We start from the raw sequence: 55408 nt of genomic DNA, 5'->3' as shown, positions 1-55408 counted from the left end.
CAATCACCCCACCCATTTGCACCCCTTCAGGCGTAACACTCGCAGTCAGTAATTCAGGGTGACAAGGGCAACACCCGCACCAATTAACGCTAACCCTTTTTTTGTTGATGGTTGATTCAAGTCTATTTTCATTTGGGTTACTCCTACTCTAGCCATTAATACGCTTCCAGGTATTCGCGCTGATTAAAACGGTGAAAATGCCCACCGCGACTCGTTGCATCATTTCTTTTTGATTCATACCAGGGCGACTCTTTGTTTCGCATCCGGTAGCGAGTAATAGCGCCCGACTTCCATAATCGACATAGCGTGAACCAAGCGAGCGAGCAATTCGTTATCGGCTAGGTTGAGCGCGGCGTTTGGTGAGATATTCAATTGCCTTGCCACGAACTGCGAGTAATTCGCGGTGTCGTTTTGATTGCTTGGCGCCCAACGTCCCCGATGATCTCGTTGGTGCAGTTTAGCTCATAGAGTATTTGGCCTATGATAGGCCAAATACTTAATCGTTCTAATTTTGTTTCGACTCATAGTCGACTCATAGTTAACTCACACACCGTTGGCAAACTGGCAGTGCAACCATTAGTTAGAAGAGGCCGCGGCTTTTCTTCGTTCTTCAGACTGAGTTCTATCTTGTTTGCTCCGGTGTTTTACAACCAATCTCGTTGTGTTTACTTTCACCGAATCTTCTAAGGCAATAGCAAGATCCTAATACAGTTCATCTGGGTTACCTGGTTCCTTACCGAAACGAATGTATCGTGAATTGATTGCAGGGCGAGGCATCACCGTGCTTGAAAAGAAAGAAATATAAGGAACCGGTTTTGGGCCGCCGGTGAGGTGATCGTGTCAGGATAAAGAATCTAAAAAAAACCAGTTACCAAGGCGGTAACTGGTCAATAAATTGATGTGAACAAAGTTATTCACTAACAACGTCAGTTGGCTAGGTGACCCTCGGCTTAAAAAGGGTCATCTGCGAATTTACATGACAACAAGAAAATTAACCACACTACTTTTGTGGTATTTACTTTTCTTTTTCAGACACTTGATATCAATAATCTACAGCCTATCTTGCATCCGGTAGGGCGTGATATCACCAACATCACACACGGTGAGCGATCAAGTCACTATCAGAAAATGGATTATTGATATTATTCGAGCAATCCATTACCTAAGATTCGAGATTTCCCCTCATAAAGAAAGTTCAACTCTTATGCGGATACGGTATTCATGGCAGCCTCATTAATTTTATTTCTTAGCCAAACAATAGATGGATCACGATTTCTCGATGTTGACCAATGTACACCGACCTCAATTTCTTGTTCAAGGAAACTATTACTTAGTACTTTTAACTTATATAAGTCTGCGTTTTCAACGGCCATTTTTCGAGTAAACACAACCAAATTATCACCATATTTGATTGACGATAATAGCCCCCAATAACTTGCGACCTGTCTTTTAACTTGCCTTTTTTTTAACAATTCTACTGTCGCATTAGAAAAACTCTCAAAAGACTTATCATTGTCAGAGAGGCTTGAAAGCGTAATGTGATGATGATTTAAGAATTCACTTTCAAGTATCCGACTTCCAGAAAAATCAGGATGATTACTCCTGCAGACCACCACTAATTCATCCTTATAGATCACCTGTGATTTGATGAAAGGTTCCGTTTTTATCGACCCTTCGATTGAGACATCAATAATCCCCTGCCTCAACATATCTCTTGTCTTTTTAGCGCTATGATCATCTACGTAAATAGTGATATTTGGCGCCTCTTTTTCAACCAACCTAAAAAGCTCTGGTATTAAAGAGTGTTCAAATAGACTCATGGTTGATATTTTGAACACTCGCTTGCTTGAAGCGGGATCAAATCGAGTTTTTGTTGCTGATAGCATGTCTAGCTTTAATATTACATCTGCAATATCTGGGTATATTTCTAAAGCAAATGGGGTTGGCCTAACACCTGATTTTTCCCTAATAAAAAGAGGATCATTATAAATATCCCGTAACTTAGAAATACTCTGACTGACTGACGGCTGGCTAATACCTAATCTCTTCGCTACTTTCGTATACTTTCGCTCCTCTACCACAGCCGCAAAAATAGCTAATAAGTGATATTCATTAAATTTCATGGTTCTCATTAGGATATAAAAATTTTTATATCTAATAGTACCAGATTTTATTCTCAAAAAAGTACACTTCATGAGTTTAATATCTTAATTACAATAATTTAAATAAAGCACAATAATTTTAAATACGAAGGACGTCCGAGTAATGAAAAAAATCAGCTTGCTAGCAGCAGCGATTACAGTGGTTTTAACGGGTTGTGGAAGCGATGATTCAAGCCCTTCTAGTACCCCAATAAGCACATCGTTCACTATCACCGCAATTGATGGGTACCTGTATAGAGCTAATGTCTATACCGGTGATAACTGTGACCAATTTATTGACCAGACTAACCAAGAAGGTCAACTGACACTAACTAATGAAACCATTAACAAAAAAGTTTGTATTAAAGCCGTAGCCGGTGAAACTATTGATATGACTCGTGGTGTCGTTGTTGATGACTTTGCACTTGCGGCACCTGAAAATTCTGGTCAATCCATTATTGTTAGTCCGATGACGAATCTGGTTGTTGAGCAAATCAATTTAGCAAGCGCAAGCAATATTGAAGTAACACAAGAAGAAGCGGAACAAGCTGTAATTGATTCTTTCAATACCCACGAAGATGTTATTTATACACATGAAGATATCTTTGGTGATTATATTGATGCCGCTGACGGTGAAGGTAAAGAGGCCGAAAAGGCGAAAACCATTAATATTGTAGGTGAAGCTTTAGTTGATAATAATGATGTGCTTGAGGTAAATGATCAACTACAAGTCATTTATGATATTTCAGAAGAAACATCGCATATTATTGCAGATGAAGAACAAGAGTTAGACAATAGTTACGCTCCTGTTATTGAAACCGGTGAGAATGGTTATGTTGGCATCATTCCAAATAATCGCCCAGTAACAAAAGAAGTTAGCAAACCAAAGACTATCGATTTAGGGACTTCACTTAACTATGCGCTAGATACGTTATTTATTGATAATGATGGTGATGATTTAAGTTACACCGTCGATGCCTCAGAAGCCGCTGGCGCCGCTATTACTACACACACGTCGATGCTGACTATTACCCCCACTTTAGCAGGAACTTATGATGTATTAGCGTATGCATCTGATGAAGTATCTCGCTCTTACCCGTTAGTGCTAAAAGTCACAGCCGTTACACCAAATACCGCACCGATTTTGAATGAACAAAATACCTTGCAAGCGGATCTTGATGCTCTAGCGCTGACAGCAACAGTAAGCACCGATGAACGATTGTCGATTAGTGGCTTATTTACAGATGCTGATAACGATCCTCTGATTTATGCTGTCACCGACGTGACAGAGAGTGGCTTGAGTATCAACGTAAACAACGCCAATACTGAACTGCATGTTATTGGCACCCCAAGCCAAGAAGGAGCATTCACATTTGATATAACCGCTTATGATGGTGTTCACTCAGCAGTGAGCCAGACCTTTACTCTCAATGTTACCAAAGCGCCAAATACTCCCCCTATATTAGAGCCAACTCAGCACCAACGTGTGGCTGATGATCTAACCGCGCTTGAATTGCGAGTCGGTACTGCTGTTAATGGGTATATTAACATTGAGCAACTGTTTAGCGATGATGATGAATTAACACTCGCTGTACAAGACAAGATCGCTGGCGTCGAAACCAATATCGATGGTGCTATTCTCACCCTATTAGGTACACCGACAGAGCAAGGCAATCAAGGTTATCCTGCTTTAGACATCACTGCTGATGATGGCGTAAATACTCCTGTATCTGCCTATTTTGACATATTTGTTGCTGAAGAGGACAACGTTGATCCGGTAGACCCTGTTACACCAGCCCCTACCCCACTCTTTGAAGAGAAACACTTTATTGGTGGCTATTGGCGCATGGGTGAGATTGGCGAAGATATCGGCCAGGATCACGATTTTAACGGTGACCTAGAAATGGGTTGGGCCTCATTGCTGAAAGAACAAGAACAGCACTATTTTTGTTGGGACAAGAGTCTTGATATCCAAACCCCAGAGCAACTTGAAGAGTTAGAAACACCAGAAAACAAAAAGCTAATAATCAGCCCAAACAGTGAGGATTGCAGGCCTGTCGATATCCAACCTGATGGCACATTATTGGGCGAAGGTAAGATTTACACCCCAGTCTACACCTCAGAAAAAGATGGTGACTATCAGATTGTGTTTGAAATTGAAGGCGACTTGTACTGGTTAGATTCCACCCAAGATTTACCATTTACGGCAATGTTACCTGTCCCACCAATGGATAAAACGGTTTATCAGAGTATTGATTGGGCCGAAGGTTCTGGTGTTGAGGTACTCCTACGTAGTGCAGACTTTACCGTTAACGAACAGAATATTTATGCCTCAGAGGTAACAAAGTCTGGAACATTTTTCGGACGTGAACTCGATGTCAATGACCCGTTAATTTGGATCGGCACCTGGGAGATTTCCAAACCAGGAGAGGATCAAGAGCTATTGAGCTATGACGCACATCACGCTGCTAGCTACGAACAGCGCTATATGCGCCAATTTAATGGTGGAGAGTTGAGCATTCTTGTTGCACAGCATGGTGACGAAGTTGGTGAAAAAGTAGATATCGTATTAGAGTCGAACGACCTAGCTTTATTGCGACGTATCAATGCAGTATGGGACCCACAACCGGCGCAACCAACCCCTCTTGATCCAAGCCTACTCGAAGGGAAGACGTTCTATTTTACTGAAAATGGCGCCTCTACAGGTGATGGCGAGTCCTTAAAACATCATGTTGTATGGTGTGATGCCGTCAAGTTTGAAGACGGTAATTATTATTTTAGTCAACGTAATCCGTCGAACAGAACGGCCTGCCCAACAGACGCGGATCTCCTTGACGAAGGCTCGTACTCCATTGATGAGGAAAATTCACGCTTAGTTGTTAAGAATGGTATTAACTCCGCAACTCATACCGTCATTGGGGATGCGAGTGACATCTCACAAGGTGCGCTTTCTGTCATATCTAACGGTGAACGCTACACCTACTTCACAGATAAAAGCTCTGTTGAAGACCGTTTGAATGCCAAATCCAGCACCAATGGTGAGACAAGTAATAGCTTTGGCTTCTACTTACCTACGGAGCAAATGAATCACTCTCAACTGGGTAAAGTCAGCATCAGTTTGACGTCGTTTAATGCAAATATAACGTTTGAGAAAGAAATCGATGGTGATGAGATGAGTTGTGAAATGATTCATGACTACTTTGACGGTTTTTGGTTAAGCTCTGGCGATAGCGCTAATTATGAGTGGGAATGTAGTCGCGATATTCAAGGCATTGTTTCAGTTAACATCCCAAGCAGGTTTGCATTGGATACCAATACTGTATACAGCGTAATTGGCACTTCAGAAAATAACTATCAAGAATCCATAAAATACAGCATTCACTGGGATGAAATATTAGCGGATTAATTCCGTCTACTAGCCGTGATGCTTTGATAAATATAGAGCCCTGCAGTGCAGGGCTTTTGGGTCATACCTTCGCTCTATTTTCAACTAAGTGATAGCCAAGCGCACCAAGATACTCAATCTACTGGCCATGCTGCCCCTTTTTGACGACACATTAAGTTTGAGTGTTCTAATATGTATACACATTAAGAGTATTTGAGTATCTCATTCGGAATACCATAACGATAATGATCCCATGATAGTGTCGCTGCCAACTTAGTGATGGGACATTGCTACGCATCCGCTTTAGCAAGTAGAACTGACCATTACGCAGAACTCTAGAAGCATAACGATCGTTTGCCTTGGGAAAGAATAAGAAAAGATAAGCCAGTTACCATTAATCATAACTGGCTTATACAAGATGTGAACAATGAGTATTCACTAACAACGTCAGTTGGCTAGATAACCTTCAACTTAATAAAGGTCGTGTAAAATATACATGAAATCGATATTTTGAAAACGCTTACACTTCATAAATGTAACAAAATGTGCACTCCATTTATAAAACTGCACAATTACAGCTCAAATTAGAGCTTTTATTCCAACCCTCTTAAAAAACCTCAATACATCAGCAGACAATATGAAGAGGAATGCCTCGTTTATGTACGTATATGAACGATGATGGTCAAACACCCATAACCGTTAAAATCTCACCTATTAACCCAGCTCGAATCATGCTGCTAGACAACAACTGGTTAAACCCTTTAAAGGAAGGGTTACTATAGTCCTTTTACTGCCCCCCCATCATGCATCACGATTTCCTGCTACTCATCGACTCAAGCTATCGTAAGAACAACAAGCCATAAGTAATTGAATAATAATAAATAAAACCCAAACCACATCATAAAAAACACAACTTTTCGTTTTGAAAATCCTGTACAGATAGCATTTGGCCTATGATGTTCTTTTTACTACTAGAGCTGTACATCGATGATTTTTCAAAAGGTAACAACACCGCTTTTTTCGTGTTTTTTTAGGTGCCCACTGCTAGGGGCATTGAACGAAATAGTATAAGATGTACGGATATCGCTTAGGCAGGTGACCACGTGAATCAACCGTTAATCAAGCAAGTCGAAGATATTTGTGCCGCTCGTGGCGTTCGTTTAACCCCACAGAGACGTCAGGTATTTACACTCATATGCGACAATAAAAAAGCATCCAGTGCTTATGAGTTACTGGAACAGTTAAAAGCCAGCGAACCCCAAGCTAAGCCTCCGACTGTATACCGAGCTCTAGATTTTCTCTTGGAACAGGGGTTTATTCATCGCGTAGAATCCACAAATAGCTTTGTCTCGTGCTGTTCATTTGGTGAACACAAGCACTTTTCTCATCTCCTTATTTGTGACAAATGCGGTAATGTCGTTGAATTACAAGATGATAGTCTGATAGCCTTGTTGAATAGCAACGTTGATAAATATGGCTTTCAATATTCCAACCACGTTATAGAATCTCATGGTACCTGTCAGACGTGTTCGTCATTGGAAGATCACACATAAATAGAAGAAGTTATGCGCGCTGAATTTGTAAATCCGTTTTTAGCCTCACTCATCAATGTGCTAAAAACGATGGCATCAATGGAGATAAAACCATTGAAGCCTAGAATAAAAAAAGATGAAGTCGCACGTGGAGACGTGTCTGGGCTGATCGGCATGGTTGGCACTCAATCTCGAGGTTCAATGTCCATTACCTTTGAAGAAGGATTGGCGCTAGAGATTATGCAAAATATGCTCGGTGAGCGACCTCACGGCTTGAATGAAGAAGTGACGGATATGGTCGGCGAGATTACGAATATGGTCACAGGCGGAGCGAAACGTATCCTTGCTGAGAAAGGGTTTGATTTTGATATGGCGACGCCTGTTGTTGTCTCAGGCAAAGGGCACACCATCAGACACAAATGCGATGGCGCCATTATCATCATGCCGTTTACCTCTGATTGGGGTAATGCTTTTATCGAAATTTGTTTCGAATAAAGCCACGCTCTCACAATCGGCCTATCGTTACTCAAATGCCAGTTCCTTCGTGACTGGCATTTTTTATGGCCGTCACCTTCCTTGTCATTGATTTACTCGTGATATCGCCCTACCGCTAATCTCAGCAAAACGAATCAGCAAATCCGCAATAAGTGGACAGATATTATGTCAGATATAAAAAAACCGATGCCTACGAGAAGCATCGGTTTAATCCGGCAACAATTCAGTCGTGAAGATTAATCGCCAGCTACCTTCATTGATTCAATCAAGATTGAACCGGTTTGAATTTGCGAACGCGTCTCTACGTCACTGCCGACAGCAACAATGTTTTTAAACATGGTTTCTAAATTAGAAGCAATCGTGATCTCAGAGACAGGGAATTGGATTTCACCATTTTCCACCCAAAATCCTGCGGCTCCTCGCGAATAATCACCCGTTACGGTATTCACGCCCTGCCCCATGACTTCTGTTACAAGCAGTCCAGTACCGAGTGTTTTCAACATTGCATCAAAATCTTGGCCCGTATTTTTCACGTACCAGTTATGAATACCACCAGCATGCCCAGTCGGGGTCATGTTCATTTTACGCGCCGCATAACTGGTCAGTAGATAAGTCGCGAGTTGGCCATCTTTGATAATCTCAAGATCTTGAGTGAATAAACCTTCGCTATCAAATGGGCTCGATGCTAACCCACGTAATACGTGTGGCTTTTCTTCAACCTGAAACCATGTTGGTAAGATAGTCTCACCCAGCTTATCAAGAAGGAAAGACGATTTCCGGTATAGGTTACCCCCACTGATCGCCATCACTAGGTGCCCCATCAATCCTGTTGCCACATCATTGACGAACATGATTGGATATTGACCAGTTTTAATTTTTTGCGGATCGAGCCTTTGTACGGTTTTCAGTGCCGCTTCTTTGCCAACTCGCTCTGGCGACCAAAGATCATCAACATGGCGAGCTAACGTGTAACTATAATCACGCTCCATATCGCCATTTTTGCCTTCACCAATGACACTACAGCTAATACTGTGTCGACTCGAGGCGTAACCTGCAAGCAACCCATGGCTATTGCCGTATACCTTTACGCCGTAATGACTGTCATAGCTTGCACCATCACTTTGTTTGATTCGGTCGCTGTAAGATAACGCCGCTTTTTCTGCTGCAATAGCGCGTTGCGCAGCGGTGTCAGGGTTTGGCTCATCAGGGTGAAAAAGATCAAGGTCAGGGATGTTCGAGACCATCAGCTCTTTAGGTGCAGGACCTGCAAATGGGTCTTCAGACGTATATTGAGCAATGTCCAAAGCGGCAGCGACAGTCTGCGCAATGGCCTTTTCACTCAAATCGGAGGTTGAAGCGCTACCCTTGCGCTGACCACGATATACCGTGATGCCTAATGCGCCATCACTATTAAATTCGACGTTTTCCACTTCACACAGTCGTGTTGAAACGCTTAATCCAGTACTTTTTGTAATAGCGACTTCAGCGGCGTCTGCACTTACAGATGCCATGTCCAAAGCTTTAGCTACTGCGGCTTCTAGCTCCGCTTGTTGCTGTGCGACTTGCTCTCTTACGTCCATAATCCATCTAACTTTTATCATTTATCTTCGTCTAGAATAACAAGCTTTTCGCTTTCTCCCCAGATTTCTTGCTAAAATAGCCAATATTCGTAACGAGATAGTGATATAGGCAGAAAACATGGCTCGCAAAAATCAGAAAGCACCTTGGGAAGAGGAAGAAGAAATCATTTGGGTAAGTAGAACCGAAATGAAAAACGACATGGAAGCGTTGCAAAAATTAGGCGAAGAGCTTGTAGAGTTGAAGCCTTCCGCGTTGGCAAAATTCCCACTAAGCGATGACCTAAGAGATGCAATCAAAGACGCGCAGCGCTTTAAAAATGAAGCTCGACGTCGCCAGTTACAATACATTGGTAAGGTCATGCGTAATATCGACCCTGAGCCAATTCAAGCCGCGCTAGATAAGCTACGTAACAAGCACTCTCAACTGACCGCGGCTTTCCATAAACTGGAAGAGCTCAGAGACAAGATTGTCGAAGAAGGCGATACCGCGATTGCAGAAGCAATGGAGACGTATCCAAACCTTGACCGCCATCGTTTACGCCAATTGGCTCGCCAAGCCAAGAAAGAAAAGTCAGCATCTAAACCGGCTAAGGCTTACCGTGAAATTTTCCAAGCACTGAAAGCGGAAGAAGTCGCAAAAGAAGAAGACCAAGCACAAGACCAAGCCGAGTAATATGGATTTAGGCAGTGAGCGGGACAATCACTCACTGCCAGCTCTTCCTGTGACGTTCATCTTGAGCACCTAAAAAATGGATAGCGCACCATTAATGATGAGCAGCAAGCACAAACTCCGCTAGCTCCGCATTCTCATGCAGACTATCCAGTTCATTGATGTCTCCCGTCTCAAAAATCTTGCCATTGGACAGAAAAGCAAAACGATGAGCAATCGCCTTAGCGTCATTTAAATGATGGGTAACCATGATTACGGTAATCTCGTTTTCTTGAGCCAGTGTTTTGACGACCGAAAGCATCTCCTTTCTTAACAATGGATCCAACGCTGAGAACGGCTCGTCTAACAACCAAATAGGCCGAGACTGAACAAAGCACCTCGCCAACGCCACGCGTTGTTTTTGCCCCCCAGAAAGCTCACCAGGTAGTCTATGTAGGTAATCTTGTAGTCCCACCTTACTGGCAGCCTCGGTCACCTTCTGAACCACCTCTGGCGTCATTTTTAAAGAAGAGCGCACACCCAACGCAATGTTTTCTTGTACGGTTAGATGCTCAAAAAGGTTATGGTCCTGGAATAGCATCGCTAATGGGCGTTGATGGGGCTCTAATGGTAGCAATGACTTTCCGGCAGCAAGAATATCCCCTGATTCAGGTTCACAAAAACCAGAGACCATCGCCAATAACGTCGACTTCCCCGCCCCACTCGGGCCAATCAAAGCCACAATGTCGCCTTTATTGACACATAAGGAGAACTCAAACCAATCCTGATGATATCGATATTTCGTTTGATTCAGCTCCAACATCATACTCACAATGCGCTCCTTTGCTTATCTTTCACGACTAATCGCTCGGTCAATGAAAACATGCCGATACTGACAGTAAAAAGTACTAACGACACCACGGCCGCGGCTTGCATTTGATAGCTGCCCAATAATTGATAAAGGTATAACGGCAATGTTTTAAAGTCCTGACTACCAAACAATGCAATCACGGTTAAATCCCCCAGCGATAAAATAAAGCTCATTGAAAAAGCATGCATCAGTGGCGCTCTTAGCGCTCGCCACTCCATACTGAAAAACCGGGCAACACCAAGAATACCAAGACTTTGCCAGAGTAAATGGTACTGTGTGGCGAGTTGAAGCATAGGTTGATTCAAGGTTTTAATCACAAAAGGTAGCGCCATTAACGCATTCACCAAGACAACAATAACCACGGCTAAACTAAACACATCCGTGACCCCGCGAAGCATAAGAAACGTTGCCGTACTCAATACCAATGCTGGTGTGACTAAAATTACCGTCCCCACCAATTCAATCTTATCCGCCAAGCGTAATTGCTCTTTCAGCCTTAACATTCGCGTCGAGCTTAGTATCAACACACCCGCAACGAGCGCAATAGTCGCGGATACAAAGGCAACCTGAATTGACGAAAAAAATGACTGCCAAAACACCACGTCTGTCAATACATCGAATATTTTTTGATTGAGTCCTGCGATGATCACCATCAATAACGGCGGGGCGACAAGTAAAAGGCTTACCATGATCCAAAAGGTATCCCACACCCTTTTTCGCCAAGAATCCAAAGGCTGAATCAAAGAGGCAACACCAAATGTACTGCCCCCCTCAACAACTCGGCTAAAACGCCCAACGAACAGCACTAATAAAGAGCATATCGCCATTTGCCAAATAGCTAATACAGCGCCTACCTGTAGATCAAAGTCGAATTTAATTGCCTGATATATCGCGAGTTCAATCGTCGTTGCCTTAGGCCCCCCACCCAGCGCCATCACCGTGGCAAAACTGGTGAAGCAAAGCATGAATACCAGCCCGATAATATGGGGAAGGTGTTGTTTTATTCTCGGCCATTCCACCAACTTGAAGCATGTCCAGCTACTCATTCCTAGATGCTTAGCAAGGCGCCGCTGTTCTGTTGGTACACTTTCAATCGTCATTAATAATAAACGAGTTGAAAAAGGCAGATTAAAGAAAACATGCGCAATAAGAATGCCGTTCAAACCGTAGATTGAGAAAGGGAGCTTGGCATCAAACACACTCAAAAATTGTGCAAGAACGCCTTGATTGCCATACATGGCAATAATACCAAACACCCCCACCAATACCGGAAGGACCAACGTAGTACCAAAAACCTTAAGTAGTAATCCTCGACCTATAAATTGCCGACGTGATAGTGCATGTGCCACTGGCAAAGCAAAACCCACGCTTAATAACGTGGATAGCGAGGCTTGATAGAAGCTGAATTTGGCAACATGCAGGTAATAAGCATCGGTCATCAAGTCACTGAAATTGCCCAACGACGAATAGGATAATAATGCCCACAGCGATGCCAATACATAAGCGGCAATAATGAAGACAATCACGATACCGGTTTTAGGTGTACGTATCACAAATACCTCGAAAAAAGCGGCCTAATATGGGCCGCTTAATAATGATGAGTTGAGTCAATGGTGGCGCTACTTAATAAGCGCAGATTGCCATTCACGAATCCACGTTTTTCGATTTTCTGCCACTTCATCTGGGCTAAAAGCCAACGCTTTGGCCGGCAATGTTAGCGTATCAAAGCCAGCAGGTAACTCGCTATCGATAACTGGGTACATCCAGTTTCCTGTCGGTATCTGAGATTGGAAGTCTTCCGATACCACAAACTGCATAAAGGCATCCGCTAGTTCACTGTTTTTAGTACTTGCGACCTTAGCCGCCACCTCTACTTGTGTGTAGTGCCCTTCTGAGAAGTTAGCCGCCACAAACCGTTCATCTTTTTCAGCGATAACGTGATAGGCAGGAGATGTGGTATACGACAACACCAAGTCGGCCTCTCCTTCTAAAAACATGGAATAGGCTTCAGACCAACCCTTGGTTACTGTCACTGTTTTTTTCGCGAGCTGTTGCCATGCCTCACTTGCTTGATCACCATAAACTGATTTGATCCACAGCAGCAGACCTTGACCAGGCGTAGAGGTTCTTGGATCTTGATAAATCACGCTGAGATCGTCACGATCCTCAATCAGTGCTTTCAGGCTTGTTGGCGGGTTTTTCACTTTTTCTTTGTTGTAAACAAACGCAAAGTAGCCATAGTCAAATGGGACAAACGTCTTATCTGTCCAACCATTTGGGAGCGTCAGTGCGCTAGTATCAACTTGGTGTTCTGACAGCAAACCGGATGACTTGGCTTCGCTCATTAAATTGTTATCAAGCCCCAACACAACATCGGCTTTCGTCGATGCGCCTTCTAAACGTAATCGATTCAGTATCGAGACACCATCATCCAAGGCAACAAATTGCAAATCACAGCCACATTGTGCCTCGAACGCTTCCTCTATTGCTGGGCCCGGGCCCCAATCTGATGCAAAAGAATCATACGTGTACACGGTTAGTGTTGATGCATTCGCCAGCTGGGCGGCACCAAGAAGAGAAGCCGCCATCGCGACTTTGGAAATAGTAAAATTAAATAAGCGGGGGGAGTTCACTGATTCTGTCCTTAGTTATTATTCTGCGTTCCATAAGCACAACCTTAATATCGGTCGTTTCGTTGCCATTGCTCGTGATCTTGCCCAGCGATCAGCCAGCAACAGCTTGGTGACTGATCTCACCGCAGCTTGCGCTGGGCAACATTATCGACGCTGAATTGTAACTGTTACGTCACAAATTCACCAACGCTATTCTATTGCCTCTGATCATATCCCCAGCGAGGAACTAACGCTTGCGCAATCCCCATGTGATCTAAGACACGGGCGACAATAAAATCGACCAAGTCATCGATGCTTTTAGGCTGATGATAAAACCCAGGAGCGGCCGGCATGATCGTCACCCCCATTTGCGATAGCTTGTGCATGTTTTCTAAATGCAGGGTCGAAAACGGTGTTTCACGCACGACTAACAACAGTTGCCCACGCTCTTTGAGTACGACATCAGCCGCACGCTCAATGAGATTATCCGACATACCATGTGCAATCGCCGCTACGCTCCCCGCAGAACAAGGACAAATGATCATTTGCTTAGGCGCGGCAGACCCAGACGCTACAGGTGAAAACCAATCTTCCTTGCCACACACTATCAGTTTTTCAGGCTGACAATTGAGTTGAGCCACCAGTACCTTATGCGCCGCTTCAGGCCCGCTGGGTAACTTGATATCATGTTCGGTTGCCAATACGACACGAGCGGCCGAGGAGATAAGCAGATGAACCGTGTAACCTGCTCCCAATAGACACTCTAGTAGTCGCATGCCATAAGGTGCGCCTGACGCGCCAGTAAAGGCAAGGGTGATGGCTTTATCATGAGTGCCGTTAACACCTGTGATGCTGTTAGGGTTCATTACGCCAATGCCTCCAATAACTTAGGGTGAATGCCACCAAAACCGCCATTGCTCATAACCAATATTTGATCTCCAGCCTGAGCTTTCGATTGGATGGCTTGAACCAGCTCATCAACACTCTCTCTAACCTCACAAGGTTGAGCACATTGCGCAGCGATGTCAGCGACGGACCAATCGATATTATCGGGTTGGAGCAAGAAGATTTCATCCGCATCCTTAAGAGATTCGGCCAATTTATCTTTATGTACGCCCCGCTTCATTGTGGCAGAGCGAGGCTCTAACACGGCTAAAATTCGCTTATCACCGACCTTGTTTCTCAAACCATCAAGGGTCAGCGTTATTGCGGTTGGATGGTGAGCAAAATCATCATAAAGCGAGATTTGGTTCACTTCCCCCTTAAACTCAAGTCGACGCTTAGTGTTAATAAATTGACCTAAGGCTGCACAAGCAAGTTCAGGGGTCACACCAACGTGCCTCGCGCCCGCGATGGCCATCAGTGCATTGTCGACGTTATGGTCGCCCACTAAATCCCAGCGCACGGTACCCACTTTTTCGCCGTGCAAATATACGTCAAAATGAGAGCCATCTTTTTGTTGCTTAACAGCATGCCAATCCGCCGATTCACCGGTATGTTCCACCTCACTCCAGCAGCCACGCCCAAGGACATCTTGAATTCCGCTATCGGCAGAGGGCGCTAAGATACGGCCATTACCAGGAACCGTTCGAACTAAATGATGGAATTGACGTTTTATTGCCTCTAGATCATCGAAAATATCAGCATGATCAAACTCAAGGTTGTTCATAATGAGCGTACGTGGATGATAGTGAACAAACTTAGAACGCTTATCAAAGAATGCACTATCGTATTCATCAGCCTCGACAACAAAAAACATCGATTCCCCTAAGCGAGCCGATTGACCAAAGTTCCCCAATACCCCCCCTACTAAGAAGCCTGGTTGATAACCACAGTCTTCTAAAATCCAGCTCAACATGCTGGATGTCGTGGTTTTTCCATGCGTTCCCGAGACAGCAATAACCCAACGATCATGCAATAAAAACTCTTGCAACCACTGCGGGCCCGAGGTGTATTTTAGGTTTCTGTTCAATACATATTCAACGCAAGGATTACCTCGGCTCATGGCATTGCCAATCACTACTAAGTCGGGTGCAGGGTCTAGCTGGCTTGGATCAAAGCCCTCAATAATCTCAATTCCTTGAGATTGCAGGAGCGTGCTCATCGGTGGATAAACATTGGCATCACTGCCGGTAACTCTATGACCTAATTGTTGAGCTAAAACGGCAGCGCCACCCATGAAGGTGCCACAAATACCAAGAATATGAATATGCATGTCGAGTTCTCTTTTGTTCGTGTGCGTCTTTCTCGCTTTCGCTATATATACCCAAACCACGCTATAAAAGCGAGGAAGTTAACAGTTACGCGGCGTTTTGTGACATTCATCATACAAATAGAGCGTTTATAACGGTTACTTCATTACCATTAAAAAGTTCTGAGCCCTACAATATTTCATGCGTGTAGATGAATACCCCCAAATCATCCATCTGCACTCCTCCCCCAAGATAATAGTTAGTAGATTAAAGGAAAATCCATGTCTGAAATGCGCACCCTAGGCGAGTTTATTGTTGAGAAACAGCACGACTTCCCCCACGCCAGTGGTGATTTATCATCCCTAATTTCTTCAATTCGACTTGCCGCTAAGATTGTAAACCGAGAAATCAACAAAGCGGGTTTGGTCGACATTACCGGAGCCGTCGGTACGGAGAATGTTCAAGGTGAAGCTCAGCAAAAACTAGACCTTTATGCTAATGACAAGTTCAAAGCAGCACTTGAAGCTCGTGACCAAGTGTGTGGCGTAGCCAGTGAAGAAGAAGATGAAGCCGTAGCATTCAACAAAGAACTTAATAAGAATGCAAAATACGTTGTACTGATGGACCCACTTGATGGTTCTTCAAATATCGACGTTAACGTGTCGGTTGGTACCATCTTCTCGATTTATCGTCGTGTGTCTCCGATTGGTACACCGCCAACACAAGAAGATTTTTTACAACCAGGTAATAAACAGGTTGCTGCGGGTTATGTGGTTTATGGTTCATCAACCATGCTGGTTTACACCACAGGTAAGGGCGTTAATGGCTTTACTTACGATCCATCCATCGGCACGTTCTGTCTTTCTCATGAAAACATGATGATTCCTCAAGATGGTTCTATTTATTCAATAAATGAAGGGAACTACATTCGCTTCCCGATGGGTGTAAAGAAGTACATTAAATACTGCCAAGAAAATGAACCTTCAGAGAATCGCCCGTATACCTCTCGCTACATTGGTTCATTGGTGTCAGATTTTCACCGCAACCTTTTGAAAGGCGGCATCTATCTGTACCCAAGCACACAAAGCCACCCAAGCGGTAAGCTTCGTTTGCTTTATGAGTGCAACCCAATGGCGTTCATTATGGAGCAAGCTGGCGGCATCGCGTCCGATGGTAAGCAACGTATCATGGACATAAAACCAACAGAATTACACGAGCGCGTTCCGTTCTTTGTAGGCTCTAAGGTCATGGTAGAGAAAGTCGAATCTTTCCTAACTGAATACCCAGAATAATCATTTAATTCTGAGTAATATAAATTCGAAGTGCCTCTCAATGAGGCACTTTTTGTTTGTATTTTAAGCGTATATACTTTGTTTAACCCATTGGAACTACAACGCCTATCCTTAGTATCTATAGGGATTTAGAATAAAGAAGGAATGTCCAAATGAGCTTAAACCATGTACCTGCAGGTAAATCATTACCTGATGACATCTATGTTGTCATTGAGATCCCTGCCAACGCAGACCCTATCAAATATGAAGTCGACAAAGATTCTGGCGCCATATTCATCGACCGTTTTATGTCTGCACCCATGTTTTATCCATGCAACTACGGCTACGTTAATGACACGCTCTCACTCGATGGTGATCCCGTAGACGTGTTAGTGCCAACCCCATACCCACTCATCCCTGGTGCCGTGATTCGTTGTCGCCCTGTTGGTGTGTTGAAGATGACCGACGAGTCTGGCGAAGACGCAAAGATTTTCGCGGTTCCGCACAGCAAAATTTCAAAAGAGTATGAGCACATTCAAGACGTCGATGACATTCCCGTGTTACTTAAAGCTCAGATCACACAGTTTTTTGAACGATACAAAGAACTCGAAGTGGGGAAATGGGTGAAGGTTGAAGGTTGGGCTGATGCTCAGGCTGCCCGTGATGAAATCCTCACCTCTTACGAGCGAGCACAAAAGAAATAGATTGATCAAAAAAGCGCTCTGGACGAGCGCTTTTAATTGATGGTAAACCGATGTGAGCAGTTATCGCTTCAAGTAATTATTGTTTCAAGTAGCTATCGTTTCGAGTAGCGATCGTTTCGAGTAATTGTCGGTTAAGCTAATCACCGTTTTCAGGTAATCATCCAGAGTGTCGTCACGGGTTTCATCGCTTAGCTCTAGACTGCTTTCCTCGGTTATATTCTTCTGAAAAACGACGATTAACATCGTTGCAGATACCGTAATAAATCCTACCATTCAATCCCATAACAAAAGGATCTTGTTGGCAGTACTCATCTTTGCCCGCTTGATAACCCACTTGGTATGCCTTGTACTGCGCACTGGTCAAGGGCGGAGAGTCCTCTTTCAGCTCATTGTCACTTTTGATGACGTAACCTTTCAGCGCCCAAGCCTGACCAAAATCTTGCCATGCTTCGCTTTCAGTGGCTATTGGTGGCTGCAGTTGTACGCACCCTACCATCATAAATCCAATGACCATCACAATGTAATTTTTCATCGTTCACTCCGTGAAAGCGCCCATCGCTAATTATGTAAACATGCTTTAACTTTAGCACTGAATCTAAATAGCCACTCGTTCCACACCGAGCATTATTCCACTTCAAATTGATACAGGAATATCACAGAGCTATACAGGCCAGAAATCGCTTCAACATAAAAGTCTTCAATTATACGATAACGGACGGTGAACTCACCCAAAGAGTTAAAGATGCCCACGCCATATTTAACCTGTAAGCCAGGCAATACATAGCCACTCACCGTCACTTGAGAGTCATCCCCAGATCCGGCCGTATCCAACTGTAAATCTTTCACACCAAACGCTTGGCCAATTTCACCCACCACTTTTCCGCTTTTTGCTAAGCTTAAGCCAATCAAGGTCGTGGTTAGGGCATTGCCTCCTGTCTCACCATCAATATCTTGGCCACGAAGCAAATATGACAACGCATTAGCTTGTTGCATGACCGGATCGGAGAATATTTCTATTTTAGGTTCACTTGCGAGCCCCGTGACTTTAACACCAGCCGTGACATCATCCGCTGTCGTATCAGGGTTTCGAATGGCTTTAATATTTACGTAGGGCTGGTCCACTGGACCCGTCATCAATATCTTACCTTCGTCGATCAGTAAGTCTTGTCCAAATGAGCTGTAAGAACCGTTGACGATGTTCACCTCACCTTGAACAAATGGCCCTTTGTCTTTTTGGGACACATGCAGCTTGCCTTGTAAGCCACCTTTAAGACCAAAGGCAGAGACTGTAAAGTCATTGCCAATGGAGATGGCAACATCCGTTTCAATATTGAAAGGAACCTGCTCATTGTCTTCTTGTGGTGTCATATCAGCATTTAGCACCACCTGATCGCCCGATACAGCAACCGCACTTGGTGGAAGCTCTTCAACGGTTATTCGGCCCCATGGCAAAGCAATCGTCCCCGTCACCTTAGCGAGTTTGGGCGTGGCTTCAATAGTCATATCAGGCACGACTTTGACTTTGACCATTGGCGGTACGTCAACATTCAATTCATCTGCAAACACACGAATCTTACTGCGCCAATTATCAAGGTCTCGCCAGTTACCATCGCCGTTCACCAACAACTCACCGTCATTGGTTTGGATCTTGGCATCTAAAGTCCCATCATACCCATCGAGGTTAAGGACGACGTCACCCGATTCCACCTCTATTGGTGATATATCACCTTGAAGCGACAAATCAGCGATCTTGAAGTCACCGTATACTTGAGGGTGAAGGACATCACCTTTTATCTTAATTGAAGAACTCAAGTTGGCTTTAAGCTGGTTGAACTCACCGACTATCGGTTGTAAAAAGTCGAGATTAAAAGTGGTGAGGTCCAGTTCACCGTCAATTTGCTTATCTTCAGCTAAGACATCCGGTAGGGTGACCTTTCCAGATAGGTCACCATTATCCGTTACATCCAACAACCAAGACGCATTGAGTTCATCATTGGCTAAGTCGGCTTTTAATTGAATGCTTTCCCACCCTAATACAAGCGGCGACTCTAACTTTTGTGTCACTTGTCCTTTGGGTATATTTACATCCAATTTCAGCTCTGGGGAGACATCAGGAGCCCATTTTGCCCAAACTGTGGCATTCACGGTTCCTTCAAGATCCGTTTGCTTGGGTACATAAGCTTTGATTTGTTCGAAGTTGAAGTTTTTCAGTGTCACCAACGCCTCTCCAGAGGCTCCGGCTTGAATATCTTTTTCTAAACATATCCGCGAACTCGACTGAGCCCAACAGTGTGCACTCACATCAGCAACCTGCTTCTCAACATCCACTTTTACTTGGATAGGTTGTTGAAGATCGAGTGGTCCTTGCTCCGTTTCAAAGTGAGCGCTTGCCAACTCTCCACTCCATATTAGACTTGGCTTATCGACTAAGGCCCCAATAACTTTCAACTTGGCGGATAATAAGCTTGAAACCATATCCAAATTTAATTCATGTTCCGCCTGTGTACCTTGTAAGGCTAAATCCACCGAATCTATACGCTGATCCTGATATTGAATATCAGAAGCTTGAAGGCGAATATTGGCCTTAGCCTTCTCTATCGGTAGCGGTTGGGCATCACCAGAAAGTGACAGCTGCTCAATACTGGCCTCTTGCTCCCATTTCACCTTTTCGACTCGAAGATCAAGTGAGATATTAGGCTCTTTCATCTTGCCTTTTAGGCCGATATTCCCCATTAACAAGCCCTGTAACTCTGGTACAGTCTTAGCTATATCAGGAAAGTTAATCGCTACATCCATATTCCACGCGCTGTTGAGATTCCCTTTAGCACTGAGTTGGTTAGGGCCATGGGCAAGCGATAACCCCTTCGTATCGACTTTAAATTGTCCTTTTCCTGTAACATCTGAAGCATCAAGCTGGCCTTTAATCAATAAAGGATACTCTCGTAATATGCCGACTATATCTAATTTAGGAACTTGAACTTTCCAGCCACCAGCATCGGTCAATTCACCAGACGTCACTAATTGACCACTGATATCACCTTCGGCTTCAGGCCACTGTAAGCCGGGTTGAATGTGGGACAGCGCAACATCCGCTTTCCAGTTCACTGGCGCTTCCCAATTCGCCATCACGGCCCCCTCAACGCTGCCGCCCAATGTATCCAGCTTTAAGGTTTCAAGGCTAATTTGTGTCAGATCACCGCGACCTTGTACATCAACACTGACATCCGGTATTTGCTTTCCCGATGCCTGTGTTTGCAAATTAATCTCATAGCCATCCAGTGAGCCTTTTGCCAGTAGCTTATCTATTGCAACTTTATACTCGCTTTCCCCATTTAATGGCCACGAAGCCTTACCATCGGTTAAGATGAAATCAAAAGGTAATGTCGGTTCAAGGGGTTGCAAATCACCAGATAACTCCGCATCAATGATGCCAGAAAACTCACTATTTAAACGCAACTTTCCTACACTACCATCCGCAGTCAGCGCCAGCTTTTGTCCAGCCAAATCGGTTTCTTTTAGGTGAGCGTTTAGAATGAGGTCGAGTGGATAATCATTGTTTAAAGCAATATTGCCTGACAGCGATGCGTCGATCTGCGGCATATCTAATTCAAGGGTTTTGACACGCACATCATGCTTACCAGCAGAGCCCTGCAACCCCAAATGATTAACGATCACAGGCTCTTCTTGTTGAAGAGTAAAATCGTAAATATCAATACGTGTAATCTCGACTAACAAGGGTATGAGCACTTCTGGAAGCTGAATTGCTTGTTTCGTTTGTTCTTCTTGAGGCGCTTGCGCAGTTGTCGGTTCAGGCGCCTCCGGCGCGGCATCACTCGCAGGTAAAGACACCACTGGTGTTGTAAGCTGTGTTTTACCAATCGAAAGCTTTGAACCCGTCATGGCTAATGAGGTAGTAAAGGTATCCCAGCTAACGTTAGTGCCCAAAATATTAAGTTTAATATCACTTAAGTTCACCATACCAATGGCCAACGGAATGGGTGTCGAGATGGACGTTAACGGCTCACTAGGCTCCGGAGGAGTATCGCTAGGAGCAACCTCAGGCATCGAAAAGTCTAGACCTTGAACAGATAACTCGTTAACACAAACTCTGGGATCGCTAAGGCAATTTAGATCCACGGCAAGCGTTAATGAATCGGCCTTCAGGTCAATAAACAACGACTCATCCTTAAACGAAACGTTGTTCAGTGTAAACTTAGGAAACAACGCCCCTTCTGCCGACTCTACCTTTAATTCTGGTAGGGCTTGGTTCGCCCCCCATAAAATCGTGGTTAACCCTTTGTTTGTAAAAAGAGCAAACGCAATCAACGCCAAGATCAATACCAATAGCGCTGTCAGTGTCAATGACACCCACTTTGTTACGCGCCAAACTTTTAACATCATAACTCTGGCCCTAAACTAAAGTGAATTCGCCATTCTGCTTGCGGTTTGTCATCCAACCCTTTTGCAAAATCAAATTTAATTGGACCAACCGGAGAGACCCAACGGATTCCAACACCCGCCCCTCGCTTCCAAACAGGCGAATCGTCAAAGGCATCACCAATATCAAAGAATGTGGCCGCCCACCAATCGTTGTATATTCGATATTGATATTCTAATGAGCTGGTTGCTAAGTATTGGCCACCCGTTTTATTACCGGCAGAATCTACTGGAGAAATACTTTCATAATCGTAACCCCTAATGCTGTTGTCACCACCAGCGTAAAAACGCAATGATGGGGAAAGCTTAGAAGGGTCATCGGCGATATTGGCGCCCAAGTCAATCTTAAAGAGACCACGATGATTTTCACCAATGCTGCTGATCCAGGTAGAGGTGCCTCGCATTCTGAATACCGAGGTTTCGGAGAGTGCTCGTTTGTCGCCGACCTCAAACATTATGGTTTGCTTGTTACCACTCATCGGCAATACGCCTCCTCGAGAGACGACTCGTGAGTAGGACAAGCCCGGCAAAACAAACTGCCCAACATCACCTTCTAAATTTCGTTCGTAGTCTTCAACAAGGTAACGGATATAGGCAGTACGATGCCAACCTCGGTCAAGCACCCAATGGCGCTCAAATGCTAGGTTAGATTCCAAGGTTTTCTTATCACTACGATTGACATTTTTTAGGCCATATTGGATGACGTAATAATCCTTTAATACATCGTCTAACGGAATTTTATAAGCTGCTGTTACCTGTTGCTCAGGAATAGAAAGATCGAGGCTAGTATTGAAGCTATGCCCGCGTTGGTTAATCCACGGTTTCTTCCATTTGAACTTAACCTTAGCGCCAACATCGGTTGAATAGCCTAAACCGGTTTCAAATTGATTTTTTACTTGTGGCGCCAAGGATACCTTCATCGGTATTTCACGGCCGTTACCCACCTGAGTGAGATCAGGTTCAACGAAAACCGAAGAGAACCATTCTGTATTTGATAGGTTTTGGTTATGCTCTCCCACCTTCCCGACTTGGTAGAAATCTCCACTTTTATAAGGCTGTAAAGACTGCACTCTATCAATATCGATCTGACTTCCTGTAATCGTTGCCTGCCCAAATTGATAGCGAATCCCACTATCAAAATGCAAACGAATAAAAGCTTGATTGAGCTCAGGAACGACCTCGAGGCGACTCAACGAATAAGTACCATCAAAGTACCCTTTTCGCAAAGCGAGGTTACGAATACTAGATTTCAATGAGTCATATTGACTATGGTTAAGAACTTGACCTTCTTTGAGCGGTGTCACTCTGATAAGACGCAAAAAGTCGGCATCGTCTTTCGCTTCACCTGTCAAAACAATATCCATCAGTTTGACGCGCATAGGTTCGCCCGGCGTTACTGTCACCGTCAACTCATCTTGCTTGTCGTTCACTGAGAAATCACTTTTGGCGTGGTAATAGCCTAAAGCACTGAGAGCAACATCAATGTCTTTGGTCAGGCGTGACTGAAAACGCAGTGATGTTGAATATTCACTCGGTGAAATGGCAGACACATACGCATCCACATTATCTTGCAAGGGGCCGCTCAATCCATTGATGTTCAGGCTAATCTCATCCTTTGCCATCACTGACATGGACGCGAGCATAAACATTAGCGGTGGAAAAACTCTCTTTATCATGCTTTATTATCGAGACTGAAATTCGCTATTTTTGTTATTAGTTTGAATGATAACCTTGTTCAATTTGTAAGTCTTTATCTAACAACCCATACCGATCGAAAAGTATCATTTTCATACGACTGTTAGCGATGTTGTCTCACTATAGTAGTCCAAAAAAGGAAGAACTCATGCGAAAAACAGACATGATCACCAAACAACAAGCCCTTCCTGGTAGGGAAAGCGCCATCGCGACAATGGAACCACACTATATCTATCATAATGATTTACAGGCGCCTTTAACGAATGATGAAGACAGCATCATTGTTGGCTTAGGGTGTTTTTGGGGAGCAGAGCGAGTGTTTTGGCAACTACCCGGGGTCACCAATACCTCCGTTGGATACGCGGGAGGGTATACGCCTAATCCGACCTATGAGGAGGTTTGTTCCGGTATGACTGGACACACAGAGGTCGTCCGCATTGTTTTTGACACAACACAAATCCGTCTTTCGGAGCTTCTTAAAGTGTTCTGGGAAACTCATGATCCGACACAAGACATGCGTCAAGGTAATGATGTGGGGACTCAATATCGTTCCGCTATTTATTACCACAATGATGCACAGCGAGATATTGTCGAGACAAGCGTTCGTTTATTTCAGACAGCGCTGGGGGACTCAAGACCGATTCAAACAGAAATAGCCCTAGCGAGTGACTACTACTTTGCCGAGGTGTATCATCAGCAATACCTTGCTAAAAACCCAAATGGGTATTGTGGCATAGGCGGCACTGGCGTTTGTTTTCCACCAGAATAACGGCGCGTAAACCCAAAGGATGCCCAGTAAACAAAAACGCCTCAGAACAAGTCTGAGGCGTTTTAATGCTCGGGATGAGATCGCCTTATACTTACAAAGCTAAGGCAGCAATCTCTCCATTAATTTCTTTAAAAGCATCCAATTTGCGTCGGTCTTCCATGCCAGGCAACAATACCTTGCCATTATCAAACATGAACAACCCTAGCCCTGCAATAAAAAATTGCCCTTTGAATAACGTTTTGACAAATTTTGCTATCTGTTTGGGACGATAAACCGTAAATTTTCGCAGCATAACCTAACCTCAATATCCGTTTGAGTAAATCTAGTGTCAAACACCTTTAAAGTGTCTCGCAATATCTTTTGCGTCTGACTAGAAGTATACCTGAACTTTTGTATTAGACAAAACAAAAATTAACATCTTTGCAACAAGTTATAAATCACTGTTATGCTTGTAGTGATTTTATCAAGTGTAGGACATATCTTGGTCAGATCGAACTCTATAAGTTGTAGTTAACCTAAGGCTCGCCTATGGTTAGCCCGAAATCTAATAAAAATATGGAAATATAATAATGAAACTAAAGTCTCTCCTGTCATTAACACTTATCTTTATACCTACTCTTGCAATGGCGACGAATGTACAAGTGGGTGGCAATGCTCGCTCCGTTTCAGTCAAAGCGCACGGTGAACTTATTTTAGACAGTGATACCATTAATTATACAGAGTGGAAAAGCCAACAAATGCTCGGTAAAGTACGCGTCATCCAAGCCATTGCTGGGCGCAGTAGTTCTAAAAAAATGAATGCAGCGTTAATGACGGCCATTACCGACGCTAAATTCCCCGAAGACAGCTATCAAACCACCACTATTATCAATCAAGACGATGCGATTTGGGGAACCGGATCCTTCGTTAAGTCTTCAGCAGAAGACAGTAAAAAAGAATTCCCTTGGTCTTCAATGGTACTCGATGAGCATGGCCTCGTTGCCAATGCATGGCAATTACAAGAAGAAAGTTCTGCCATCATTCTGCAAGATAAGTCAGGTAAAGTCCTGTTTGTAAAAGAAGGCGTACTGAGCGATGACGAGATTAAATCCGTTCTCGGTTTAATAACACAAAGCTTATAGTCCCTGCGTCATTGGTAAAAGGGAGTATGTCTCCCTTTTATATTCACAAAAAATAAAAACAATCCTACCGTTTCATCTGGCAAATTCTATCGATTGTTATACTATAACACTCACTTTTTCATGGAAGAGCGTAATTCGTGCCACAAACTCCAGCCACAACATCGAGTACACATTTGTATTATGCACTCGCATTGAGCCTGCTCTTACTATCGATCAACTTTATTTCAATCGACCATCGCTATGATTTTCATGGCGATCATCAACATCATCACTGCGCGCTCTATGCAAAAGGCACACATTCCCTTCCTATTGTTGACCTCAAAGTATCGCCTATCGTCACCTACACAGTCTCAACGATAGTGTTGAATCATGGTATCGATAACACGTTGCCTCTTTCTGTTTCAGCCCGATCTCCACCTTCTACGCTGTAAACCATACGACCGACACCAATAAATATATTTACTAAGATTTTTAACAAGGACTCACCATGAAACTACGTATGACTTTACTGGCAACGATGATTGTCTCTTCTACGGCAATGGCAAATGACGAATTTCGCCAGCACGATGCTCATGTCCACGGGCAAGTAGCAATGAACATTGCTCAAGACGGTCAAGATTTATTGTTTGAAATTACTGCACCAGGTGCTGATGTCGTCGGATTTGAGCATACCGCGAATACTGAGGCTGAAAAAAAGAAGATCGCAAACGCAGAAATGCTCCTAGCAAAAGCTGATAATATCTTCACGCTACCTAGCGCACTCGGCTGTACTAGTGTTGATACTCACATTGAGCATGGGTTAAGCGCTCACGACGAACACAGTGACCATGATGATCACGGACATGACGACCATGGGCACGATAATCACGCCGATCATAGTGACCACGACCACGACCACGACCACGACCACGACCACGACCACGACCACGACCAGCATGATGGACACGGTGAATTCACTGTGCAATATCAATTTACTTGTTCGAACCTGACAGACCTCTCAGAAATAGAAACTCAATGGTTTACTCATTTCCCTTCAACTGAGAAGGTATCCGTCAACTTGTTTACAGATAAAGGCCAGTCGGCTCGCGAACTGAATTCAACATCGACCACAATCAAATTTTAAACGCATTCCGTTTGAGTCACCTCGCCCTGTATGTTTTATGCAGGGCGTCGTCAATGAGGTCTTTATGACGAAAGTAATTGAGCTAAGCAATGTCACCTTTTGCTGGCAAAAAAATCAGCCTCCAACACTTGAGATTCCAGAGCTCATCATTGAGCAAGGCGAACACCTGTTTTTAAAAGGACCAAGTGGTAGTGGAAAATCCACATTGTTGAGTCTTCTAACCGGTATTAATACGGCCACATCTGGCGATATAAAAACACTCGGACAATCACTGAGTCAATTATCGTCTCGTCACCGTGATCGTTTTCGTGCCGACCACATTGGCTACATATTTCAACAATTTAACTTAATTCCATATTTGTCGGTGATTGACAATGTGACCCTACCTTGCGAGTTCTCTCAACACCGTCGCAATAAAGTCTCTGGCTCTATTCAAAACGAAGCCAAGCATCTACTTGAACAATTGAGGCTATCAAAAGATTTGTGGGTTAAGCCAGTCACTGAACTGAGCATAGGACAGCAGCAAAGAGTCGCGGCGGCACGTGCTTTGATTGGTCAACCCGAGTTTTTAATTGCCGACGAACCCACGTCTGCCCTTGATCATGATAACCGAGAAGCATTCATCGAGTTACTCATGGAACAAGCCAATAAAGCGCACTCAACTCTAGTGTTTGTCAGTCACGATCCAAGTCTGGAATCACTGTTTAGTCGCAGTGAAAACCTCACCGATCTCAATCAAGCGAGGCAATCATGAGTATCACGATTAAACTGGCATGGAAAAGCCTACTCAATCGTAAAACCACCGCCATGCTAACGGTCTTGACCGTCGCTATCTCAGTGATTTTATTAATGGGTGTTGAGCGTATTCGAACGCAAGCAAAAAGCAGCTTTGCCAATACTATTTCTGGTACAGACCTCATAGTAGGTGGACGTTCGGGTCAAATAAATTTATTGCTATATTCTGTTTTTCGCATTGGCAATGCCACGAATAATATTGACTGGAAAAGCTATGAAGAATTTAGCCAACACAAGGCTGTGGACTGGACAATTCCAATCTCTCTGGGTGACTCTCATAAAGGTTTCAGGGTCATGGGTACCGACCACAGTTATTTTGAGCATTACCAGTATGGCCAAAAACAAGCATTAACCTTTGCCAAAGGCCACGAGTTCAATACGGTATTTGAAACTGTTTTGGGATCGGATGTCGCGAAGTCATTAGGCTACGACATAGGCAGTGATATCATCATCGCACACGGCATCAGCGATGTGAGTTTTAGTCGTCATGATAACCTTCCCTTTACGGTTGTTGGTATCTTAGCGCCAACAGGGACACCCGTCGATAAAACGGTCCATGTCTCACTGGGTGCCATTGAGGCGATTCATGTCGGATGGGAGTCTGGTGCCAACCTAGGCAATGCCCCGAGCAAAGCGCAGTTAGAAAAAATGGATTTTCAACCAAAACAAATCACCGCAATGTTGGTTGGTTTAAAGAGTAAAATTCAGACTTTTGCTTTGCAGCGACAAATCAATACTTATAAGCAAGAACCACTGAGTGCCATCATGCCGGGCATTGCTTTGCATGAATTATGGGGACTAATGAGTGTCGCCGAACAAGCTTTGCTCATCGTGTCGATCTTTGTAGTGATTGCTGGGTTGATGGGTATGCTGTCTAGCCTACTGACGAGTTTACAAGAACGTCGACGTGAGATGGCAATCTTACGAGCTATGGGAGCCAGACCAAGACATGTCTTTGCCTTATTGGTCAGCGAAGCCACTGTGTTAACAACCGTTGGTATCACATTGGGTGTTGCAGGAACTTATGCGTTATTGGCCATTGCAAGTCCGGTCATTGCGTCGCATTATGGCATCCATATTGCGTTAACAGGCATCACTAGCCATGAATGGTTATTACTTGGTTTTGTGCAGTTGGCTGGAATCATTATTGGTTTCTTCCCTGCTTTACGCGCCTACCAACAATCTTTAAGTGATGGTATGACCATCCGTGTATGATGAGACCTTTATGAACCTATTAGTTCGAACAATGTGTGTCTTCACTCTGGCATTTGGAGGGCTCCAGGCTCCTGCAATCGCACAAGAGGATGTGCAGACAGATAGTGAGATTTTAACGCTAGATTGGATTGATTTAATCCCAGAAGCAGAGCGTAATCAATTTGATGCGATCGGTATGCCGGTGACCAATCACTCTGGCGGGCAGATGGAGCAATCCATGATCGGCTCAGTCAGGCCTGAATTAAATGGCAGTACCGTAAAAATCCCTGGATTTGTGGTTCCGCTAGAAGGGGATGAAGATACGGTTACCGAGTTTCTACTGGTGCCATATTTTGGCGCATGTATTCACGTACCGCCACCGCCACCAAACCAAATCGTTTACGTGAAATTTAAAGAAGGTGCCCCTGTGCATCGACTTTGGGATGTCATCTACGTCGTGGGGACATTGAAAACAGAGACCGTCAATTCAGAGCTAGCCGAAACTGGCTACTTAATTGAAGGCCTCAGCATTGAAGATTACGATGACAACTAGAATCTACGCAACAATTGCGTAACGAAAACAACCGTCTGCTAGTGTATCTCATTTAGCCAATGTAGGTAGAGAGATACGCTAGCACGCCAATGTAAACACAGAGCAACAGGGCTGTTGAGATGTGTTTCTTGAATTTATACTCTCTTGAGTAATTCATAAACTCCCTCCTTACTCACCCTCTAAATTTAACAAATATTTATCATTTATCCTAGGTTTTTTTACAACCTACCCCCTCTAATTATTAAAGCGGAAAATAGCTCACATAAATAGCACTAGTCATTTTGAGCAAACCCCGTTAAATTTATGACTTCCCTTCACTCTTATTCAGACGGTTAAGTGCATAACTATGAGTAACCTACCGGCCGGCAGCTCATCTCCAACAGCTGAACCTACCGCTCATCACTATGAGCAAAAAAATCAAAAAAAGAGTTCGCCGATGCGCGACAGCGCCAGTCGAATCAAAGCCATTGCACAGACTCACATCCTTGATGCACTTATTACTGAAGAAGCGTCAGAAAAAAGTGTCTTCGAGCGTGCTATTTTGCGGGATAAGCAACGAAAAGAGCAACGACAGAAAAACCTAGAGCATATCGTAAAGCTAGCACTGCAAGCATGTAATAGTGAGGTGGCTAGTGAGCCAGATTTTGATTGGTTACTGCGGTTTTTTGATATGGCTCAGGATATCCATAATACCTCGATGCAAAAACTGTGGGCACAGGTACTGAAGCGAGAGGTAACCAATCCTGGCTCCACCTCTATGAAAGCCTTAAAAACCCTCAAAGATATGACGCCAAAAGAGGCGCAAACCTTGCAACGCGCTGCCTCACTTGCCTGCAGCTTTGGTGCTGACAGTAGCAGAAAATTACTACTCGGCATCAAGCATCATGCCGGGCTGTTTAGTTTTTCAAAAAGAGACAGTTTCGATGAACTGAGCTTGGGTGAATTTAATCTTCCCTACTCCAGCCTATTGTTGTTAATCGAGCTAGGTATTCTTCTCGGTACGGAACTCGAATCCGGCGAGATTGCGCAAGAGCCAGCCTTGAACCTCAATTACCAAGGTAGCGAGTTTCAACTGCAATCTAAGTTAAAAGGCATTAGGCTCACCTATTATCGTTTTACCCCGACAGGCAACGAACTATGCCAACTGCTGGGGCACCGCGGGAACATGCAATATCAAGAGAAGTTGGTGAACCTACTCAATAGAAAATTCACCGTTGCTGGCGAAGCCGCCACTTCTTTTCATCACAAGGTTTAACGGACAGCGCTGCCAATATGCTGCGATGAAAAGAGCATATTGACCCACATACGACATCGATTTAAATTAAGCGATGATATTCTTTGCTTTCAAGACGGCTAAACACTCAGTGACCAACGTTGCCACATCGTGATCACTCGCTTGAAGGTGAATGTCAGGTTGAAGGGGCTGCTCATACTCAGAATCAATTCCAGTAAAATTGGCAATCTCTCCCGCACGTGCTTTCTTGTACAATCCTTTTGGATCTCGGGATTCGCAAACCGCCAAACTTGCATCAACAAACACTTCGAGAAACTCACCTTGTGGAAGTAAAGATTTAACCAAAGCACGCTCTTCTCTATGCGGAGAAATAAAGGCCGATAGGACAATCAATCCTGCATCCGCCATCAGTTTTGCCAACTCACCAACACGACGAATATTTTCTCGTCGATCTTGTGCTGAAAAGCCAAGATCACGACATAAACCATGCCTAACGTTATCACCATCCAATAGATACGTATGATGACCCAAGCGAATCAGCTCAGTTTCTAATGCCCCCGCTACTGTCGATTTGCCAGCACCAGAAAGACCAGTAAACCAAAGGACGACAGGCTGCTGTTTTTTCAGCTCAGAGCGTTCCGATTTTGTTACGTAATGCTGATGCCAAATGACGTTCTCATCTTTTTCTAAAGTAGTATCTGACATATAAATCCTTAATTGTCACGAATCATAAAAACATTAAAATGGGAAAAAATACGGAATCAGTGCTAATACCAATACGGAATAGACGATTGAAATAGGAATACCGATCCGAAGGTAATCTTTAAGCTGATAATTGCCCACGCTGTACACCAACAAATTAGTTTGATATCCGTAAGGAGAAATGAAGCTAGCACTAGCGCCAAATAAAACAGCCATAATGAATGGCATGGGATCAACCCCATAGCCTACAGCCATGCTATAACCAATAGGAAATGCGAGAGCCGCCGCCGCATTATTGGTGATGAGCTCGGTTAGAATGAGAGTAACGAAGTAAGTCGCCACTAACGCACCAAATACCCCCCAACCATTGAACAACTCCATAAACATCTCGCCCATCCGTTCGGACAGCCCTGTCGATATCATCAGTTGAGCAATAGATAATGCAGAGCCGACAATGACCACGATATCGGTAGGAAAACGACGTCTTAGTTCTCCGAAATTAACAATCCCGAACGCTAAAATAGCAATAAGATAGAGTGCTAGGCCCTTAATAATAGGAAGGACGTTAGTAAGCGCTAACACTATCACCGCAATGAAGCCGAACAACACATAGCTCGATTTGGCAAAATCAAGCTTAGCGCTCGAATCTAAGTCGTTGACTAACACAAACTCTTTTCGGTGCTTGCGCCTTTCATCGTCGAATCGTTTACCTGGCGCCACGACGAGGGTATCGCCAGCTTGCAGTACAATATTACCCAATCCGCCTTCTAAGCGTTCGTGTCCACGACGAATTGCGACGACCACGGCATCAAATTTATCGCGAAAGTGACTCGATTTTAGGGTTTTATTGCAGAAAGTAGCCGAGGAACTCACCACAACCTCTAGCAGGTTTTGACCGTTTAGATGATGCTGCCCAAAGAAAGTCAGGCCATTGATTTCTTGTAAGGTATTGACGCTCTCTACATCACCGCAAAATAGTAGCCTGTCTTTTGCCTTAAGTACGAAGTCCGGATCAACAGAAGCCAGCGTTTCTCCATCGCGCACCACTTCAGCTAAGAATAGCTTTCTCAGTGCTCTCAAGTTATTTTCGGCAATACTGCCTCCGACTAAAGGCGACCCAGGCTCCACTCTAGCTTCCAAGAAATACGGTAAATCATCTTGGCTAATATCGTCATAGTTTGGCAGGAGATAGCTCAAGGGGATAAGCACAATCACCCCACCAATCAATACACTCAAACCAATCCAAGTCGGTGCAAAAAAGTCTAAACTGGGCAGCCCAACATCCTCAACAAAGCTATTAATAATTAGGTTTGTTGAGGTACCAATCAGCGTTAGTGTGCCTCCTAATATTGCAGCGTAGGACAAGGGGATCAGTAACTTTGAAGGGGCGTGGCGCTGATTCCGTTTTATCGCACCGATAAGAGAAACAACAACAGCCGTATTATTGGTAAATGATGAAAGAAGCGCCGTAGAAATACCAAGCTTCGCCACAACGGAACCCAGTTTCCCTGTCGCAATAGAGCGGCTAACCCAACTGATCAGGCGTGTCTTCTCCAAAGCAGCAGAAGACATGATGAGCAGCACCAATGTCAGTAATGACGAGTTGGTGAAATTGGTCGCAATGACGCTTAACTCCGTCATTCCTGTAATGAAGGAGATAAACGCCGCGCCAGCGAAAATAAGGCTGGGTTTAATTTTAGTGGCCACTAAGCAGCTAATGATTGACATCAATAGCGCTAAAACCACTCCTTGTTCCCACATAATCCTTATCCTCGCCAACTGACCATTTTGTCACGCACCATTCGGTGTGCTGTTGCTCGTGCTACGCCTTATAAGCTATGGCCACAAGCTTATATCTTGGCATCCCACTCAGGGAAGTGCTTCAATATTAGCGATTTAAGCTCGCTTTCAAACGCCCCCATGCGCTCCTTAGGAGAACGCTGCTGCTCAGCAAGTGCATCTCGAACTAAGCCTGCCCCTACTGTCACATTGGTGAGGCGATCGATGATGATAAAGCCACCTGTATCTTGCACGGCATCATAATTATCAATGGCTACCGATTCAGTTAGTGACCACTCACATAGCCCAATACCATTAATTGGTAGGGTTTCAGTATCGAAAGATGCCAGTGTATTGATATCGTATTGATGACGAACCGCTTCTAGCTGTCCTTGTGTTTTCTTACCGGCGATTTTAATGTCGTAGGTTTTGCCTGCCGTCAATGCGTCATCCGTCATCCAGACGACATCCGCTAGCAGACGATTCGATGATGTCACTTTTGCATCTTGTTTGACGATAAGGTCACCACGGCTGATATCGATTTCATCCGTCAAGGTTAACGTCACGGCTTGCCCTGCAAATGCTACGTCGAGATTGCCGTCGAATGTCACGATGCTTTCTATGGTCGACGTCTTTCCAGACGGCAGCGATTTTATCTCATCGCCTACACGGATCTCACCAGAGCCAACGGTGCCAGCAAACCCACGAAAATCGAGGTTAGGGCGATTCACATACTGCACGGGGAATCGAAATTCGCCGTAGCGTTTATCTTGGTCAATATCGACGGTTTCCAATAACTCCAACAACGGCTTGCCTTGATACCACGGCATGTTCTCACCCGCGTCGACCACGTTATCGCCATCAAGCGCTGATAACGGAATAATTTGAATATCAATGCCTTTACCGAGTTTCTCAGAAAACGCTAAATAATCATCACGAATGGACTCGAATCGCTCTTGAGAAAAGTCCACTAAATCCATTTTGTTCACGGCAACAACAAATTGCTTAAGCCCGAGTAAACTAGCAATAAAGGAATGACGACGAGTCTGATCCAACATGCCTTTACGCGCGTCAATCAAAATAACCGCAAGATCACACGTTGATGCTCCCGTAGCCATATTACGCGTATATTGTTCATGCCCTGGTGTATCAGCAATGATGAACTTTCGTTTCTGCGTAGAGAAATAACGGTACGCTACATCAATGGTGATGCCTTGTTCACGCTCAGCTTGCAAGCCATCAACCAATAAAGCGAGATCAGGTTTGTCGCCAGTGGTTCCCACTCGTTGGCTATCCGAGTGTACCGCGGCTAGTTGATCTTCATAAATTTGTTTCGAGTCATGGAGCAAGCGTCCAATTAAGGTACTTTTGCCATCATCCACTGAGCCACAGGTCAGGAATCGAAGTAAAGATTTGTGCTGATGCTGGTTGAGGTAACCCTCGATACCCAGTTCGGCAAGTTGTGTTTCAACTACGCTATTCATAATGTGTCCCTTCGATCCTTAGAAATATCCCTGACGTTTTTTAAGCTCCATCGATCCTGACTGATCATGATCGATCGCCCGACCTTGCCGTTCGCTTGAGGTCGCGACAAGCATCTCTTCGATGATCTCTGTCAGTGTGGATGCCGTTGATTCGACCGCTCCTGTCAGTGGGTAACAACCAAGCGTTCTAAAACGTACGCTCTTATTTTCCACTTTTTCATCAGGTTGGATCTCCATACGCTCATCATCAACCATGATCAGCATGCCATCTCGCTCAACGACAGGGCGCTCTGCCGCTAAATACAGTGGTACCATCTCGATATTTTCGAGGTAGATATATTGCCAAATATCCAGCTCCGTCCAATTCGATAGCGGGAATACTCGGATGCTTTCGCCTTTATTTATTTGACCGTTATAGGTATTCCACAATTCTGGACGTTGATTTTTAGGATCCCATGTATGGTTTTTATCCCTAAACGAATAGACTCGCTCTTTTGCTCTAGACTTTTCTTCATCGCGACGAGCTCCACCAAATGCCGCATCAAAGCCGTATTGATTGAGTGCTTGCTTCAAACCTTGGGTTTTCATGATGTCGGTATGTTTTGATGAACCATGCACAAAGGGATTGATCCCCATTTCCAGGCCTTCTGGATTTTTATGAACCAAAAGCTCAAACCCATACTTCTTGGCGGTACGATCTCGAAAATCAATCATTTCTTTGAATTTCCAGTCGGTATCCACGTGTAACAAAGGAAATGGGATTTTTCCTGGGTAAAAGGCTTTTCTAGCCAGGTGCAACATGACGGAAGAATCTTTACCGATTGAATACATCATGACCGGGTTATCAAATTCAGCAGCGACTTCACGAATAATGTGAATGCTCTCCGCTTCAAGTTGCTTAAGGTGAGTGAGTCTTTCTTGGTCCATTTGTTGTGCTTCCTTTTTTGCGAGTGGAGACTCATTGCATCTCCACAAGACTGAATTCCTATGCACTCTTTACACTAAGCGCGTGATTGATTTTGTTTCCGAAGCTAACGGTCTTATTAAGACCCATCGCCTCTCCGGTATTGTTTGTATCACCAAACCAAGCAAGCTCTCTTGCTAGTTCAACCACCTCGCCCACCACGATCAATGATGGCGCTTGTGCATTCTTTGCAAGATCGGAAAGATCCTTTAGCTGACCTATTAATACTTTTTGGTTTTGCTGAGTGCCACGTTCAATAATCGCCACTGGTACATCAAGACGTCGTCCATGACGCACCAATTGCTGCTGAATATACTCTGACTTCATTAGGCCCATATAAATGACTAAGGTTTGATTGGGCCTTGCGAGTGTCGACCAATCCATATCGTCGCTTCCAGGCTTGAGATGGCCAGTAACAAATAGCGCAGACTGGGCATAATCACGATGAGTCAGAGGAATACCTGCATAAGCTGTCGCGCCAGCTGCAGCTGTAATACCGGGAACCACTTGAAATTGAATACCGGCTTGAGCAAGAACCTGGAGTTCTTCTCCCCCTCTGCCAAACATAAAGGAGTCCCCGCCCTTAATTCGCACAACCTTATGACCACTTTGAGCAAAATCGAGCAGTAATTGATTGGTCTTATCTTGAGGAACGCTATGATGCCCTGCTCGCTTACCCACACATACCAGCACAGTGCTATCCGGTACCAAGGCCATGATTTCTTCGGAAACAAGGTAGTCGTACAAAACCACATCAGCTTGCTGTAAAAAATTCAGAGCTTTGAGAGTGAGTAACTCAGGATCGCCTGGGCCAGCACCAACCAAAGCCACTTCACCGGCTTTTAGTTTTGAAGAAGGCAATCTAGGTTTGACTGTACTCGCCACCAACTGAGGTGTAGGTTTTAAGTCTGTCGAGTGGTTATGAGCTTGGTCCATATTGGCAGTCCATCGCGTATCTGATGTTGGCATTATGACCAACTGGCTATATTACCTGAAATTCTAAAATTTCATTTTTTATTCCAAAAACCACTATAGGACGAATTTGCCGCTTTTTACCGAAGTAAAAGGACGCATTCACGCGTTCCCTTCTACTATTGATATTGGGGTGGCCTCGAGATGAGACATACGAATCAAAACTCACAATAACAACCAATTTAGATCACACTTTCTTTATGTATGAAAAATATCTTTCATAACAAATTGATACAATTGGCATGTTTTGAAACAGAATTCCATAGAAAGGATATGAAGATGAAAGTGGCAGTGAAACCTATTTCAATCGCAGTGCTTGGCGGCATGCTAGCAATAGCAGGCCCGGTAATGGCAGATGAAATTAAATTAAGAATAATCGAAACAACTGATATTCATACTAATGTCATGGATTATGACTACTACAAAGACAAGCCTTCACAAAAAATCGGCTTAGCCCGTGCTGCCACACTGGTCAAAGAAGCACGCAATGAAGTCAGCAACAGTGTGCTCGTGGACAATGGTGATCTGCTACAAGGTAGTCCTATGGGCGATTACATGGCAGATAAAGGCGTGAAGCCGGGCGATATACACCCCGTTTACAAAGCGATGAATCAACTCAGCTATGATGTAGGTAACATCGGTAATCACGAATTTAACTATGGTTTAGATTTCTTAGCGGCTTCATTGAAGGGCGCTAACTTCCCGTATGTCAATGCTAACGTTTTTGATCAAGCAACCGGTGAGCACTACTTTAAGCCTTACCTCATCAAGACACATACCTTCCAAGATACCGATGGCAATGCACAACAAGTAAAAGTTGGTTACATTGGTTTTGTTCCACCACAAATCATGGTTTGGGATAAAAAAAATCTAGAAGGCAAAGTCTTTGCTAAAGACATCAAGGCGACCGCTGAAGAACTAGTGCCTCAAATGAAAAAAGAGGGAGCCGATATCATTATCGCTATTCCTCACTCAGGCGTATCTAGCGACCCGTATAAAGCAGGCGCTGAAAACTCAACGTACTACCTTTCAGAAGTAAAAGGCATTGACGCGATCGCGTTTGGTCACTCCCATGCGGTATTCCCAGGTAAAGGGTTTGAAAATATCCAAGGCGTCGATAACGAAAAAGGCACCATCAATGGTGTTGCGGCAGTGATGCCGGGTCGTTGGGGTAGCCATGTGGGTGTGATGGATCTCATGCTGACTAAAGATGGGGACACATGGAAAGTCGCACAAACACAAACGCAAACCGAAGCTCGACCAATTTTTGATGCGGTCAGTAAGAAACCGTTGGTTGATGCCGATAAAGGCATCGTCGATGCGGTTAAAACCGATCATGATGCGACACGTGATTTTGTTAACCAGCCAATCGGCAAAGCAAATGATGTTATGTACAGCTTCCTAGCTCTGGTTCAGGACGATCCTACCGTACAAATCGTCAATCTTGCGCAAATAGATTATGTTGAAACCATGATTCAAGGCGATCCTGATCTTGATGGATTACCAGTATTATCTGCCGCTGCACCTTTTAAAGCCGGTGGAAGAAAAAATGACCCAGCGAACTTCACCGAAGTTGAATCTGGACAGCTCACCTTCCGAAATGCGGCGGACTTATACCTTTATCCGAATACGTTAGTTGCATTGAAAATGACAGGAAAAGAGGTCAAGGAATGGCTGGAATGCTCAGCGGGTCAATTTAATCAAATTGATGTTAGCAGTGATAAACCACAGTCTTTGATCGATTGGGATAATTTCCGTACCTATAACTTCGACGTTATGGACGGAGTTAACTACCAGATCGATGTAAGCCAAGCCGCTCGTTATGATGCTAACTGTCAGCCGCTTAATGAAAACAGCGAGCGTATTGTCGACTTAACCTATCAAGGTAAGCCTATAGACTTAACCCAAACGTTCCTTGTTGCGACTAACAATTATCGTGCTTACAGCAACAAATTCCCTGGAACTGGTAGCGAATTCATTGCATTTGATTCACCCGATGAGAACCGCACCGTTGTGGCGAGTTACATCACTAATGTCAGTAAAGACAAAGGTGAAGTCACCCCGAGCGCGGATAACAACTGGACGTTTGCTCCGCTTCAATCTGATGTAAAACTCGATGTTCGCTTTGAAACTTCGCCATCAGAAAAAGCCGCGAAATTCATCAACGATAAAGGTCAGTACCCAATGGAAAAAGTGGCAACAGATGATGTTGGCTTTGCCGTTTATCGTATTGATCTACAGAAATAACCACTAAGCTATCAGTATAAAGCCACGCGAATGCGTGGCTTTTTTTATACCCGCAGTTTACTCTAAATCAAACACACCACATAAGAGACAAAGCAATGCTTATCTGGAAAATAAAAAAATTTAACGAGCTAACCACACAAGAACTTTATCAATTATTAAAATTACGTATTGATGTTTTCGTCGTAGAGCAAACGTGCCCTTATCCAGAACTTGATGACAAAGACCACCAAGCCGGTGTCTATCATCTTGCCGGCTACCGCGAGGATGAACTCATTGCTTGCGCAAGACTTTTGCCAAAAGGTATCAGCTATGAGGAGGTCAGTATTGGCCGAGTTGCCACAAATAGTAATCATCGTGGCAATGGTTTAGGCCATGAACTCATTAGCTATGCGATAAAAGCATGCGAAGATTTATGGCCAAATGAAGATATTACAATTGGCGCGCAATACCATTTACAAAATTACTATGGTAAACATGGCTTTCAGCCTTGCTCAGAGCAATATCTGGAAGATGATATCCCGCACGTAGATATGAGACTGACGCGCTAGCGTCAGACTTGATTGCCTTATTTACTCCGGCCAAATCCGCCGTCAGACAACCTGAAGAACATGATGGATTGTTCGCCTTTTTCGATCTGCAGAATGTCCAACTGACCCTCTTGGCTATATTTAAAGCGGATGAGCTGGCCTTGTTTAATTCGGCTTAGTGGTTTGTCAGCCCCTTCGACTCGAGCAAGAGAGTTTAAATCCGCCATCGGCAATTGGTTTTTTCTGAAAACCTGAGCAAGGGTATCGCCTTTCTTAACCGTATATTCTCTCCAATCGGTCTCAGTCACTTGCTCCAAATCCTTTTGAGCACTTTGTTCACTCAACGACTGCGCATTAACACTGACGGTCACACGTTGGTTGGTTGGACTAGGCTCAATAGGTGATGTTGTCTTATAACTAGGCCAAAGCAATAACACGACTACGATGGGTACAATCACGCTTAGTAATCGACGGTGCAACAATGGCAAGTTGAACCAAAAGGATGAAAATTTTGCTTTCAACGCCAATAGATTCGGTTTACCAAGCGCTTGACTCTTGGTTTTGATTTTAGAAAAATCCATCTTAGCCCACAGCGCTTTTAATGGCTGTAAATGATCGATTTTTTGTTTCTTCCTTTGACGACGATTCATTCCTATCCGTCTCCTACTAAACAACGGGTCCAGTTTAAAAAAACCCACGATCAGAGTATAGGAAAATCGTAGGAAAACCTGTTTATAGCAGTCTAATGTCACAAGTTTTACAACTTACTCAAATTAAATAGTAAAACTTCTTAAGAGCATTCCGGTTTTATTTAAGAACTGGTATCCTTTGCGCTTCATTCGATAAGCAAAGAGAGACCGTCATGTCTGACGTGAAATTAGAAACTGTAGAACAAAAAGCTAGCTACGGTATTGGTCTACAAATGGGCCAACAACTAGCAGGAAGCGGCCTAGAAGGTCTTAACGTTGATGCAATCGCTAAAGGTATTGCAACTGCGCTTACTGGTGACATGCCAGAAATCGAAATTGATGAGATTAACAATGCTCTTCAAGACCTACACACTCGTGCAGAATCAGCTCGCCAAGAAGCGGCTAAAGCGGCATCTGCTGATAGTGAAGTATTCCTATCAGACAACGCACTTCGTCCAGAAGTTACCGTTCTTGAGTCTGGTCTTCAATACGAAGTAATCACTGAAGGTACTGGTGAAATCCCAACTGCAGACAACACAGTACGAGTTCACTACCACGGTGAGCTAACTGATGGAACTGTATTTGATAGTTCAGTATCTCGTGGCCAACCAGCTGAATTCCCAGTAACAGGCGTAATCAAAGGTTGGGTTGAAGCACTTCAACTTATGCCTGTTGGTTCAAAATGGAAGCTTTGCATTCCACAAGACCTTGCATATGGCGAGCGTGGCGCTGGCGCTGCGATCCCACCGTTTGCAGCACTTGTTTTTGAAGTAGAGCTTCTAGAAATCCTAGGCTAATCTCCATAAACATAAAATTATTTAAGCAGTGATTCGTCACTGCTTTTTTTATTGTCTAAACTTACGGTCATGAACAACAAAATGGACTATATCATGATCAAAATAACCCCTGCCGTGCTCGCACTCTCTCTCGTTACTTTACCTGCAATGGCCGAGTTTGACTTGCCAACATTAGATTCAGATTCAACAAACAGCATGCTCAATAGCGCAGCGTCGCTAAGCCAGACACAAAATTCTGCAGTTGTCGGTGACCTTGTCGATAATTTATCGATTACACCTGAGCAAGCAACGACTGGCGCAGGTGCGCTGTTATCGTTAGCTCAAAATAGTTTAGGAAGTGGACAAGCATCTGAACTGAGTTCACTGATCCCAGGAATGTCATCGTTAAGCAGCAGTGGTTTATTAACGTCAGTTGAAAATATGGAAAGCGTTAAGAATATTTTCGCATCGGTAGGGCTAGATCCTAGCATGATCTCGCAATTCGCGCCTGTCGTGCTCGATTATTTAGGTACGCAAGGTGCAAGTTCTGAGTTATTAGGATCGTTAACGAGCTTATGGCAATAAATCGTACTGATAAATAAGCCAGATTTCAGACACAAAAAAGCCGAGTATAAATACTCGGCTTTTTAATGCTTCGAACTATTACTCAGCAGCAGCTTCTTCAGCAGCTTCTGGGCGATCTACAAGCTCAATGAAAGCCATTGGAGCTTTATCGCCGGTACGGAAACCAGCTTTTAGGATACGTGTGTAACCGCCTTGGCGGGTAGCAAAACGTGGACCTAGTTCGTTGAATAGTTTCGCAACTACTTCGTTATCACGAGTACGTGCAAATGCTAGACGACGGTTAGCAACGCTGTCAGTCTTAGCTAGTGTAATCAAAGGCTCAACTACGCGACGTAGCTCTTTTGCTTTAGGCAATGTAGTCTTGATTACTTCATGACGTACAAGAGAGCTAGCCATATTGCTGAACATCGCTTTGCGATGACTGCTGTTGCGGTTGAGTTGACGACCACTCTTACGATGGCGCATGACCTAATCCTTCTAACTAGTATCGATTAATCTTCAGCGATAGACGCTGGTGGCCAGTTTTCTAGGCGCATGCCCAGAGAAAGACCACGTGATGCAAGTACGTCTTTAATCTCAGTAAGAGATTTTTTACCAAGGTTTGGCGTTTTAAGTAGCTCAACCTCAGTACGCTGTACAAGATCACCGATGTAGTGAATCGCTTCTGCTTTCAGACAGTTAGCAGAGCGAACTGTTAGTTCAAGATCGTCTACAGGACGCAGTAGAATAGGATCGAACTCCGGCTTCTCTTCTTTCTCCTCAGGTACTCGTACATCACGAAGATCTACGAATGCATCCAGTTGTTCAGCTAAAATAGTAGCTGCACGACGGATAGCTTCCTCAGGTTCCAGAGTACCGTTCGTTTCCATGTCGATGACAAGTTTGTCCAAGTCAGTACGTTGTTCTACACGAGCCGCTTCAACAGCATAGGCGATTTTATCGACTGGGCTGTATGTAGCATCTACAAGTAGACGACCGATTGGGCGCTCATCTTCTTCAGTATGGATACGAGCTGAAGCTGGAACGTAACCACGACCACGTTCTACTTTGATACGCATAGCGATCTCAGCGTTGTCATCCGTTAGGTGACAAATAACGTGTTCTGGGTTAGCGATCTCTACATCACCATCATGGGTGATGTCACCTGCAACAACAGGGCCTGAGCCTGATTTATTCAGTGTAATGAATACTTCATCTTTGCCTTCGGCTACGCGAACAGCTAGACCTTTCAAGTTAAGTAATATCTCAAGGATATCTTCTTGAACGCCTTCTTTAGTGCTGTACTCGTGCAAAACGCCTTCTATTTCAACTTCTGTTACAGCACAACCTGGCATAGAAGATAGTAGAATACGACGAAGTGCATTACCTAGAGTGTGGCCAAAGCCACGCTCTAATGGCTCAAGAGTTACTTTTGCGTGTGTCGTGCTGATTTGTTCAATATCAACAAGACGTGGCTTAAGAAATTCTGTTACAGAACCCTGCATTGTGTCCTCTCTTTATATTAAACCTTACTTAGAGTAAAGTTCGACGATCAAGTGTTCGTTAATGTCAGCAGATAGATCTGAACGCTCAGGCATACGCTTGAATGTTCCTTCCATCTTACCAGCATCTACTTCAATCCAAGTTGGTTTTTCACGTTGTCCAGCAACTTCTAGAGCCGCTTTAATACGAGATTGCTGTTTAGCTTTCTCGCGGATAGTAACAACGTCATTAGCCGAAACTTTGAAAGAAGGAACGTTTACAACTTTACCGTTAACTACGATAGCTTTGTGGCTAACTAGTTGACGTGCTTCTGCGCGAGTTGCGCCAAAGCCCATGCGGTAAACTACGTTGTCAAGACGACCTTCAAGAAGCTGAAGCAGGTTTGCACCTGTGTTGCCCTTAAGGCGAGCAGCTTCTTTGTAATAGTTACGGAATTGTTTTTCTAGAACGCCATAAATACGACGAACTTTTTGCTTCTCACGAAGCTGAACGCCATATTCAGATAGACGACCGCGACGAGCGCCGTGTACACCTGGTGCGTTATCAATTTTACACTTGGTATCGATCGCACGTACACCAGACTTAAGGAATAAGTCTGTGCCTTCGCGACGGCTAAGCTTCAGCTTAGGACCCAAATATCTTGCCATGATTCTTCTCCAATTATCCCAGAAACGTTATACGTTTATACGCGACGTTTCTTAGGTGGACGACAACCGTTATGAGGGATTGGTGTAGCATCAACAATGTTTGTGATGCGGAAACCAGCAGCATTCAGTGCACGAACTGTAGATTCGCGACCTGGACCTGGACCCTTAACCATAACTTCCAAGTTCTTTAGACCGTATTCTTTCGCCATTTCAGCACAACGTTCAGCAGCAACTTGTGCAGCAAACGGAGTAGACTTACGAGAGCCACGGAAACCTGAACCACCTGCTGTAGCCCAAGCAAGAGCATTGCCTTGGCGATCAGTAATGGTTACGATTGTGTTATTGAAAGAAGCATGAATGTGCGCTACGCCATCAGCAACTTGCTTGCGTACGCGCTTACGAGCGCGTGTTGGTTGTTTAGCCATTGTACTCTACCTTCCCGACTATTTCTTGATCGGCTTACGCGGACCCTTGCGGGTGCGAGCGTTGGTTTTAGTACGCTGTCCACGTAGTGGTAGACTGCGACGATGACGAAGACCTCTGTAACAACCAAGGTCCATAAGACGCTTGATGTTCATTGAGACTTCACGACGTAGATCACCTTCTACAGTGTATTTTGCAACACCATCACGCAGTTGATCGATCTGTTCTTCATTTAGTTCACTGATCTTAACATCTTCAGCAATACCCACTTCAGCTAGAATAGCTTGAGAGCGAGTCTTACCAATGCCGTAGATCGCAGTTAGTGCGATTACAGCGTGCTTTTGATCAGGAATGTTAATGCCTGCTATACGGGCCATTATTCACTCCATAAAGTGTTTCGTAAAAGAATTATCCGCAACAAAGCCCGTTTAGGATACGTTGCGGGATACTACTTCTTTTGCACGCAAAAGGTAGGTCGAGGAATATACTCGACCATACCTCATATTTCAAGTAAAAATTTCTGCTTTATTAGCCTTGGCGCTGTTTGTGCTTTGGCTCACTGCAAATTACGCGCACAACACCGTTGCGCTTGATAACTTTACAGTTACGGCAGATTTTTTTAACGGAAGCACGAACTTTCATTGCTAAACTCCGTAAATTAAATCTGAATTAACGGCCTGAGCCTTTCAGATTTGCTTTTTTCAACACAGAATCATACTGTTGAGACATCAGATGAGTCTGTACCTGTGCCATAAAGTCCATGATAACAACCACTACGATTAGTAGTGATGTGCCGCCAAAATAGAAACGTACGTTCCAAGCGACCATCATAAACTCGGGAATCAGACAGATAAAGGTAATATATAGAGCACCAGCTAGGGTTAATCTAGTCATTACTTTATCAATATACTTCGCTGTCTGCTCTCCTGGGCGGATACCGGGTACGAATGCACCAGACTTCTTCAAATTATCTGCTGTTTCTCTTGGGTTGAAAACCAACGCCGTATAGAAGAAACAGAAGAAAATTATCGCTGCTGCATAAAGCATTACATACAATGGTTGACCTGGGCTAAGAGCTAAAGACACATCAGTTAACCAACCGAATGCGCTGCTCTCTCCGTTTTGACCAAACCACTGAGCCAATGTTCCTGGGAACAGGATAATGCTCGATGCGAAAATTGCTGGAATAACACCTGCCATGTTGATTTTCAACGGCAAGTGCGTACTTTGAGCAGCAAATACTTTGCGGCCTTGTTGTCGTTTTGCATAGTTAACGACGATACGACGTTGACCACGCTCCATGAACACCACAAAATAAATAACTGCGAAAGATAACACAGCAATAAACAACAAAAGAAGTACGTGCAGTTCACCTTGACGCGCTTGCTCGATTGTTTGACCAATTGCCGAAGGCAATCCAGCAACAATACCTGCAAAAATAAGAATGGAAATACCATTCCCGATTCCACGCTCTGTAATTTGTTCACCTAACCACATCAAAAACATGGTACCGGTTACTAAACTTACGGTAGCAATCAGCGTAAACATGGTTTGGTTGATAACAACCAGATTATTGACCATGTTTGGAAGGCCAGTTGCAATACCTATTGCCTGGAATGTTGCAAGTACAAGCGTACCATAACGCGTATATTGGCTAATCTTACGACGCCCTGCCTCACCCTCTTTCTTGAGTTCGGCTAACGCTGGATGAACTACAGTTAGCAACTGGACAACAATAGATGCCGAAATATACGGCATGATGCCCAGTGCTAAAATAGATGCACGCTCTAGAGCACCACCGGAGAACATGTTAAACATTTCTACGATGGTACCTTTTTGCTGTTCGAACAAATCGGCAAGTACAGCCGCGTCAATACCAGGAATCGGCACAAAAGAGCCGGCACGGAACACTAATAGCGCACCAAGTACGAATAAAAGGCGCGATTTGAGCTCGTTTAAGCCACTTTTAGCACTGTTAAAATCTTGTCCTGGTTTCTTAGCCATCTGTACCTCGTCCCTCGAGATTATTCCTCGATTTTACCGCCTGCAGCTTCGATTGCAGCTTTAGCGCCTTTTGTCACGCGTAGACCTTTAACAGTCACAGCTTTCGTTAGTTCACCTGAAAGAACAACTTTTACAAATTCGATGTTCTTAGTGATAACGTTAGCCGCTTTAAGACTGTTTAGATCAACAACGTCACCAGTTACTTTCGCTAGCTCAGCTAGACGAACTTCAGCAGACACTAGGCTCTTACGAGAAGTGAAACCGAATTTAGGTAGACGCTGTTTCAAAGGCATTTGACCGCCTTCAAAGCCTGGACGAACACTGCCGCCAGAACGTGACTTTTGGCCTTTATGACCACGGCCTGCTGTTTTACCAAGGCCAGAACCGATACCACGACCTACGCGCTTCTTAGAAGGCTTAGAACCCGCAGCCGGTGATAGAGTATTCAAACGCATTCTGATTACTCCTCAACTTTAACCATGTAGTAAACCTTGTTGATCATACCGCGTACACACGGAGTATCTTCAAGCTCTACTGTATGGTTGATTTTACGAAGGCCTAAACCTTTAAGACACGCTTTGTGCTTAGGTAGACGACCGATTGAACTCTTAGTTTGAGTCACTTTAATAGTATTAGCCATGGTTCTTACTCCGAAATCGATTCAACAGTGAGACCACGTTTAGCTGCTACCATTTCTGGAGACTTAACGTCTACTAGACCAGCAATCGTTGCGCGAACAACGTTGATTGGGTTAGTTGAACCGTAAGCTTTAGCTAATACGTTGTGAACACCTACAACTTCAAGTACTGCACGCATCGCACCGCCGGCGATGATACCAGTACCTTCTGCAGCTGGCTGCATGTAGATCTTAGAGCCCGAATGACGACCTTTCACCGCGTGGTGAAGAGTGCCTTCGTTAAGCGAAATCGTAACCATGTTGCGACGCGCTTTTTCCATTGCTTTTTGGATCGCTGCAGGTACTTCACGGGCTTTGCCGTAACCGAAACCTACACGACCATTACCGTCACCAACTACTGTTAGTGCAGTGAAGCTCATGATTCGACCACCTTTAACCGTTTTAGAAACACGGTTAACAGCGATTAGTTTTTCTTGCAAATCACTAGCTTGTTGTTGTTCTCTTGCCATCTTCCAACCCTACCTTAGAATTTCAGACCAGCTTCGCGAGCAGATTCTGCTAGCGCCGCTACTCGACCGTGGTATTGGAAACCAGAACGATCAAATGCAACTGTAGAAACGCCTTTTTCAAGAGCGCGTTCTGCAATAGCTTTACCTATTGCTTGAGCTGCTTCGATGTTACCAGTGTTCTTAACTTGCTCACGGATCGCTTTTTCTACAGTAGAAGCAGAAGCGATGACCTCAGAGCCGTTTGATGCGATAACCTGAGCGTACACATGACGCGGAGTACGGTGTACAACTAGGCGAGTTGCACCCAGTTCTGCAATCTTACGACGCGCACGTGTAGCACGACGGATGCGAGATGCTTTCTTATCCATAGTGTTACCTTATTTTTTCTTAGCTTCTTTGGTACGCACATTTTCATCTGCGTAACGAACACCTTTGCCTTTATAAGGCTCAGGCTCACGGTAAGAACGAATGTCAGCTGCAACTTGACCTACTAATTGCTTATCGCAACCAGTAATGATGATCTCAGTTTGGCTAGGACATTCGGCTTTAATACCCGCTGGCAACTCGTGCTCAACTGGGTGAGAGAAACCTAGAGTTAGGCCAACCGCATTGCCTTTAATAGCAGCACGGTAACCAACACCCTTAAGAGTCAGTTTCTTAGTAAAGCCTTCGGTAACACCAACAACCATGTTGTTAACTAGTGCACGAGCAGTACCTGCTTGTGCCCAAGCGTTAGTAACACCTTCTTTCGGTCCGAAAGTTAGGTTGTTCTCTTCCTGTGCAACAACTACTGCATTGTTAAGAACGCGAGTTAGTTCACCTTTGCTACCTTTAACAGTAACTTCTTGGCCGTTTAGTTTCACCTCTACGCCAGCTGGAATAGCGACAGGTGCTTTAGCAACACGAGACATAGTCTACTCCTTAAGCGACGTAACAGATGATTTCACCGCCAAGGCATGCTTTACGAGCAGCACGGTCTGACATCAGACCCTTGGAAGTAGATACGACTGCAATACCCAAACCACCCATTACAGATGGTAGCTCGTTGTTCTTCTTGTAAACACGAAGACCAGGACGAGATACACGTTTGATTTGCTCGATTACAGGTTTAGCTTGGAAGTACTTAAGTGTAACTTCTAGCTCAGGTTTAGTTTCGCCATCAACAGCGAAATCTGTAATATAACCTTCAGCTTTCAGCAAAGCAGCAATTGCAACTTTAAGCTTTGAAGAAGGCATTTTAACAGCAACTTTATTTGCTGCCTGACCGTTACGAATACGGGTCAGCATATCCGAAATCGGATCTTGCATGCTCATATGATTTACTCCAAATGATTAAGCGGCAATTACCAGCTAGCCTTACGAAGTCCAGGAATCTCGCCTTTCATGCAAGCTTCACGAACCTTAATACGGCTTAGACCGAACTTACGTAGGAAACCGTGTGGACGACCAGTTTGGTTGCAACGGTTGCGCTGACGTGATGCACTTGAATCACGTGGAAGAGATTGCAGTTTTAGAACCGCATTCCAACGATCTTCTTCTGATGCGTTAACATCGCTAATGATTGCTTTTAACGCTGAACGCTTTTCTGCGAACTTAGTTACAAGCTTTGCACGTTTTGCTTCACGTGCTTTCATTGATTGTTTAGCCATAACAGTAACCCTTCACCTTACTTGCGGAATGGGAAGTTAAAGGCAGCCAGCAGAGCTCGGCCTTCCTCATCGTTTGCAGCAGACGTCGTAATAGTGATGTCTAAGCCACGAACACGGTCTACTTTATCGTAGTCGATTTCCGGGAAGATGATTTGCTCGCGAACGCCCATGCTGTAGTTACCGCGTCCGTCAAAAGACTTAGCGCTAACACCACGGAAATCACGTACACGTGGAAGTGCGATAGAGATTAAACGCTCTAAAAATTCCCACATACGTTCGCCACGCAAGGTTACTTTACAACCAATTGGGTAGCCTTCACGAATTTTGAAACCAGCAACAGATTTACGCGCTTTAGTGATAAGTGGCTTTTGACCAGAGATCGTTGCCATATCAGCAGCTGCGTTTTCTAGCAGTTTCTTATCGTTGATTGCTTCACCAACGCCCATATTTAGGGTGATTTTATCAATCCTAGGGACTTGCATGACGCTTGAGTAGCTGAACTCTTTGGTCAGTTCAGCAACTACAGACGACTTGTAGTAATCATGCAGTTTCGCCATAGTAGAACTCCAAATTACTTCTAATTAGTTAGAAACAGTTTCGCCGTTAGATTTAAAGAAACGAACTTTCTTACCATCTTCGATACGGAAACCGATGCGGTCTGCTTTACCAGTAGCCGCGTTAAAGACTGCAATGTTGGAAGCATCAATAGCTGCTTCTTGTTCAACGATGCCACCTTGTTGACCTAGAGCCGGAACCGGCTTTTGGTGCTTCTTAACAAGGTTAATGCCTTCAACGATAACTTTACCGGTCGCTAGAACCTTAGTTACTTTACCTTTCTTGCCTTTGTCTTTCCCAGCAAGAACGATTACTTCGTCGTTACGACGGATTTTAGCTGCCATGTGCCGCTCCTTACAGAACTTCTGGTGCTAGTGAAACGATTTTCATGAATTTCGCATTGCGAAGTTCACGCGTCACTGGACCAAAGATACGTGTGCCGACTGGTTGCTCAGTAGTGTCGTTCAACAATACACAAGCGTTGCGGTCGAAGCGAATGACAGAGCCATCTGGACGACGTACGCCTTTACGGGTGCGAACTACCACCGCATTCAGGACATCACCTTTTTTAACTTTACCACGAGGAATTGCTTCCTTCACAGTAACCTTGATGACATCACCGATGTGTGCATAACGGCGGTGAGAGCCACCCAGGACCTTAATACACATTACTCTACGAGCGCCGGAGTTATCCGCAGCGTCGAGTGTACTTTGCATTTGGATCATGTTAGTGCTCCGCTAAATAATAAAAACTAGACCCTCTCGGGTCGGGCTGCCTCTTTAAAGGGACGCGAACTATATCACCCTTTATCGAGATTGGGTAGACAAAAAATAAGCGGCCCCCAAAATAAATCGGAGCCGCTTGATTTTTAAGCTAAAAATCTGATTAAGATTTCGCTTTTTCTACGATGTTTACCAAAGTCCAAGATTTCATCTTAGACATTGGACGACATTCACGAATCTCAACAGTGTCGCCAATGCCACACTCGTTGTTTTCGTCATGTGCGTGTATTTTAGTCGTACGCTTTACGAATTTACCGTAAATTGGGTGTTTCACCATGCGTTCGATTGTCACAACGATAGACTTGTCAGCCTTGTTGCTAAGTACACGACCTAGTTGGGTACGAATTTTGTCGCTCATTATGCGCCTGCCTTCTCAGTCAAAACAGTTTTCACACGTGCGATATCACGGCGTACAGCTTTAAGAGTATGAGTTTGCTGAAGTTGACCAGTTGCACCTTGCATGCGCAAGTTAAACTGTTCACGTAGCAAATTCAAAAGCTCAGCGTTAAGCTCTTCAACGCTTTTTTCGCGTAGATCTTGTGCTTTCATCACATCACCTGCTTAGTTACAAATGTAGTTTTGAACGGCAGTTTGCGAGCCGCTAGGCGGAACGCTTCACGTGCCAACTCTTCAGGTACACCGTCCATTTCGTACATAACCTTTCCAGGTTGGATTTGGGCTACCCAGTACTCAACGTTACCTTTACCCTTACCCTGACGAACTTCAAGTGGTTTTTCTGTGATTGGCTTATCTGGGAACACACGGATCCAGATTTGGCCTTGACGCTTAACGTGACGCGTCATAGCACGACGTGCCGCTTCGATCTGACGAGCAGTAAGACGACCACGGCCAACCGCTTTAAGACCAAAAGTACCGAAGCTTACATCAGTACCTTTAGCTAAACCACGGTTACGGCCTGTTTGAACCTTGCGGAACTTAGTACGTTTAGGTTGTAGCATCTGTCGACTCCTTACTTACGGCCTTTGCGCTGCTTCTTAGGCTTGTCGCCTTTTGGCTCAACAGCGTTAGCTGCCGGCATACCGCCTAGAATCTCACCTTTGAAGATCCAGACTTTAACGCCGATCACACCGTATTGGGTGTGAGCCGAAGAAGTTGCGTAATCAATGTCAGCACGTAGAGTGTGTAGAGGCACACGGCCTTCACGATACCACTCAGCACGTGCAATTTCAGCGCCGCCTAAACGACCGCTTACTTGCACTTTGATACCTTTAGCGCCTAGACGCATAGCATTCTGAACCGCACGCTTCATAGCGCGACGGAACATCACACGACGCTCTAGTTGAGACGCGATGCTATCAGCAACTAATTTGCCGTCTAGCTCAGGCTTACGTACTTCAGCGATGTTAATTTGCGCTGGTACACCTGCGATTTTAGCTACAGCAGTGCGTAGCTTCTCAACGTCTTCGCCTTTCTTACCGATAACAACACCAGGACGAGCTGTGTGAATAGTCACACGGATGCTCTTCGCTGGACGCTCGATAACGATGCGTGATAGAGACGCTTTTGCTAGTTCCTTAGTAAGGAACTGACGTACCTTGAAGTCGCCATCTAGGTTATCAGCGAATTCGTTGGTATTAGCAAACCATGTAGCATTCCAAGGCTTAACGATGCCAAGACGAATACCATTTGGATGTACTTTCTGACCCATTGCTTATCTCCTAGCTTTTAGCGATCTGCTACAACAACAGTGATGTGGCTTGAACGCTTCAAGATACGGTCGGCACGGCCTTTAGCACGAGGCATAATACGCTTCATGATAGGGCCTTCATCTACGAAGATTTTAGCGACATTAAGATCGTCGATATCTGCACCTTCGTTATGTTCCGCATTCGCGATTGCTGATTCTAGAACTTTCTTAATTAATTCAGCAGCTTTTTTGTTGCTGAAAGTAAGTAGTTCTAGCGCTTGATCCACGTTTTTACCGCGGATTTGGTCTGCAACTAAGCGAGCTTTCTGAGGAGAAATACGAGCAAAGTTATGTTTAGCGATAGCTTCCATCATCTACTCCTATTTCTTCTTAGCTTTCTTATCTGCAGCATGGCCGCGATAAGTGCGAGTTGGTGCAAATTCGCCCAGTTTGTGACCGATCATTTCTTCGGTAACGAAAACTGGTACGTGCTGACGACCATTATGGACAGCGATGGTCAAACCGATCATAGTAGGTATGATCATTGAGCGACGGGACCAAGTCTTAACAGGCTTTTTGTCTCCGCTTTCCACCGCTTTCTCTACCTTCTTCAGCAAGTGTAGGTCAATAAAAGGACCTTTCTTGAGAGAACGTGGCATGGCGATTCCTCTTTATAGATTATTTATTACGACGACGTACAATGTACTTGTCAGTGCGCTTGTTCTTACGAGTCTTAAAGCCTTTAGTAGGCTGACCCCAAGGAGATACTGGGTGACGGCCACCAGATGTACGACCTTCACCACCACCGTGCGGGTGATCTACCGGGTTCATTACCACACCGCGGACGGTTGGACGAACACCGCGCCAGCGACTAGCACCAGCTTTACCTAGTTCACGTAGCATGTGCTCAGCATTACCAACTTCACCGAGCGTAGCACGGCCTTCTGATAATACTTTGCGCATTTCACCTGAACGTAGGCGTAGAGTTACATAAGCACCATCGCGAGCGATAAGTTGTGCGTATGCACCTGCAGAACGAGCAATTTGTGCACCTTTACCAGGCTTCAATTCAACACAGTGAACTGTAGAACCTACAGGGATGTTACGCATCGGCAGAGTGTTACCTGCTTTGATTGGCGCATCAACACCTGATTGGATAGAGTCACCCGCTTGGATGCCCTTTGGTGCAATAATGTAGCGGCGCTCACCGTCTGCGTACAGAACTAGAGCAATGTTTGCGCTACGGTTTGGATCGTATTCTAGACGCTCAACTTTCGCTGGGATACCGTCTTTAGTACGTTTGAAGTCAATCAAACGGTAATGGTGTTTATGACCACCACCGATGTGACGTACTGTAATACGACCGTTGTTGTTACGACCACCATTCTTAGAGTTTTTCTCTAGAAGTGGTGCGTATGGCTTACCCTTGTGCAGGTCAGTGTTAACAACTTTAACAACGTGACGACGACCAGGGGAAGTCGGCTTACATTTAACAATAGCCATTCTTAACTACTCCTGTTATTCCGCGCCGCCAACGAAGTCAAGGTCTTGACCTTCAGCCAAAGTAACATACGCTTTCTTAACGTCGCTGCGGCGACCTTGGCGTAGACCTTGGCGTTTAGTCTTACCCTTAAGAATAAGAGTATTTACAGACTTAACTTCAACTTCAAATAGCTTTTCTACAGCTGCTTTGATCTCTTTCTTCGTTGCATCTTTCGCTACTTTGAAAACGATAGTATTCGCTTTCTCTGCAGCCATAGTTGCTTTCTCAGAAATGTGCGGAGCACGTAGAACTTTTAGGATGCGTTCTTCAGTGATCATGCTAGCATCTCCTCAACTTGCTTAACTGCGTCAGCAGTCATTAGAACCTTGTCAAAGCCGATTAGACTTACTGGATCAATCGCAGCAACGTCACGAGCATCAACTTTGTAAAGGTTACGAGCAGCTAAGAATAGATTCTCATCTACTTCGCTAGTCACAATAAGAACGTCCGTTAGCTCAAGATCATTAAGCTTAGCGATTAGCTCTTTTGTTTTTGGTGCTTCAACTGAGAAGTTGTCTACAACAACTAGACGCTCTTGACGAACAAGCTCAGAAAGAATGCTTTTCATAGCACCGCGGTACATTTTTTTGTTTACTTTTTGACTGTGATCTTGTGGTTTCGCAGCAAAAGTAACACCACCTGTACGCCAGATTGGGCTACGAATTGTACCAGCACGTGCACGGCCAGTACCTTTTTGACGCCATGGCTTAGCGCCACCGCCAGATACTTCTGAACGAGTCTTTTGAGCACGAGTACCTTGACGAGCACCTGCTGCATAAGCAACAACTACTTGGTGTACAAGAGCTTCGTTGAAGTCACGTCCGAAAGTAGTCTCGGAAACAGTTAGTGCATCAGCACCTTTAACCATCAATTCCATTACTTACTCCTAGACGTTATGCTTTAATAGCTGGTTTAACGATCACGTTGCCGCCTGTTGAGCCTGGTACCGCACCTTTAATAAGGAGCAAACCGCGCTCAGCGTCAACACGTACGATCTCTAGGTTTTGAGTCGTTACACGCTCAGCACCCATGTGACCTGCCATTTTCTTGCCTTTAAATACGCGACCTGGAGTTTGGCATTGACCAATTGAACCCGGTGCACGGTGAGACAAGGAGTTACCGTGAGTCATATCTTGAGTAGAGAAGTTCCAACGCTTGATAGCGCCTTGGAAGCCTTTACCTTTAGATGTACCAGTAACGTCTACTTTTTTAACGTCGTTGAATAGTTCTACGTTTAGCTCAGCGCCAAGTTCAAACTCTTCGCCGTTTTCCAAACGGAATTCCCAAAGACCGCGACCTGCTTCAACACCTGCTTTCGCAAAGTGGCCAGCTTGTGGCTTAGAAACACGGCTAGCTTTCTTCTCGCCTGCAGTAATTTGAATTGCAGCATAACCGTCAGTCTCAAGTGATTTAACTTGAGTTACACGGTTCGCTTCAACCTCAACTACTGTTACAGGGATAGAAACGCCTTCTTCGGTAAATACGCGGGTCATACCCACTTTACGTCCGACTAGACCAATCATTATTCTTATCTCCCTTAACCTAGGCTGATTTGAACATCAACGCCAGCAGCAAGATCAAGACGCATTAGAGCATCAACAGTTTTATCTGTTGGCTCAACGATGTCGATCAAACGCTTGTGAGTACGAATTTCGTACTGATCACGTGCATCTTTGTTGACGTGTGGAGAGGTAAGAACAGTGAAACGCTCTTTACGAGTAGGAAGTGGAATAGGACCACGAACCTGTGCGCCGGTACGCTTAGCTGTTTCAACGATTTCCGCAGTAGACTGATCGATTAGCTTGTAATCAAAAGCCTTTAGGCGGATACGAATACGTTGGTTCTGCATGAGACAGAGCTCCAAAATTAATTATTACACAAACAATATCGCCACTCATGCTCGCTAAAGCGAGAGAATGTCGATTGATTTATGTGAAACCGTAGCATTCTAATTGAATGCATTGTCAGCTAATTTTCGATTACCCTAAACCTATTTAACGTATAAATACGCTAGTAAATAAAAAGTAATTGTATTAACTGCGAACATAAGCTGAGTCTACGTTACTAAACATCTACGTGAGTAGGCGTTCACTCCTCAGTGCTCATTGGTTCACAACTGGCTAGGCCAGAGCGCGCTATTATACAGAACATCAGCGGACTTGCAATAGGAGGAGAAAAAATAATCAGCACATAAATAAGGAAAGGATTTTGCAGGGGAAATCAGAGCAGCGATATCTGTCTTAGGGGCCAGTAGTACTCGTATTACTTCAAATAAAAAGAGGAGCCTAAGCTCCTCTTTTTCAGTGCGGTATTCGCAAGATTTTGCTATAAATTAAGCAAAGATCTTAGCAACAACACCAGCGCCTACAGTACGGCCACCTTCACGGATAGCAAAACGTAGACCTTCGTCCATTGCGATTGGAGCGATTAGCTCAACAACCATTTGGATG

65 protein-coding genes and 1 pseudogene (1 of these 66 cut by a window edge) are annotated in these 55408 nt (G+C 44.4%); 18 read left to right on the top strand and 48 right to left on the bottom strand.

From position 1 onward, the window contains the following. The 3 genes and pseudogenes from ACE1OE_RS20610 to ACE1OE_RS20600 all read right to left on the bottom strand — a co-directional run. A pseudogene (locus tag ACE1OE_RS20610) lies at positions 1 to 132 on the bottom strand (hypothetical protein); it reaches 62 nt to the left of the window's first position. Between the two features lie 102 nt (positions 133 to 234). Then, on the bottom strand, positions 235 to 372 hold the full coding sequence (locus ACE1OE_RS20605; protein WP_157933746.1) for a hypothetical protein: 138 nt from the start codon (positions 370 to 372) through the stop codon (positions 235 to 237). 830 nt (positions 373 to 1202) lie between these two features. Further along, positions 1203 to 2123, bottom strand: coding sequence for a LysR family transcriptional regulator (locus ACE1OE_RS20600; RefSeq protein ID WP_449212134.1), 921 nt, complete (start codon positions 2121 to 2123; stop codon positions 1203 to 1205). 142 nt (positions 2124 to 2265) lie between these two features. Between ACE1OE_RS20600 and ACE1OE_RS20595 the strand changes: the two genes are divergently transcribed. The 3 genes from ACE1OE_RS20595 (at position 2266) to ACE1OE_RS20585 (ending at position 7553) form a co-directional block, all read left to right on the top strand. Beyond that, positions 2266 to 5547 (top strand): hypothetical protein, encoded by a 3282-nt coding sequence (locus ACE1OE_RS20595; RefSeq protein WP_449212133.1) that lies wholly within the window; start codon positions 2266 to 2268, stop codon positions 5545 to 5547. Between the two features lie 1082 nt (positions 5548 to 6629). Beyond that, positions 6630 to 7079 (top strand): zinc uptake transcriptional repressor Zur, encoded by a 450-nt coding sequence (gene zur, locus ACE1OE_RS20590; protein ID WP_102471291.1) that lies wholly within the window; start codon positions 6630 to 6632, stop codon positions 7077 to 7079. A gap of 12 nt (positions 7080 to 7091) precedes the next feature. Next, a complete protein-coding gene (locus ACE1OE_RS20585) occupies positions 7092 to 7553 on the top strand; it encodes a chemotaxis protein CheX (protein WP_102471292.1) in 462 nt (153 codons plus the stop codon). A gap of 236 nt (positions 7554 to 7789) precedes the next feature. Here ACE1OE_RS20585 and pmbA read toward each other — a convergent pair whose 3' ends face one another. Beyond that, positions 7790 to 9133: a metalloprotease PmbA gene (gene pmbA / locus ACE1OE_RS20580; protein ID WP_449212159.1), complete on the bottom strand. Its 1344-nt coding sequence runs from the start codon at positions 9131 to 9133 to the stop codon at positions 7790 to 7792. A 118-nt stretch (positions 9134 to 9251) separates the two neighbouring features. Between pmbA and yjgA the strand changes: the two genes are divergently transcribed. Further along, entirely contained in the window at positions 9252 to 9806 is a 555-nt protein-coding gene (gene yjgA, locus ACE1OE_RS20575; RefSeq protein WP_102471294.1) for a ribosome biogenesis factor YjgA, read from the top strand. 91 nt (positions 9807 to 9897) lie between these two features. Here the strand turns inward: yjgA and thiQ are convergent, their stop codons facing one another. From thiQ to mpl, 5 genes are all read right to left on the bottom strand, one after another. Next, the gene (gene thiQ / locus ACE1OE_RS20570) at positions 9898 to 10605 is read right to left on the bottom strand and encodes a thiamine ABC transporter ATP-binding protein (RefSeq protein ID WP_449212158.1); all 708 of its coding nucleotides are present in this window, start codon (positions 10603 to 10605) and stop codon (positions 9898 to 9900) included. 5 nt (positions 10606 to 10610) lie between these two features. Beyond that, positions 10611 to 12206 carry a thiamine/thiamine pyrophosphate ABC transporter permease gene (thiP, locus tag ACE1OE_RS20565; protein ID WP_449212132.1) on the bottom strand — a complete coding sequence of 532 codons (1596 nt, stop codon included), beginning with the start codon at positions 12204 to 12206 and terminating at the stop codon, positions 10611 to 10613. Positions 12207 to 12272: 66 nt separating this feature from the next. Continuing rightward, a complete protein-coding gene (thiB, locus tag ACE1OE_RS20560) occupies positions 12273 to 13241 on the bottom strand; it encodes a thiamine ABC transporter substrate binding subunit (RefSeq protein WP_449212157.1) in 969 nt (322 codons plus the stop codon). 239 nt (positions 13242 to 13480) lie between these two features. Then, the gene (locus tag ACE1OE_RS20555; protein ID WP_372061505.1) at positions 13481 to 14131 is read right to left on the bottom strand and encodes a flavin prenyltransferase UbiX; all 651 of its coding nucleotides are present in this window, start codon (positions 14129 to 14131) and stop codon (positions 13481 to 13483) included. Continuing rightward, positions 14131 to 15480 carry a UDP-N-acetylmuramate:L-alanyl-gamma-D-glutamyl-meso-diaminopimelate ligase gene (gene mpl, locus ACE1OE_RS20550; RefSeq protein WP_372061504.1) on the bottom strand — a complete coding sequence of 450 codons (1350 nt, stop codon included), beginning with the start codon at positions 15478 to 15480 and terminating at the stop codon, positions 14131 to 14133. Before mpl ends, ACE1OE_RS20555 begins: the two co-directional genes overlap by 1 nt. 258 nt (positions 15481 to 15738) lie before the next feature. On the opposite strand from mpl, the gene fbp reads away from it, so the two are divergent. Together fbp and ppa are read left to right on the top strand one after the other, a co-directional pair. Next, positions 15739 to 16749 (top strand): class 1 fructose-bisphosphatase, encoded by a 1011-nt coding sequence (gene fbp, locus ACE1OE_RS20545; RefSeq protein WP_102471298.1) that lies wholly within the window; start codon positions 15739 to 15741, stop codon positions 16747 to 16749. 152 nt (positions 16750 to 16901) lie between these two features. Then, a complete protein-coding gene (gene ppa / locus ACE1OE_RS20540; RefSeq protein ID WP_449212131.1) occupies positions 16902 to 17432 on the top strand; it encodes an inorganic diphosphatase in 531 nt (176 codons plus the stop codon). Between the two features lie 181 nt (positions 17433 to 17613). Here ppa and ACE1OE_RS20535 read toward each other — a convergent pair whose 3' ends face one another. From ACE1OE_RS20535 to tamA, 3 genes are all read right to left on the bottom strand, one after another. Continuing rightward, entirely contained in the window at positions 17614 to 17964 is a 351-nt protein-coding gene (locus ACE1OE_RS20535; RefSeq protein ID WP_449212130.1) for a DUF2799 domain-containing protein, read from the bottom strand. Between the two features lie 92 nt (positions 17965 to 18056). Next, positions 18057 to 21830, bottom strand: coding sequence for an autotransporter assembly complex protein TamB (gene tamB / locus ACE1OE_RS20530; RefSeq protein WP_449212156.1), 3774 nt, complete (start codon positions 21828 to 21830; stop codon positions 18057 to 18059). Beyond that, positions 21830 to 23545: an autotransporter assembly complex protein TamA gene (tamA, locus tag ACE1OE_RS20525; RefSeq protein ID WP_449212129.1), complete on the bottom strand. Its 1716-nt coding sequence runs from the start codon at positions 23543 to 23545 to the stop codon at positions 21830 to 21832. Before tamA ends, tamB begins: the two co-directional genes overlap by 1 nt. Before the next feature lie 167 nt (positions 23546 to 23712). Here tamA and msrA point away from each other — a divergent pair, with 167 nt between their 5' ends. Further along, a complete protein-coding gene (gene msrA, locus ACE1OE_RS20520) occupies positions 23713 to 24333 on the top strand; it encodes a peptide-methionine (S)-S-oxide reductase MsrA (RefSeq protein ID WP_449212128.1) in 621 nt (206 codons plus the stop codon). 91 nt (positions 24334 to 24424) lie between these two features. Here the strand turns inward: msrA and ACE1OE_RS20515 are convergent, their stop codons facing one another. After that, positions 24425 to 24625 (bottom strand): DUF1107 family protein, encoded by a 201-nt coding sequence (locus tag ACE1OE_RS20515; RefSeq protein WP_102471304.1) that lies wholly within the window; start codon positions 24623 to 24625, stop codon positions 24425 to 24427. A 277-nt stretch (positions 24626 to 24902) separates the two neighbouring features. Between ACE1OE_RS20515 and ACE1OE_RS20510 the strand changes: the two genes are divergently transcribed. From ACE1OE_RS20510 to ACE1OE_RS20480, 7 genes are all read left to right on the top strand, one after another. Continuing rightward, a complete protein-coding gene (locus tag ACE1OE_RS20510) occupies positions 24903 to 25454 on the top strand; it encodes a YtfJ family protein (RefSeq protein WP_102471305.1) in 552 nt (183 codons plus the stop codon). A 137-nt stretch (positions 25455 to 25591) separates the two neighbouring features. After that, positions 25592 to 25885 carry a DUF2607 family protein gene (locus tag ACE1OE_RS20505; RefSeq protein WP_449212127.1) on the top strand — a complete coding sequence of 98 codons (294 nt, stop codon included), beginning with the start codon at positions 25592 to 25594 and terminating at the stop codon, positions 25883 to 25885. Positions 25886 to 25941: 56 nt separating this feature from the next. Next, positions 25942 to 26577 carry a zinc uptake protein ZrgA gene (gene zrgA / locus ACE1OE_RS20500; RefSeq protein ID WP_449212126.1) on the top strand — a complete coding sequence of 212 codons (636 nt, stop codon included), beginning with the start codon at positions 25942 to 25944 and terminating at the stop codon, positions 26575 to 26577. Between the two features lie 64 nt (positions 26578 to 26641). Beyond that, positions 26642 to 27331: an ABC transporter ATP-binding protein gene (locus tag ACE1OE_RS20495; RefSeq protein ID WP_102471308.1), complete on the top strand. Its 690-nt coding sequence runs from the start codon at positions 26642 to 26644 to the stop codon at positions 27329 to 27331. Then, positions 27328 to 28587, top strand: a complete 1260-nt coding sequence (locus ACE1OE_RS20490; protein ID WP_372061493.1) for an ABC transporter permease — start codon at positions 27328 to 27330, stop codon at positions 28585 to 28587. Before ACE1OE_RS20495 ends, ACE1OE_RS20490 begins: the two co-directional genes overlap by 4 nt. 10 nt (positions 28588 to 28597) lie before the next feature. Beyond that, positions 28598 to 29119, top strand: a complete 522-nt coding sequence (locus tag ACE1OE_RS20485) for a DUF3299 domain-containing protein (protein WP_372061492.1) — start codon at positions 28598 to 28600, stop codon at positions 29117 to 29119. Between the two features lie 346 nt (positions 29120 to 29465). Further along, positions 29466 to 30374, top strand: coding sequence for a TIGR03899 family protein (locus ACE1OE_RS20480; RefSeq protein WP_372061490.1), 909 nt, complete (start codon positions 29466 to 29468; stop codon positions 30372 to 30374). A gap of 66 nt (positions 30375 to 30440) precedes the next feature. Here ACE1OE_RS20480 and cysC read toward each other — a convergent pair whose 3' ends face one another. The 5 genes from cysC to cobA all read right to left on the bottom strand — a co-directional run bounded on the left by cysC (position 30441) and on the right by cobA (position 36218). Further along, complete coding sequence (gene cysC / locus ACE1OE_RS20475; protein ID WP_372061489.1) at positions 30441 to 31058, bottom strand: adenylyl-sulfate kinase; 618 nt, start codon at positions 31056 to 31058, stop codon at positions 30441 to 30443. Positions 31059 to 31091: 33 nt separating this feature from the next. Next, positions 31092 to 32816 (bottom strand): SLC13 family permease, encoded by a 1725-nt coding sequence (locus tag ACE1OE_RS20470; protein WP_449212125.1) that lies wholly within the window; start codon positions 32814 to 32816, stop codon positions 31092 to 31094. 89 nt (positions 32817 to 32905) lie between these two features. After that, positions 32906 to 34318: a sulfate adenylyltransferase subunit CysN gene (gene cysN / locus ACE1OE_RS20465; RefSeq protein ID WP_102471313.1), complete on the bottom strand. Its 1413-nt coding sequence runs from the start codon at positions 34316 to 34318 to the stop codon at positions 32906 to 32908. An 18-nt stretch (positions 34319 to 34336) separates the two neighbouring features. Continuing rightward, positions 34337 to 35293: a sulfate adenylyltransferase subunit CysD gene (cysD, locus tag ACE1OE_RS20460; protein WP_277869428.1), complete on the bottom strand. Its 957-nt coding sequence runs from the start codon at positions 35291 to 35293 to the stop codon at positions 34337 to 34339. 10 nt (positions 35294 to 35303) lie between these two features. Further along, the gene (gene cobA / locus ACE1OE_RS20455) at positions 35304 to 36218 is read right to left on the bottom strand and encodes a uroporphyrinogen-III C-methyltransferase (protein ID WP_449212124.1); all 915 of its coding nucleotides are present in this window, start codon (positions 36216 to 36218) and stop codon (positions 35304 to 35306) included. Between the two features lie 315 nt (positions 36219 to 36533). Here cobA and ACE1OE_RS20450 point away from each other — a divergent pair, with 315 nt between their 5' ends. Together ACE1OE_RS20450 and ACE1OE_RS20445 are read left to right on the top strand one after the other, a co-directional pair. Continuing rightward, positions 36534 to 38501 (top strand): bifunctional 2',3'-cyclic-nucleotide 2'-phosphodiesterase/3'-nucleotidase, encoded by a 1968-nt coding sequence (locus ACE1OE_RS20450; protein WP_449212123.1) that lies wholly within the window; start codon positions 36534 to 36536, stop codon positions 38499 to 38501. 95 nt (positions 38502 to 38596) lie between these two features. Then, positions 38597 to 39049, top strand: a complete 453-nt coding sequence (locus ACE1OE_RS20445; protein ID WP_102471317.1) for a GNAT family N-acetyltransferase — start codon at positions 38597 to 38599, stop codon at positions 39047 to 39049. A 17-nt stretch (positions 39050 to 39066) separates the two neighbouring features. Here ACE1OE_RS20445 and ACE1OE_RS20440 read toward each other — a convergent pair whose 3' ends face one another. Then, positions 39067 to 39678, bottom strand: coding sequence for a LysM-like peptidoglycan-binding domain-containing protein (locus ACE1OE_RS20440; RefSeq protein WP_449212122.1), 612 nt, complete (start codon positions 39676 to 39678; stop codon positions 39067 to 39069). Positions 39679 to 39890: 212 nt separating this feature from the next. Between ACE1OE_RS20440 and ACE1OE_RS20435 the strand changes: the two genes are divergently transcribed. Both ACE1OE_RS20435 and ACE1OE_RS20430 read left to right on the top strand, forming a co-directional pair. Continuing rightward, entirely contained in the window at positions 39891 to 40514 is a 624-nt protein-coding gene (locus ACE1OE_RS20435) for an FKBP-type peptidyl-prolyl cis-trans isomerase (RefSeq protein WP_102471319.1), read from the top strand. A 93-nt stretch (positions 40515 to 40607) separates the two neighbouring features. Then, complete coding sequence (locus ACE1OE_RS20430) at positions 40608 to 41078, top strand: DUF2780 domain-containing protein (protein ID WP_241903104.1); 471 nt, start codon at positions 40608 to 40610, stop codon at positions 41076 to 41078. Between the two features lie 78 nt (positions 41079 to 41156). Here ACE1OE_RS20430 and rplQ read toward each other — a convergent pair whose 3' ends face one another. From rplQ to ACE1OE_RS20285, 29 genes are all read right to left on the bottom strand, one after another. Next, complete coding sequence (gene rplQ / locus ACE1OE_RS20425) at positions 41157 to 41543, bottom strand: 50S ribosomal protein L17 (protein WP_102471321.1); 387 nt, start codon at positions 41541 to 41543, stop codon at positions 41157 to 41159. Positions 41544 to 41569: 26 nt separating this feature from the next. Beyond that, complete coding sequence (locus ACE1OE_RS20420; RefSeq protein ID WP_102471322.1) at positions 41570 to 42562, bottom strand: DNA-directed RNA polymerase subunit alpha; 993 nt, start codon at positions 42560 to 42562, stop codon at positions 41570 to 41572. A gap of 24 nt (positions 42563 to 42586) precedes the next feature. After that, positions 42587 to 43207, bottom strand: coding sequence for a 30S ribosomal protein S4 (rpsD, locus tag ACE1OE_RS20415; protein ID WP_102471323.1), 621 nt, complete (start codon positions 43205 to 43207; stop codon positions 42587 to 42589). A gap of 35 nt (positions 43208 to 43242) precedes the next feature. Then, positions 43243 to 43632 (bottom strand): 30S ribosomal protein S11, encoded by a 390-nt coding sequence (rpsK, locus tag ACE1OE_RS20410; RefSeq protein ID WP_001118870.1) that lies wholly within the window; start codon positions 43630 to 43632, stop codon positions 43243 to 43245. An 18-nt stretch (positions 43633 to 43650) separates the two neighbouring features. Further along, the gene (gene rpsM, locus ACE1OE_RS20405) at positions 43651 to 44007 is read right to left on the bottom strand and encodes a 30S ribosomal protein S13 (RefSeq protein ID WP_102471324.1); all 357 of its coding nucleotides are present in this window, start codon (positions 44005 to 44007) and stop codon (positions 43651 to 43653) included. A gap of 151 nt (positions 44008 to 44158) precedes the next feature. After that, entirely contained in the window at positions 44159 to 44272 is a 114-nt protein-coding gene (gene rpmJ / locus ACE1OE_RS20400; protein WP_000868186.1) for a 50S ribosomal protein L36, read from the bottom strand. A gap of 27 nt (positions 44273 to 44299) precedes the next feature. Further along, on the bottom strand, positions 44300 to 45634 hold the full coding sequence (gene secY / locus ACE1OE_RS20395; RefSeq protein ID WP_102471325.1) for a preprotein translocase subunit SecY: 1335 nt from the start codon (positions 45632 to 45634) through the stop codon (positions 44300 to 44302). A gap of 20 nt (positions 45635 to 45654) precedes the next feature. Then, complete coding sequence (gene rplO / locus ACE1OE_RS20390) at positions 45655 to 46089, bottom strand: 50S ribosomal protein L15 (RefSeq protein WP_102471326.1); 435 nt, start codon at positions 46087 to 46089, stop codon at positions 45655 to 45657. 5 nt (positions 46090 to 46094) lie between these two features. Further along, positions 46095 to 46274: a 50S ribosomal protein L30 gene (gene rpmD, locus ACE1OE_RS20385; RefSeq protein WP_102471327.1), complete on the bottom strand. Its 180-nt coding sequence runs from the start codon at positions 46272 to 46274 to the stop codon at positions 46095 to 46097. Positions 46275 to 46279: 5 nt separating this feature from the next. Then, on the bottom strand, positions 46280 to 46780 hold the full coding sequence (gene rpsE / locus ACE1OE_RS20380; RefSeq protein WP_102471328.1) for a 30S ribosomal protein S5: 501 nt from the start codon (positions 46778 to 46780) through the stop codon (positions 46280 to 46282). 14 nt (positions 46781 to 46794) lie between these two features. Further along, positions 46795 to 47148, bottom strand: a complete 354-nt coding sequence (rplR, locus tag ACE1OE_RS20375) for a 50S ribosomal protein L18 (RefSeq protein ID WP_250619389.1) — start codon at positions 47146 to 47148, stop codon at positions 46795 to 46797. Between the two features lie 9 nt (positions 47149 to 47157). After that, a complete protein-coding gene (rplF, locus tag ACE1OE_RS20370) occupies positions 47158 to 47691 on the bottom strand; it encodes a 50S ribosomal protein L6 (protein WP_449212121.1) in 534 nt (177 codons plus the stop codon). Between the two features lie 10 nt (positions 47692 to 47701). Further along, positions 47702 to 48094 carry a 30S ribosomal protein S8 gene (gene rpsH / locus ACE1OE_RS20365; RefSeq protein WP_102471331.1) on the bottom strand — a complete coding sequence of 131 codons (393 nt, stop codon included), beginning with the start codon at positions 48092 to 48094 and terminating at the stop codon, positions 47702 to 47704. Positions 48095 to 48123: 29 nt separating this feature from the next. Beyond that, entirely contained in the window at positions 48124 to 48429 is a 306-nt protein-coding gene (rpsN, locus tag ACE1OE_RS20360; RefSeq protein ID WP_102471332.1) for a 30S ribosomal protein S14, read from the bottom strand. 17 nt (positions 48430 to 48446) lie between these two features. Continuing rightward, positions 48447 to 48986: a 50S ribosomal protein L5 gene (rplE, locus tag ACE1OE_RS20355; protein ID WP_102471333.1), complete on the bottom strand. Its 540-nt coding sequence runs from the start codon at positions 48984 to 48986 to the stop codon at positions 48447 to 48449. Between the two features lie 24 nt (positions 48987 to 49010). Beyond that, positions 49011 to 49328, bottom strand: coding sequence for a 50S ribosomal protein L24 (rplX, locus tag ACE1OE_RS20350; RefSeq protein ID WP_102471334.1), 318 nt, complete (start codon positions 49326 to 49328; stop codon positions 49011 to 49013). A gap of 10 nt (positions 49329 to 49338) precedes the next feature. Further along, complete coding sequence (rplN, locus tag ACE1OE_RS20345) at positions 49339 to 49710, bottom strand: 50S ribosomal protein L14 (RefSeq protein WP_449212120.1); 372 nt, start codon at positions 49708 to 49710, stop codon at positions 49339 to 49341. A gap of 160 nt (positions 49711 to 49870) precedes the next feature. Beyond that, entirely contained in the window at positions 49871 to 50125 is a 255-nt protein-coding gene (gene rpsQ / locus ACE1OE_RS20340; protein WP_102471335.1) for a 30S ribosomal protein S17, read from the bottom strand. Further along, positions 50125 to 50316 (bottom strand): 50S ribosomal protein L29, encoded by a 192-nt coding sequence (gene rpmC, locus ACE1OE_RS20335; protein WP_102471336.1) that lies wholly within the window; start codon positions 50314 to 50316, stop codon positions 50125 to 50127. The genes rpsQ and rpmC overlap by 1 nt, the downstream gene beginning before the upstream one ends. Further along, on the bottom strand, positions 50316 to 50726 hold the full coding sequence (gene rplP, locus ACE1OE_RS20330) for a 50S ribosomal protein L16 (RefSeq protein ID WP_102471337.1): 411 nt from the start codon (positions 50724 to 50726) through the stop codon (positions 50316 to 50318). Before rplP ends, rpmC begins: the two co-directional genes overlap by 1 nt. An 11-nt stretch (positions 50727 to 50737) precedes the next feature. Further along, positions 50738 to 51436 (bottom strand): 30S ribosomal protein S3, encoded by a 699-nt coding sequence (gene rpsC, locus ACE1OE_RS20325; RefSeq protein ID WP_102471338.1) that lies wholly within the window; start codon positions 51434 to 51436, stop codon positions 50738 to 50740. A gap of 17 nt (positions 51437 to 51453) precedes the next feature. Continuing rightward, the gene (gene rplV / locus ACE1OE_RS20320; RefSeq protein WP_102471339.1) at positions 51454 to 51786 is read right to left on the bottom strand and encodes a 50S ribosomal protein L22; all 333 of its coding nucleotides are present in this window, start codon (positions 51784 to 51786) and stop codon (positions 51454 to 51456) included. 9 nt (positions 51787 to 51795) lie between these two features. Continuing rightward, complete coding sequence (gene rpsS / locus ACE1OE_RS20315) at positions 51796 to 52074, bottom strand: 30S ribosomal protein S19 (protein ID WP_102471340.1); 279 nt, start codon at positions 52072 to 52074, stop codon at positions 51796 to 51798. Positions 52075 to 52093: 19 nt separating this feature from the next. Beyond that, the gene (rplB, locus tag ACE1OE_RS20310) at positions 52094 to 52918 is read right to left on the bottom strand and encodes a 50S ribosomal protein L2 (protein ID WP_102471341.1); all 825 of its coding nucleotides are present in this window, start codon (positions 52916 to 52918) and stop codon (positions 52094 to 52096) included. Between the two features lie 15 nt (positions 52919 to 52933). Next, a complete protein-coding gene (gene rplW / locus ACE1OE_RS20305) occupies positions 52934 to 53236 on the bottom strand; it encodes a 50S ribosomal protein L23 (protein ID WP_031495626.1) in 303 nt (100 codons plus the stop codon). Continuing rightward, complete coding sequence (gene rplD / locus ACE1OE_RS20300; protein ID WP_102471342.1) at positions 53233 to 53835, bottom strand: 50S ribosomal protein L4; 603 nt, start codon at positions 53833 to 53835, stop codon at positions 53233 to 53235. Before rplD ends, rplW begins: the two co-directional genes overlap by 4 nt. Positions 53836 to 53851: 16 nt before the next feature. Beyond that, the gene (gene rplC, locus ACE1OE_RS20295; RefSeq protein WP_102471343.1) at positions 53852 to 54481 is read right to left on the bottom strand and encodes a 50S ribosomal protein L3; all 630 of its coding nucleotides are present in this window, start codon (positions 54479 to 54481) and stop codon (positions 53852 to 53854) included. Positions 54482 to 54495: 14 nt separating this feature from the next. Then, the gene (gene rpsJ / locus ACE1OE_RS20290) at positions 54496 to 54807 is read right to left on the bottom strand and encodes a 30S ribosomal protein S10 (RefSeq protein WP_005417222.1); all 312 of its coding nucleotides are present in this window, start codon (positions 54805 to 54807) and stop codon (positions 54496 to 54498) included. 483 nt (positions 54808 to 55290) lie between these two features. After that, on the bottom strand, positions 55291 to 55408 hold a 118-nt coding region (locus ACE1OE_RS20285; protein ID WP_152428706.1), incomplete at its 5' end, for an EF-Tu C-terminal domain-related protein.

The sequence above is a fragment of the Vibrio sp. E150_011 genome, assembly GCF_053544015.1.
The sequence above is the reverse complement of the archived record's forward strand: the minus strand, read 5'-3'. Positions and strand labels throughout refer to the sequence as shown.

Excerpts from the sequence above, each read along its gene's own strand:
- secY (WP_102471325.1), bottom strand. The coding sequence starts at position 45,634 with ATGGCTAAGAAACCAGGACAAGATTTTAACAGTGCTAAAAGTGGCTTA.
- ACE1OE_RS20440 (WP_449212122.1), bottom strand. The coding sequence starts at position 39,678 with ATGAATCGTCGTCAAAGGAAGAAACAAAAAATCGATCATTTACAGCCA.
- ACE1OE_RS20435 (WP_102471319.1), top strand. The coding sequence starts at position 39,891 with ATGTCTGACGTGAAATTAGAAACTGTAGAACAAAAAGCTAGCTACGGT.
- rpsS (WP_102471340.1), bottom strand. The coding sequence starts at position 52,074 with ATGCCACGTTCTCTCAAGAAAGGTCCTTTTATTGACCTACACTTGCTG.
- ppa (WP_449212131.1), top strand. The coding sequence starts at position 16,902 with ATGAGCTTAAACCATGTACCTGCAGGTAAATCATTACCTGATGACATC.
- ACE1OE_RS20515 (WP_102471304.1), bottom strand. The coding sequence starts at position 24,625 with ATGCTGCGAAAATTTACGGTTTATCGTCCCAAACAGATAGCAAAATTT.
- ACE1OE_RS20450 (WP_449212123.1), top strand. The coding sequence starts at position 36,534 with ATGAAAGTGGCAGTGAAACCTATTTCAATCGCAGTGCTTGGCGGCATG.
- rplD (WP_102471342.1), bottom strand. The coding sequence starts at position 53,835 with ATGGAATTGATGGTTAAAGGTGCTGATGCACTAACTGTTTCCGAGACT.
- ACE1OE_RS20555 (WP_372061505.1), bottom strand. The coding sequence starts at position 14,131 with ATGAACCCTAACAGCATCACAGGTGTTAACGGCACTCATGATAAAGCC.
- rpsE (WP_102471328.1), bottom strand. The coding sequence starts at position 46,780 with ATGGCAAGAGAACAACAACAAGCTAGTGATTTGCAAGAAAAACTAATC.
- ACE1OE_RS20430 (WP_241903104.1), top strand. The coding sequence starts at position 40,608 with ATGATCAAAATAACCCCTGCCGTGCTCGCACTCTCTCTCGTTACTTTA.
- zrgA (WP_449212126.1), top strand. The coding sequence starts at position 25,942 with ATGAAACTACGTATGACTTTACTGGCAACGATGATTGTCTCTTCTACG.
- ACE1OE_RS20595 (WP_449212133.1), top strand. The coding sequence starts at position 2,266 with ATGAAAAAAATCAGCTTGCTAGCAGCAGCGATTACAGTGGTTTTAACG.
- rplE (WP_102471333.1), bottom strand. The coding sequence starts at position 48,986 with ATGGCGAAACTGCATGATTACTACAAGTCGTCTGTAGTTGCTGAACTG.
- rplF (WP_449212121.1), bottom strand. The coding sequence starts at position 47,691 with ATGTCTCGTGTTGCTAAAGCACCTGTCGCTATTCCAGCTGGCGTAGAG.
- rplN (WP_449212120.1), bottom strand. The coding sequence starts at position 49,710 with ATGATCCAAATGCAAAGTACACTCGACGCTGCGGATAACTCCGGCGCT.
- rplV (WP_102471339.1), bottom strand. The coding sequence starts at position 51,786 with ATGGAAGCTATCGCTAAACATAACTTTGCTCGTATTTCTCCTCAGAAA.
- mpl (WP_372061504.1), bottom strand. The coding sequence starts at position 15,480 with ATGCATATTCATATTCTTGGTATTTGTGGCACCTTCATGGGTGGCGCT.
- rpsM (WP_102471324.1), bottom strand. The coding sequence starts at position 44,007 with ATGGCCCGTATAGCAGGCATTAACATTCCTGATCAAAAGCACGCTGTA.
- rplW (WP_031495626.1), bottom strand. The coding sequence starts at position 53,236 with ATGATCACTGAAGAACGCATCCTAAAAGTTCTACGTGCTCCGCACATT.
- rplC (WP_102471343.1), bottom strand. The coding sequence starts at position 54,481 with ATGATTGGTCTAGTCGGACGTAAAGTGGGTATGACCCGCGTATTTACC.
- thiQ (WP_449212158.1), bottom strand. The coding sequence starts at position 10,605 with ATGTTGGAGCTGAATCAAACGAAATATCGATATCATCAGGATTGGTTT.
- msrA (WP_449212128.1), top strand. The coding sequence starts at position 23,713 with ATGCGAAAAACAGACATGATCACCAAACAACAAGCCCTTCCTGGTAGG.
- rpsD (WP_102471323.1), bottom strand. The coding sequence starts at position 43,207 with ATGGCAAGATATTTGGGTCCTAAGCTGAAGCTTAGCCGTCGCGAAGGC.
- tamA (WP_449212129.1), bottom strand. The coding sequence starts at position 23,545 with ATGATAAAGAGAGTTTTTCCACCGCTAATGTTTATGCTCGCGTCCATG.
- rplR (WP_250619389.1), bottom strand. The coding sequence starts at position 47,148 with ATGGATAAGAAAGCATCTCGCATCCGTCGTGCTACACGTGCGCGTCGT.
- rplO (WP_102471326.1), bottom strand. The coding sequence starts at position 46,089 with ATGCGTTTGAATACTCTATCACCGGCTGCGGGTTCTAAGCCTTCTAAG.
- rplQ (WP_102471321.1), bottom strand. The coding sequence starts at position 41,543 with ATGCGCCATCGTAAGAGTGGTCGTCAACTCAACCGCAACAGCAGTCAT.
- cobA (WP_449212124.1), bottom strand. The coding sequence starts at position 36,218 with ATGGACCAAGCTCATAACCACTCGACAGACTTAAAACCTACACCTCAG.
- fbp (WP_102471298.1), top strand. The coding sequence starts at position 15,739 with ATGTCTGAAATGCGCACCCTAGGCGAGTTTATTGTTGAGAAACAGCAC.
- rplP (WP_102471337.1), bottom strand. The coding sequence starts at position 50,726 with ATGCTACAACCTAAACGTACTAAGTTCCGCAAGGTTCAAACAGGCCGT.
- ACE1OE_RS20510 (WP_102471305.1), top strand. The coding sequence starts at position 24,903 with ATGAAACTAAAGTCTCTCCTGTCATTAACACTTATCTTTATACCTACT.
- rplX (WP_102471334.1), bottom strand. The coding sequence starts at position 49,328 with ATGGCAGCTAAAATCCGTCGTAACGACGAAGTAATCGTTCTTGCTGGG.
- ACE1OE_RS20600 (WP_449212134.1), bottom strand. The coding sequence starts at position 2,123 with ATGAAATTTAATGAATATCACTTATTAGCTATTTTTGCGGCTGTGGTA.
- ACE1OE_RS20445 (WP_102471317.1), top strand. The coding sequence starts at position 38,597 with ATGCTTATCTGGAAAATAAAAAAATTTAACGAGCTAACCACACAAGAA.
- cysN (WP_102471313.1), bottom strand. The coding sequence starts at position 34,318 with ATGAATAGCGTAGTTGAAACACAACTTGCCGAACTGGGTATCGAGGGT.
- tamB (WP_449212156.1), bottom strand. The coding sequence starts at position 21,830 with ATGTTAAAAGTTTGGCGCGTAACAAAGTGGGTGTCATTGACACTGACA.
- rpsQ (WP_102471335.1), bottom strand. The coding sequence starts at position 50,125 with ATGAGCGACAAAATTCGTACCCAACTAGGTCGTGTACTTAGCAACAAG.
- yjgA (WP_102471294.1), top strand. The coding sequence starts at position 9,252 with ATGGCTCGCAAAAATCAGAAAGCACCTTGGGAAGAGGAAGAAGAAATC.
- ACE1OE_RS20585 (WP_102471292.1), top strand. The coding sequence starts at position 7,092 with ATGCGCGCTGAATTTGTAAATCCGTTTTTAGCCTCACTCATCAATGTG.
- ACE1OE_RS20470 (WP_449212125.1), bottom strand. The coding sequence starts at position 32,816 with ATGTGGGAACAAGGAGTGGTTTTAGCGCTATTGATGTCAATCATTAGC.
- rpmD (WP_102471327.1), bottom strand. The coding sequence starts at position 46,274 with ATGGCTAATACTATTAAAGTGACTCAAACTAAGAGTTCAATCGGTCGT.
- ACE1OE_RS20485 (WP_372061492.1), top strand. The coding sequence starts at position 28,598 with ATGAACCTATTAGTTCGAACAATGTGTGTCTTCACTCTGGCATTTGGA.
- rpmC (WP_102471336.1), bottom strand. The coding sequence starts at position 50,316 with ATGAAAGCACAAGATCTACGCGAAAAAAGCGTTGAAGAGCTTAACGCT.
- pmbA (WP_449212159.1), bottom strand. The coding sequence starts at position 9,133 with ATGGACGTAAGAGAGCAAGTCGCACAGCAACAAGCGGAGCTAGAAGCC.
- cysC (WP_372061489.1), bottom strand. The coding sequence starts at position 31,058 with ATGTCAGATACTACTTTAGAAAAAGATGAGAACGTCATTTGGCATCAG.
- rpsC (WP_102471338.1), bottom strand. The coding sequence starts at position 51,436 with ATGGGTCAGAAAGTACATCCAAATGGTATTCGTCTTGGCATCGTTAAG.
- ACE1OE_RS20490 (WP_372061493.1), top strand. The coding sequence starts at position 27,328 with ATGAGTATCACGATTAAACTGGCATGGAAAAGCCTACTCAATCGTAAA.
- rpsH (WP_102471331.1), bottom strand. The coding sequence starts at position 48,094 with ATGAGCATGCAAGATCCGATTTCGGATATGCTGACCCGTATTCGTAAC.
- rpsN (WP_102471332.1), bottom strand. The coding sequence starts at position 48,429 with ATGGCTAAACAATCAATGAAAGCACGTGAAGCAAAACGTGCAAAGCTT.
- rpsJ (WP_005417222.1), bottom strand. The coding sequence starts at position 54,807 with ATGCAGAACCAACGTATTCGTATCCGCCTAAAGGCTTTTGATTACAAG.
- ACE1OE_RS20535 (WP_449212130.1), bottom strand. The coding sequence starts at position 17,964 with ATGAAAAATTACATTGTGATGGTCATTGGATTTATGATGGTAGGGTGC.
- rplB (WP_102471341.1), bottom strand. The coding sequence starts at position 52,918 with ATGGCTATTGTTAAATGTAAGCCGACTTCCCCTGGTCGTCGTCACGTT.
- ACE1OE_RS20420 (WP_102471322.1), bottom strand. The coding sequence starts at position 42,562 with ATGCAGGGTTCTGTAACAGAATTTCTTAAGCCACGTCTTGTTGATATT.
- rpmJ (WP_000868186.1), bottom strand. The coding sequence starts at position 44,272 with ATGAAAGTTCGTGCTTCCGTTAAAAAAATCTGCCGTAACTGTAAAGTT.
- ACE1OE_RS20480 (WP_372061490.1), top strand. The coding sequence starts at position 29,466 with ATGAGTAACCTACCGGCCGGCAGCTCATCTCCAACAGCTGAACCTACC.
- ACE1OE_RS20495 (WP_102471308.1), top strand. The coding sequence starts at position 26,642 with ATGACGAAAGTAATTGAGCTAAGCAATGTCACCTTTTGCTGGCAAAAA.
- rpsK (WP_001118870.1), bottom strand. The coding sequence starts at position 43,632 with ATGGCTAAACAACCAACACGCGCTCGTAAGCGCGTACGCAAGCAAGTT.
- thiB (WP_449212157.1), bottom strand. The coding sequence starts at position 13,241 with ATGGCGGCTTCTCTTCTTGGTGCCGCCCAGCTGGCGAATGCATCAACA.